Annotated in this window: 51 protein-coding genes and 1 riboswitch (2 of these 52 cut by a window edge); of the genes, 28 read left to right on the plus strand and 23 right to left on the minus strand. The window is 49.4% G+C overall.

The genetic code is table 11. The features are described from left to right. Nucleotides 1-54, minus strand: the beginning of a protein-coding gene (locus tag A8707_RS02990; protein WP_197484593.1) for a type IV pilus twitching motility protein PilT. Its footprint begins 1,224 nt before the window's first position; the window shows 54 of its 1,278 coding nt (coding positions 1-54); the start codon lies at nt 52-54; its stop codon lies beyond the left edge, outside the window. 208 nt (nt 55-262) lie between these two features. Here A8707_RS02990 and A8707_RS02995 point away from each other — a divergent pair, with 208 nt between their 5' ends. The 7 genes from A8707_RS02995 (at nt 263) to A8707_RS03025 (ending at nt 6,475) form a co-directional block, all read left to right on the plus strand. Next, nucleotides 263-1,405, plus strand: coding sequence for a DUF58 domain-containing protein (locus A8707_RS02995; protein ID WP_068814978.1), 1,143 nt, complete (start codon nt 263-265; stop codon nt 1,403-1,405). Between the two features lie 5 nt (nt 1,406-1,410). Further along, a complete protein-coding gene (locus A8707_RS03000) occupies nt 1,411-1,842 on the plus strand; it encodes a DUF309 domain-containing protein (protein WP_068814979.1) in 432 nt (143 codons plus the stop codon). 230 nt (nt 1,843-2,072) lie between these two features. Beyond that, nucleotides 2,073-2,597: an LptA/OstA family protein gene (locus A8707_RS03005; RefSeq protein ID WP_068814983.1), complete on the plus strand. Its 525-nt coding sequence runs from the start codon at nt 2,073-2,075 to the stop codon at nt 2,595-2,597. Between the two features lie 46 nt (nt 2,598-2,643). Beyond that, nucleotides 2,644-3,372, plus strand: coding sequence for an LPS export ABC transporter ATP-binding protein (lptB, locus tag A8707_RS03010; RefSeq protein ID WP_068814984.1), 729 nt, complete (start codon nt 2,644-2,646; stop codon nt 3,370-3,372). Nucleotides 3,373-3,406: 34 nt separating this feature from the next. Next, the gene (locus tag A8707_RS03015; RefSeq protein WP_068814985.1) at nt 3,407-4,591 is read left to right on the plus strand and encodes an LptF/LptG family permease; all 1,185 of its coding nucleotides are present in this window, start codon (nt 3,407-3,409) and stop codon (nt 4,589-4,591) included. 111 nt (nt 4,592-4,702) lie between these two features. Beyond that, nucleotides 4,703-5,674 (plus strand): hypothetical protein, encoded by a 972-nt coding sequence (locus A8707_RS03020; RefSeq protein WP_068814986.1) that lies wholly within the window; start codon nt 4,703-4,705, stop codon nt 5,672-5,674. Nucleotides 5,675-5,830: 156 nt separating this feature from the next. Further along, a complete protein-coding gene (locus tag A8707_RS03025) occupies nt 5,831-6,475 on the plus strand; it encodes a hypothetical protein (protein ID WP_156518325.1) in 645 nt (214 codons plus the stop codon). Between the two features lie 351 nt (nt 6,476-6,826). Here the strand turns inward: A8707_RS03025 and A8707_RS03030 are convergent, their stop codons facing one another. Continuing rightward, nucleotides 6,827-8,029, minus strand: a complete 1,203-nt coding sequence (locus tag A8707_RS03030) for a phosphoglycerate kinase (protein ID WP_068814989.1) — start codon at nt 8,027-8,029, stop codon at nt 6,827-6,829. A 169-nt stretch (nt 8,030-8,198) separates the two neighbouring features. On the opposite strand from A8707_RS03030, the gene A8707_RS03035 reads away from it, so the two are divergent. Together A8707_RS03035 and A8707_RS30125 are read left to right on the plus strand one after the other, a co-directional pair. Further along, entirely contained in the window at nt 8,199-8,606 is a 408-nt protein-coding gene (locus A8707_RS03035; protein WP_068814991.1) for a universal stress protein, read from the plus strand. Nucleotides 8,607-8,766: 160 nt separating this feature from the next. Continuing rightward, nucleotides 8,767-8,892, plus strand: coding sequence for a hypothetical protein (locus tag A8707_RS30125; protein ID WP_269452655.1), 126 nt, complete (start codon nt 8,767-8,769; stop codon nt 8,890-8,892). A 22-nt stretch (nt 8,893-8,914) separates the two neighbouring features. Here A8707_RS30125 and A8707_RS03040 read toward each other — a convergent pair whose 3' ends face one another. Together A8707_RS03040 and glpX are read right to left on the minus strand one after the other, a co-directional pair. Then, nucleotides 8,915-10,210: a glutamyl-tRNA reductase gene (locus tag A8707_RS03040; protein ID WP_068814993.1), complete on the minus strand. Its 1,296-nt coding sequence runs from the start codon at nt 10,208-10,210 to the stop codon at nt 8,915-8,917. A 118-nt stretch (nt 10,211-10,328) separates the two neighbouring features. Continuing rightward, complete coding sequence (glpX, locus tag A8707_RS03045) at nt 10,329-11,366, minus strand: class II fructose-bisphosphatase (protein ID WP_068814995.1); 1,038 nt, start codon at nt 11,364-11,366, stop codon at nt 10,329-10,331. A 231-nt stretch (nt 11,367-11,597) separates the two neighbouring features. Here glpX and A8707_RS03050 point away from each other — a divergent pair, with 231 nt between their 5' ends. The 4 genes from A8707_RS03050 to A8707_RS03065 all read left to right on the plus strand — a co-directional run bounded on the left by A8707_RS03050 (nt 11,598) and on the right by A8707_RS03065 (nt 17,030). Beyond that, nucleotides 11,598-11,831, plus strand: a complete 234-nt coding sequence (locus A8707_RS03050; protein ID WP_068814996.1) for a Calvin cycle protein CP12 — start codon at nt 11,598-11,600, stop codon at nt 11,829-11,831. A gap of 66 nt (nt 11,832-11,897) precedes the next feature. Continuing rightward, the gene (locus tag A8707_RS03055; RefSeq protein WP_068814998.1) at nt 11,898-12,116 is read left to right on the plus strand and encodes a hypothetical protein; all 219 of its coding nucleotides are present in this window, start codon (nt 11,898-11,900) and stop codon (nt 12,114-12,116) included. A 234-nt stretch (nt 12,117-12,350) separates the two neighbouring features. Then, on the plus strand, nt 12,351-15,998 hold the full coding sequence (gene smc, locus A8707_RS03060; RefSeq protein WP_068815002.1) for a chromosome segregation protein SMC: 3,648 nt from the start codon (nt 12,351-12,353) through the stop codon (nt 15,996-15,998). Between the two features lie 42 nt (nt 15,999-16,040). After that, nucleotides 16,041-17,030: a PRC-barrel domain-containing protein gene (locus A8707_RS03065; protein ID WP_068815004.1), complete on the plus strand. Its 990-nt coding sequence runs from the start codon at nt 16,041-16,043 to the stop codon at nt 17,028-17,030. A 58-nt stretch (nt 17,031-17,088) separates the two neighbouring features. Here the strand turns inward: A8707_RS03065 and A8707_RS03070 are convergent, their stop codons facing one another. Both A8707_RS03070 and surE read right to left on the minus strand, forming a co-directional pair. Then, complete coding sequence (locus tag A8707_RS03070; RefSeq protein ID WP_068815006.1) at nt 17,089-17,430, minus strand: hypothetical protein; 342 nt, start codon at nt 17,428-17,430, stop codon at nt 17,089-17,091. 9 nt (nt 17,431-17,439) lie between these two features. Beyond that, nucleotides 17,440-18,114: a 5'/3'-nucleotidase SurE gene (gene surE / locus A8707_RS03075; protein ID WP_068815008.1), complete on the minus strand. Its 675-nt coding sequence runs from the start codon at nt 18,112-18,114 to the stop codon at nt 17,440-17,442. A gap of 163 nt (nt 18,115-18,277) precedes the next feature. Between surE and A8707_RS03080 the strand changes: the two genes are divergently transcribed. Then, entirely contained in the window at nt 18,278-18,733 is a 456-nt protein-coding gene (locus A8707_RS03080) for a CHRD domain-containing protein (protein WP_068815010.1), read from the plus strand. Between the two features lie 108 nt (nt 18,734-18,841). Here the strand turns inward: A8707_RS03080 and thiC are convergent, their stop codons facing one another. After that, nucleotides 18,842-20,215, minus strand: a complete 1,374-nt coding sequence (thiC, locus tag A8707_RS03085; RefSeq protein WP_068815014.1) for a phosphomethylpyrimidine synthase — start codon at nt 20,213-20,215, stop codon at nt 18,842-18,844. 8 nt (nt 20,216-20,223) lie between these two features. After that, nucleotides 20,224-20,316: riboswitch (TPP riboswitch) on the minus strand. 664 nt (nt 20,317-20,980) lie between these two features. On the opposite strand from thiC, the gene A8707_RS03090 reads away from it, so the two are divergent. Continuing rightward, complete coding sequence (locus A8707_RS03090; RefSeq protein WP_068815016.1) at nt 20,981-22,066, plus strand: glycosyltransferase family 4 protein; 1,086 nt, start codon at nt 20,981-20,983, stop codon at nt 22,064-22,066. A 162-nt stretch (nt 22,067-22,228) separates the two neighbouring features. Continuing rightward, nucleotides 22,229-23,617: a glycosyltransferase family 4 protein gene (locus A8707_RS03095; protein WP_082906200.1), complete on the plus strand. Its 1,389-nt coding sequence runs from the start codon at nt 22,229-22,231 to the stop codon at nt 23,615-23,617. Nucleotides 23,618-23,671: 54 nt separating this feature from the next. Here the strand turns inward: A8707_RS03095 and A8707_RS03100 are convergent, their stop codons facing one another. The 7 genes from A8707_RS03100 to A8707_RS27420 form a co-directional block, all read right to left on the minus strand. Next, nucleotides 23,672-23,863: a DUF6887 family protein gene (locus A8707_RS03100; protein WP_068815018.1), complete on the minus strand. Its 192-nt coding sequence runs from the start codon at nt 23,861-23,863 to the stop codon at nt 23,672-23,674. Continuing rightward, the gene (locus tag A8707_RS30555) at nt 23,860-24,036 is read right to left on the minus strand and encodes a DUF6888 family protein (protein WP_414858388.1); all 177 of its coding nucleotides are present in this window, start codon (nt 24,034-24,036) and stop codon (nt 23,860-23,862) included. Before A8707_RS30555 ends, A8707_RS03100 begins: the two co-directional genes overlap by 4 nt. Before the next feature lie 93 nt (nt 24,037-24,129). Continuing rightward, entirely contained in the window at nt 24,130-26,244 is a 2,115-nt protein-coding gene (locus tag A8707_RS03105; protein ID WP_068815020.1) for a DUF262 domain-containing protein, read from the minus strand. Nucleotides 26,245-26,581: 337 nt separating this feature from the next. Next, the gene (locus A8707_RS03110) at nt 26,582-27,175 is read right to left on the minus strand and encodes a Uma2 family endonuclease (RefSeq protein WP_068815024.1); all 594 of its coding nucleotides are present in this window, start codon (nt 27,173-27,175) and stop codon (nt 26,582-26,584) included. Nucleotides 27,176-27,261: 86 nt separating this feature from the next. Further along, entirely contained in the window at nt 27,262-30,831 is a 3,570-nt protein-coding gene (metH, locus tag A8707_RS03115; protein ID WP_068815025.1) for a methionine synthase, read from the minus strand. 487 nt (nt 30,832-31,318) lie between these two features. After that, the gene (gene dacB / locus A8707_RS03120; protein WP_082906201.1) at nt 31,319-32,857 is read right to left on the minus strand and encodes a D-alanyl-D-alanine carboxypeptidase/D-alanyl-D-alanine endopeptidase; all 1,539 of its coding nucleotides are present in this window, start codon (nt 32,855-32,857) and stop codon (nt 31,319-31,321) included. Nucleotides 32,858-32,898: 41 nt separating this feature from the next. After that, nucleotides 32,899-35,325 carry a tetratricopeptide repeat protein gene (locus A8707_RS27420; RefSeq protein ID WP_082906202.1) on the minus strand — a complete coding sequence of 809 codons (2,427 nt, stop codon included), beginning with the start codon at nt 35,323-35,325 and terminating at the stop codon, nt 32,899-32,901. A 180-nt stretch (nt 35,326-35,505) separates the two neighbouring features. Between A8707_RS27420 and A8707_RS03130 the strand changes: the two genes are divergently transcribed. Further along, the gene (locus tag A8707_RS03130; RefSeq protein WP_068815026.1) at nt 35,506-36,270 is read left to right on the plus strand and encodes an HAD family hydrolase; all 765 of its coding nucleotides are present in this window, start codon (nt 35,506-35,508) and stop codon (nt 36,268-36,270) included. Between the two features lie 199 nt (nt 36,271-36,469). Beyond that, on the plus strand, nt 36,470-36,628 hold the full coding sequence (locus tag A8707_RS27835) for a hypothetical protein (RefSeq protein ID WP_156518326.1): 159 nt from the start codon (nt 36,470-36,472) through the stop codon (nt 36,626-36,628). Nucleotides 36,629-36,751: 123 nt separating this feature from the next. On the opposite strand, the gene A8707_RS27840 is transcribed toward A8707_RS27835, so the two are convergent. Beyond that, entirely contained in the window at nt 36,752-36,901 is a 150-nt protein-coding gene (locus tag A8707_RS27840; RefSeq protein WP_156518327.1) for a hypothetical protein, read from the minus strand. Nucleotides 36,902-37,030: 129 nt separating this feature from the next. Between A8707_RS27840 and A8707_RS03135 the strand changes: the two genes are divergently transcribed. From A8707_RS03135 to A8707_RS03150, 4 genes are all read left to right on the plus strand, one after another. Continuing rightward, nucleotides 37,031-37,357 (plus strand): Hpt domain-containing protein, encoded by a 327-nt coding sequence (locus A8707_RS03135; protein WP_197484595.1) that lies wholly within the window; start codon nt 37,031-37,033, stop codon nt 37,355-37,357. A gap of 501 nt (nt 37,358-37,858) precedes the next feature. Next, nucleotides 37,859-39,640, plus strand: coding sequence for a penicillin-binding protein 2 (mrdA, locus tag A8707_RS03140; protein ID WP_068815029.1), 1,782 nt, complete (start codon nt 37,859-37,861; stop codon nt 39,638-39,640). A gap of 34 nt (nt 39,641-39,674) precedes the next feature. After that, on the plus strand, nt 39,675-40,877 hold the full coding sequence (locus tag A8707_RS03145; RefSeq protein WP_331711665.1) for a GNAT family N-acetyltransferase: 1,203 nt from the start codon (nt 39,675-39,677) through the stop codon (nt 40,875-40,877). Nucleotides 40,878-40,912: 35 nt separating this feature from the next. Continuing rightward, a complete protein-coding gene (locus A8707_RS03150) occupies nt 40,913-41,296 on the plus strand; it encodes a DUF4346 domain-containing protein (protein WP_068815031.1) in 384 nt (127 codons plus the stop codon). A gap of 450 nt (nt 41,297-41,746) precedes the next feature. Here A8707_RS03150 and psb32 read toward each other — a convergent pair whose 3' ends face one another. Then, on the minus strand, nt 41,747-42,463 hold the full coding sequence (gene psb32 / locus A8707_RS03155; RefSeq protein WP_231947910.1) for a photosystem II repair protein Psb32: 717 nt from the start codon (nt 42,461-42,463) through the stop codon (nt 41,747-41,749). Nucleotides 42,464-42,566: 103 nt separating this feature from the next. Between psb32 and A8707_RS03160 the strand changes: the two genes are divergently transcribed. Together A8707_RS03160 and A8707_RS03165 are read left to right on the plus strand one after the other, a co-directional pair. Next, nucleotides 42,567-43,004 carry a peroxiredoxin gene (locus tag A8707_RS03160; protein ID WP_068815033.1) on the plus strand — a complete coding sequence of 146 codons (438 nt, stop codon included), beginning with the start codon at nt 42,567-42,569 and terminating at the stop codon, nt 43,002-43,004. A gap of 192 nt (nt 43,005-43,196) precedes the next feature. Next, a complete protein-coding gene (locus tag A8707_RS03165; RefSeq protein ID WP_068815034.1) occupies nt 43,197-44,816 on the plus strand; it encodes a C39 family peptidase in 1,620 nt (539 codons plus the stop codon). Nucleotides 44,817-45,023: 207 nt separating this feature from the next. On the opposite strand, the gene A8707_RS27845 is transcribed toward A8707_RS03165, so the two are convergent. Both A8707_RS27845 and hemW read right to left on the minus strand, forming a co-directional pair. Further along, a complete protein-coding gene (locus A8707_RS27845) occupies nt 45,024-45,161 on the minus strand; it encodes an NAD(P)(+) transhydrogenase (Re/Si-specific) subunit beta (RefSeq protein WP_156518329.1) in 138 nt (45 codons plus the stop codon). 15 nt (nt 45,162-45,176) lie between these two features. After that, the gene (hemW, locus tag A8707_RS03170) at nt 45,177-46,400 is read right to left on the minus strand and encodes a radical SAM family heme chaperone HemW (RefSeq protein WP_068815036.1); all 1,224 of its coding nucleotides are present in this window, start codon (nt 46,398-46,400) and stop codon (nt 45,177-45,179) included. A gap of 336 nt (nt 46,401-46,736) precedes the next feature. On the opposite strand from hemW, the gene A8707_RS03175 reads away from it, so the two are divergent. The 3 genes from A8707_RS03175 (at nt 46,737) to A8707_RS03185 (ending at nt 50,693) form a co-directional block, all read left to right on the plus strand. Further along, nucleotides 46,737-47,816: a PIN/TRAM domain-containing protein gene (locus A8707_RS03175; RefSeq protein ID WP_068815038.1), complete on the plus strand. Its 1,080-nt coding sequence runs from the start codon at nt 46,737-46,739 to the stop codon at nt 47,814-47,816. A 57-nt stretch (nt 47,817-47,873) separates the two neighbouring features. After that, a complete protein-coding gene (locus A8707_RS03180) occupies nt 47,874-49,796 on the plus strand; it encodes a GTPase family protein (RefSeq protein WP_068815040.1) in 1,923 nt (640 codons plus the stop codon). A gap of 486 nt (nt 49,797-50,282) precedes the next feature. Beyond that, nucleotides 50,283-50,693 carry a Uma2 family endonuclease gene (locus tag A8707_RS03185; RefSeq protein WP_231947911.1) on the plus strand — a complete coding sequence of 137 codons (411 nt, stop codon included), beginning with the start codon at nt 50,283-50,285 and terminating at the stop codon, nt 50,691-50,693. On the opposite strand, the gene pruA is transcribed toward A8707_RS03185, so the two are convergent. Then, on the minus strand, nt 50,690-53,662 hold the full coding sequence (gene pruA, locus A8707_RS03190) for an L-glutamate gamma-semialdehyde dehydrogenase (RefSeq protein WP_068815041.1): 2,973 nt from the start codon (nt 53,660-53,662) through the stop codon (nt 50,690-50,692). The genes A8707_RS03185 and pruA overlap by 4 nt on opposite strands. Before the next feature lie 340 nt (nt 53,663-54,002). Here pruA and A8707_RS03195 point away from each other — a divergent pair, with 340 nt between their 5' ends. Continuing rightward, nucleotides 54,003-54,620, plus strand: a complete 618-nt coding sequence (locus tag A8707_RS03195; protein ID WP_068815043.1) for a hypothetical protein — start codon at nt 54,003-54,005, stop codon at nt 54,618-54,620. An 84-nt stretch (nt 54,621-54,704) separates the two neighbouring features. On the opposite strand, the gene A8707_RS29460 is transcribed toward A8707_RS03195, so the two are convergent. From A8707_RS29460 to A8707_RS03210, 4 genes are all read right to left on the minus strand, one after another. Next, on the minus strand, nt 54,705-54,833 hold the full coding sequence (locus A8707_RS29460) for an HAD hydrolase-like protein (protein WP_156518331.1): 129 nt from the start codon (nt 54,831-54,833) through the stop codon (nt 54,705-54,707). Nucleotides 54,834-54,835: 2 nt separating this feature from the next. Then, entirely contained in the window at nt 54,836-55,465 is a 630-nt protein-coding gene (locus tag A8707_RS03200) for a ribonuclease D (protein ID WP_068815045.1), read from the minus strand. Nucleotides 55,466-55,513: 48 nt separating this feature from the next. Continuing rightward, nucleotides 55,514-56,062 (minus strand): CAP domain-containing protein, encoded by a 549-nt coding sequence (locus tag A8707_RS03205; protein ID WP_068815046.1) that lies wholly within the window; start codon nt 56,060-56,062, stop codon nt 55,514-55,516. Between the two features lie 263 nt (nt 56,063-56,325). Further along, nucleotides 56,326-57,671, minus strand: the 3' portion of a protein-coding gene (locus A8707_RS03210) for an ArnT family glycosyltransferase (protein ID WP_068815047.1). It continues 283 nt past the right edge of the window; 1,346 of the gene's 1,629 nt are visible here — the last part of the coding sequence; its start codon lies off the right edge, out of view; the stop codon is at nt 56,326-56,328.

Below are 57,671 nucleotides of genomic sequence, written 5' to 3' on the forward strand. Positions count from 1 at the left end.
CTGCATGTTTAATTCCTGTTTAGCTTTCTCGTCTGATGGGTTGGAGTTAGTCATAATTAATCAGGCTGAGTCCAGTTTGATAAGCTCCCTGCTCAAACTAGGTTGAGCACATCAAAATCGTTTCTTGTTTTGATGAATGTATCTAGAATTCTATCGATCATGAATAGTATGGCTCAGGTTTTTTACGATTTTTGTCAAACTTTTAAAAGCTTAAGCTGAGTCATAGAAAACGCATCCATCCTTTACGGAATTATGGGCTGTTATGAGCGTCAGATCTCAATCGACCCGCTGGCTAGAAACTCATTGGGTGAATCCTGCTTATATCGGCTGGATATTGGGCGCACTTGCCTTGTTCTTCTTCATTGCGGCGACCAACACGCTATCAGGCTGGCTCTATGTGATGAGCGGCGTGATTTTTGCTCTGTTGGCGATCGCTGCTACTTTATCAGCCCGCAGCCTCAAAGGAATTGAAGTCGCTCGCCGCCCTATCTACCCAGTCAGCGCTGGCGACGATATCACGGTGGAATTGCTGATTCAAAACACGATGCCCCAATCTAAAAACCTGCTGCAAGTCTCTGACTTCATTCCTCATCGGTTGGGCGAACCTGTCGTCAAAGTGATGGAGAGCTTGAGTTCTAATGCGACTCAATATTGGGTTTATCAGCATCCGACTCAGCGACGGGGCGTTTATCGCTGGCAAACAGTGCGGATTAGATCGGCGGCTCCTCTAGGCTTATTTTGGCGACGACAGGGTTATGAGATTGGGGCAACGGCGATCGTCTATCCGACGGTTCTCCCTCTAACTCGTTGCCCGTTGATTGACGAAATGGGACGAGAATCAAGCTTGCAGTTCAACAGCGATCGACGTGCTAAAACCGCGACTGAAGGATTGACTCGATCGCTGCGTCCCTATCGGTGGGGCGATCCCACTCGTCTGATTCACTGGCGTACGAGTGCCCGCTATGGAGAACTGCGAGTTCGAGAATTAGAATTATTTACCGGAGGTCAAGAACTCGTGGTCTGTCTGGATAGTGCCGCTGTTTGGGAGTCAGAATTGTTTGAGGCAGCCGTGATCGCTGCTGCATCTCTCTATTTTTACGCCGCGCACCAGTCGCTCAATATCCGACTCTGGACAGCCAGCACCGGGCTTCTGCAAGGAGAACAGAGCGTGTTAGAAACCCTGGCGGCGACCTATGCTGGAGAAGACGATCGCGCCATCGCCCTGCCGAACCTGCCTTTAATCTGGCTGACTCAAAACTCTGACAGTCTCAAAACTTTACCTTCAGGAAGTCGCTATGTGTTGTGGTCTCCACAATTCACTGAGAAACGATCGTCCGCGTCTCTAGGATTGGTGATCGGTCAAGAACGATCGCTGCAATCACAGCTTCAAGATTTTCTGACTTAAAATCTATGACAGACGAGCAACCAAAAGAATTTTTGCAGGCGATCGAGCAGTTTAATCAAGGCGATTTCTATACGTGTCACGACACTCTAGAAGCCATCTGGAGCGAAGCCCCTACCTTTGAAAAGAACTTCTATCAGGGAATCCTGCAAGTTGCGGTTGCGCTCTATCACTTGGGCAATCACAACTGGCGCGGAGCCGTCATTCTCTTAGGAGAAGGGCTAAACCGACTGCACCGCTATCAGCCAGACTATAGAGATATCGACCTCGATCGCTTCGTTCTTGAAGGCACCGACTTGCTGACTTCGTTGCAGAAAATAGGAGCCGATCGAGTCAGGGAGGTTGTGTTAGTCCAGTCCCCTCAAAAAGAACCTAACCGCGACGGCAAGGTTATTCTACAGATTCCAATCATCCGGGAAGTGAGCACATCAGTGGAATAATCAGATTAAGTGATCCACGTCAAGACTATTATTTGTAATCTTAGGGAAGACTGGATCATCGCGAAACTTCTCTAAGCAGGAGTCGTCAAATTGAGAAGCCGCGCTAGTCTCTGGCTCTCGACGATCAGCAAGCCAAAGTAAGCGTTATTAAACTATCTAAAATGATATATTCGAGGTCATCTAGAGTTACTTTGCAGAATTGCTCTCTCAAATCTCTTGCCATCGTCACAATGACATTTTTAAAATGCGTTTCCCTCGATCGTTTAGGGCTGGCATTGCTTCTCCCAGTAAGCCTAACGTTAAGCTTGACTGCGCCAAATCTCTCTGCTGATGCAGTGCCAACTCGCACGGCTCAAGCCACTTCTGCGGCACCTGCTCAACCGTTGACCCTGAGAGCCAACAGCACCGAAGCCAACGCTAAAACGGGGGTTGTGGTTGCACGAGGAAATGTCCAAATCAGCTACCCGTCTCGTCAGATTCAAGCAACATCGGCTCAGGCTATCTATTTCAGCAAAGAGCGGCGCATCGTTTTGACGGGTGATGTCTATGTTTTGCAGCAGGGCAATAGTTTGCGAGGCGAAAATATCACTTACCTCGTCGATGAAGGGCGATTTGTGGCTTTGCCTCAAGCCAGCAAGCAGGTTGAAGCGATTTATTTGATTACCGATACGCCTGCGCCTGTTTCGGGTGCTGCTAGCCCGACTCCATTTGGCACCAGCCCACAGTTTCAGTCAAATCCACCGGGTAAGCGATGACTTTCTGACTCGATTCCCTCTGTTGGTTAGTCTGAGGAGTAGGCTGTTGAGGATTGTATTAGACAACATTCATAAGTCTTATGGCGCTCGATCGGTGGTGAATCGGGTCAGTCTTTCTGTGGGTCAGGGCGAAGTGGTTGGGCTGTTGGGTCCAAATGGGGCAGGAAAAACGACGACGTTCTATATTGCAACTGGGTTAGAAAAGCCTGACAGCGGCAAAGTTTGGCTAGACGATCAGGAAGTCACTGCCCTCCCTATCAACAAACGAGCGGCGCTAGGAATCGGCTATCTGGCACAAGAACCCAGCATTTTCCGATATCTCACCGTTCAAGACAATATTCTGCTGGTCTTAGAGCAAACCAAAGTTCCGCGCTGGCAGTGGAACGAGCGGTTAAGTGGGTTGCTCAAAGAATTTCGGTTAGAGAAAGTCGCCTCTACGCTGGGAGTGCAGGTGTCTGGAGGAGAACGTCGGCGCACAGAATTAGCGCGAGCGCTGGCTTCTGGAGTCGAAGGACCAAAGTTTCTGCTGTTAGATGAGCCATTTGCCGGAGTTGACCCGATCGCCGTTGCTGAAATTCAAGAGATTGTGGCTCAACTGCGCGAGCGTGGAATCGGCATTCTGATCACCGATCACAATGTGCGTGAGACACTCGCGATCACCGATCGTGCTTACATCATGCGCGACGGTCAAATTCTTGCTTCTGGCAATGCTGAAGAACTTTACGCAAATCCTTTAGTGCGGCAATATTATCTGGGAGATAATTTTCAGCGTTGATCGGTAGTTTCTAAGCCTTTGGCTCTTTTCTCTCATGTCCTCTGGGTTTTCTCAACCATCTCAGCCACCCTTTCGACCCATTAGCCGACTTGCGTTTTTGTCGGTGATGGATCGCTACATCATCACGCAACTGATTCCGCCGCTGCTATTTGGGGTGGCTGCTTTTTCATCGGTGGTGTCATCAGTCGGAACGCTGTTTGACTTGATTCGCAAAGTCACTCAGTCGGGGTTGCCGTTCTCGATCGCCTTTCAGGTTTTTTTCCTACAACTGCCTTATTTTGTGAGTCTGGCGCTGCCGATGTCGATGCTCTTGTCGGCATTGATGGTCTACAGCCGTCTTTCGACCGACAGCGAACTGATTGCGCTTCGCAGTGCCGGGATTAGCGTCTATCGGCTGATTTTGCCCGCGATCGTGCTCAGTTTGATTGTGACGGGCATAACCTTTGGGCTGAATGAAACGATCGTGCCTGCTGCCACTTATCAAGCTGCTCGCACGCTCGACTCGGCGCTTAAAGAAGGCAAGCCGACCTTTCGAGAAAAAAATATTCTGGTGACGCAATTCAGCAATGGCAAACAGACAAATGGGTCAAGCGATCAGACCCTAGAGCGAATTTTTTATGCCCGTCAATTTGATGGGCGGCAGATGAAAGGCTTGACCGTTCTTGATTTTTCCCAAGGCGGACTCAATCAAATCATCGCGTCAGAGTCAGCCGTTTGGAACCCCAAAGATACTACTTGGGATTTCTTTAATGGCACAATTTATATCGTCGCTCCCGATGGGTCTTATCGCAACATCGTCAAGTTTGCCAAGCAAAAGCTTGAGTTACCTCGCACACCGCTAGATTTAGCAAACCGTAAGCAAGACTCTGCCGAGATGAATATCGCAGAACTGCGAGAGTCGCTCAATATTGTCACTCAAAGCGGCAATGAAAAAGAAGCGCGCAACGTGCGGCTGCGAATTCAGCAAAAACTTGCCTTTCCGTTTGTGTGTTTAGTGTTTGGCTTGACGGGGGCAACGTTGGGCACTCGTCCTCAGCGAGGAGGGAGAGGCACCAGCTTTGCCATTAGCGTCGTGATTATCTTCAGCTATTATTTGCTGTCATTTGTCTGTGACTCTTTGGGGCTGCTAGAAATATTGGCTCCCTATGTCGCGGCTTGGCTCCCGACCGTGTTGGGACTGATCACAGGCGGCTTTTTGCTGGTTCGGGCGGCGCGTTAAGGAACTGGCTCTGCCCGATCGCTGATGCTTCTCAGTCGTTCGATCGACTACAATTCAACTCATCAGGGCTGTTTTGCTAAATCCGCCTCGTCCCCCTGCCCTATCTGAACTATGCGTCGTCAATCGCCTCCCGTCGCTGCTCGATATTTGTTGGCTAGGCTGCGTCCTCTAACCCGACCTGTTTTTTGGGGACCTTCGATCGCGCTAATGTTGGTGGTTTTGTTCACCTGGCAATATTGGATGCGCCCTGAATGGGTGAGCTATTTTGAGGGCGACTCTAGTCTTGATGCAAACAATGGGCTGTCGTCAGAAGATCGCGCGATCGGGGCAGACATTGACACGCTACCGCTATTGTTTAACGACTTCAAATTCTCCTCTAGCCCGACTTCTAAACAGTCTGATCTCGCCAAATCTGCTTCAGCCACTCCTTCTGACTTAGGAAATCTGCCCAAAATTCCTATACCGGGTTCTTTGACGAGCGCTCAATCTCAGCCTTTTGATTTGAGTGGGGCAGGCAGTTTGGGCAATGCTTTTTCTGGAACAATGCAGCAATTTGGGCTACCTGCTGGTGGCTTGACGGGTGACTCGACTCTGAGCCGACAGTCCGCAGTGACTTCGACTCAAACAGATCTGGGTCAGACTGCCCCAAAAACTGGCTCCTCACCTGAAGCGCTAGTGACCTCTACAAACAATCGTTCGCCTCAAGCGCCCTATGGCTTTACGTCAAATGCGCCTGCCCCGATCGAGGGCGCTACCAGTTTGGGCGGGTTTGGCGTGAATGCCGCTTCGACCACAAATCCCTACGCTAATTCCTACACAAGCCTTGTTGAAGGCACGCAGCCTCTCTCTGCGACTACGGCTCCTAGCGTGGTGGCACCATCGATCGCGCCTATTTCACCCCCGTTAGGGCAGTCGTATCTGTCGCCTCAACCTCTCAATTCACCTAGTTTAAACGCGGCTCCTTCTTCTCTAATGCCGCAACAGTCGCAAATTCCAATCAATGATGCCCCGTTCACGGCTCCGCGTCCGATTCCGGGTCGGGTGCTAGGAGGTGGAGAGATTAACACATTCTCGAATCCATGAGAACGGGTTGGAACACTTCTTTTGGAGGACTCACAAAATTGGTGGGAATGAGTCGAGAACTACCTTGTGATGGAGTTAAAGATGTCTTTGGGTAGGCAGACTCAGAACAGTAGGCTGCTAAATTATTCATCACAAGAACAGAATGTGCGATCGACCATGAACCGACGATTGGTAATCTGTCTGATAGGGTGTTTGGGTTTGACGATCGCAGGGTGGGCAGTGTCTCTAGTAGCCGCAACTCCAGAAGAAGCGCTCCGTCGTCCGTTTTCATGCCCAAGTCAATCTGACACTGAGGCAAAAAGCTTTCAAGTGTTAACGACCCGCAAATGGTCAAAGGGCATCGTCGCACTCTATCGAGGAAACTGTGCTGCTTTAAACAAACCGGGAGTTGATCAGCCCCTGCTGAGCTATCGCGTGATGAAGCAAAACGGCATGGAATGGCAACTCAGCGGCAGTGGCAGTTATCCGATGACTATAGAGAAGTCTAAGCCGGGTTCTTTAATTGATTATGGGGTCGGTCACACACGCGGTAAGGGTAACGATCGTCAAACAATCCTCTATGGTCAGGTGCTCTCGCCTCAAGTTTCAGCGATAGAAGTAACGTTTAATAACGGCAAGAGTCTGCGGGATGAAAGCCCTGATGGGCTGTTTGCTCTGGTGGCTTCGGGTGCGACGGGCATCTGTGATATTCGGGCATTTGGCTATGACAATCAGATTTTGCAGCGAGATGAATTGATATCGCCTCGAAAATCTGACGCTCAAGATGGAAACACCTGTCAGCCCATTTCAGGTCAGCTATAGAACTACTGTAGGGACGTTTCATCGAATGTCCCTACTAGCGAAACCCTGGGAGCAATCCGTGGATTTCAACTTCGCTCAACCCACTCAACGAGAGTCGAGGGCTAAACGAAGTCGAAGCACAATCCGTTAGAACTCTAACCGCAATTTCCTAAGGCTTCTCTTAGGAACGTGGATTTATTAAGGTGCAACTTCTCACCCTCACCCTAGCCCTCTCCCCCAGGAGAGGGAACAAGACTCTAACTCCCGTCTCCTGGGGGAGAAGGGTTGGGGAGGGCTTGCCCCACTTCGTGAGGAGGGCAGAAGACGCTCACAAGTCTTACAGGTTATTTAATCCACGATCCCTAGTTGGATTTACACTTCATCTAGTGCTGCGATTCCGGGAAGTTCTTTACCTTCTAACAGCTCTAGACTTGCGCCACCTCCGGTCGAAATGTGGCTCATCTGACTTGCAAGACCGACTTTCTCAACGGCTGCTACCGAGTCACCGCCACCGATGATCGTCGTCGTGCCTTTGGGAGTTAGCTCTGCTAGGGTGTGCGCGATCGCTTCGGTTCCTGCCGCAAACTTATCAAATTCAAACACCCCCATCGGACCATTCCAAATCACGCTCTTGCACTGATTGAGCGCATCTTGGAAGACTTTGATTGAGTCGGGTCCGATGTCTAAGCCCATCCAGCCATCGGGGATATTCTCGATGCTGACGGTTTGAGCGTTGGCATCGGGGGAGAAGCTGTCAGCGACAACGACATCGGTGGGCAGCAGCAACGAAACGCCTCGCTCTTTTGCTTTCGCTTCTAGGGTTTTTGCTAGTTCTAGTTTGTCTTCTTCGACGAGCGATTTGCCTACGTTGAGACCACGAGCTTTATAAAAGGTGAAGATCATGCCGCCGCCCAAGAGCAGATAATCGACTTTATCTAACAGAGTATCGATTACGCCAATTTTGCTGGAAACTTTTGAGCCACCGACGATCGCCGCTAAGGGACGCTGAGGATTCTCGATCGCGTTTTGCAAATACTGCAATTCTTTTTCAACGAGCAATCCTGCGACTGAAGGCTTCAGGTAGTGAGTTACCCCTTCGGTTGAAGCGTGGGCGCGGTGAGCGGTACCAAACGCATCGTTGACGTAAAGATCGGCGATCGAGGCTAACTTTTTCGCAAATTCTGAGTCGTTCTTTTCTTCTTCTGGGTGAAATCGGACGTTTTCTAGCAGGATCACGTCTCCGTTAGTCATCGCGCTGACTTTGGCAGCGACTTCATCGCCAATGCAATCATCGCACTTGACGACAGACTGACCCAACACTTCAGACAGGCGTTTTGCCACTGGAGTTAGACGCAGCTTTTCGTCAACTCCTTTAGGGCGACCAAAGTGACTGCACAAAATCACTTTTGCCCCTTTCGAGGTCAAATTTTGAATCGTTGGCAGCGCGGCTCTAATTCGCGTATCGTCAGTGATGTTGCCCTGATCATCGACAGGCACATTAAAATCAGCCCGAACTAAAACGCGCTTTCCTTTCAAATCAGAGGATGATAAATCGTTTACAGTCTTCTTGGACACAGAACCAGGCTCCTAATAAGTCTTTCTACTCATTCTTATTTTCCATGAAAGTGTCCTGATGTCGATCGCGAATTCAATCTAATGCGTTAAGTTCAAAATCATGGGGCAAATCGGGAACGGATAAAGGCTTCATCCTCATTCATAATCTTTTTTACAGCATGGAGATCTTATGTTTAAAACTGTTCTATTTCCAGTCGATCGAAGTCAAGAGTCGCGGCAGGCGGCTGAAACCGTTGCCACTCTGGTTAAAACTCATCAGAGCCGTTTGATTATTCTGTCGGTCGTCGAGCCTCGTGAAGCTGATGCCCCTGCTGCAGATGCGATGGCATCACCAGAGGCAGTCGCTGAGTTGCTGCAAAATGCCAAAAAGATGTTTTCTCAACAGGGTATTGAGGCTGAGATTTTAGAGCGCGAAGGCAAACCTGCATTTACGATCTGCGATGTGGCTGATGATATTGCTGCGGATTTGATTATCATGGGCTGTCGAGGATTGGGACTCACCCACGAGGGCACGGACGAAAGCGTCACGAATCGGGTGATTAGCTTATCGCCCTGTCCGGTGCTGGTGGTTCCATAGATTTCGAGGTGGTTCCATAGATTTCAAACAGATCCCCAGATTCTTTAAGGAGCCTAGCGTGCACACACCAGTGGATTGACCTGTCATTGCCAAAATCTTTCGCTCCCCAAATCCCCCAATCTGGGGGACTATGAGGTAAACAGAGGTTCAAAAGTGTGCTATGGCTCCAGTTCAAAGTCCCCCAATTTTGGGGGATTTGGGGGGCACCAGCCGACTGAACCGAATCGATGTCTTCGGCACAGGCAAGTCTGGCAACGATTTGGGTGCATACGGTAGATTCCTTTAAAAAGCTGGGGAGGGTTAACCGCTCAGACTCTTGCCTGCTGATTAGACGGCGGCTCTAGGTTAAACAAGACGGTCAGCGTCTGCATGGCTTGACGACGCACCTCGATATCCTGCTGTGCCCTCAATTGCACCATCGGATCGTGCAAAATCTTGTTGACGATTCCGCGAGTCAGCGCTTCGATCACATCTTTGTGGCGATCGCCAAATTCATTGCCCAATCGTGACAGCGCTTTCTCTAATTCTTGGGCGCGAATGGTTTCGACTTTATCTCGCAGACTGCTGATGGTTGAGACGGTTTCGAGCGATCGTAGCCACAGTTCAAAGGAGTCGATCTCTTCATCGAGCAGCAGTTCAGCTTCCATTGCCATTTGGCGGCGACTTTCTTGGTTTTGGGCAACGACGGCTTTGAGATCATCCACATTAAAGACTTGGACGTGGGGCAGCTCGTTCACATTCGCATCTACGTTGCGCGGAACGGCGATGTCAATCAACATCAAATGCTGATTTGGCTGCAACACCATCTCTAGTTTTGCACCGTCCAGAATCGGCTCGGTGGCAGACGTGCTGGTGAAAATAATATCGGAATCAGCGATCGTGGGCATCATCTCCGACATCAGACCGAGATGCAGCGTTGCGTCGGGGAATAGTTTGGCTAACTCGTGGGCGCGCTCGATCGTGCGGTTCAAAATCGTAATGTGAGTGGCACCTTTCGAGAGCAAATGCTGAACCAACAGTCGAGACATCTTGCCTGCGCCTAAAATCAAGACACGACAGGCAGCTAAATTTTGGGCTTTGATCTGCGCTAATTCGACGGCTGCCGAGCTAATGGAAACGGCTCCGGTGCCAATGCTGGTCTCAGTGCGAACGCGCTTTCCGGCGGTGATTCCCTGCTTGAAGAGTTGATTGAGAATCCGTCCTACGCCGTTGTGCTGTTGACCAAGCTTGTGACACTGTTTCACCTGAGCGAGGATTTGTCCTTCCCCTAGAACTAAGCTGTCTAACCCGGCTGAGACGCGCATCAAGTGCATAACGGCATCTTGGTGCAGCAGCGTGAAGAGATATTGACGCAAATAGATTGTGGGCAGTTTGCTGTGCTCTGAGAGAAACTGAATCACTTCGCGAATGCCCTGCTCAGTGTCAGGGGTGACGATATAGATCTCTAACCGATTGCAGGTGCTGAGAACGGCGACCTCTTCGAGATGAGGATAGCTGCATAACTCGGCGATCGCTTTGTCATAAACAGGTTCGGGAATGCTTAATTTTTCGCGAACTTCAACGGGGGCGGTTTTATGACTCAGCCCCACGACGGCAATATTCATCTTAAATCCACTCTAAATGACGAGGCTAAACGCAATGAGTTTGAAAATTTAATGGGTGAAAAATAACCGATAGGTAGTGAATAGCAGCGGGTTCTACTATTCACTACGTTCTTAAAGCCTAGTGCAGTTGCACCAATTTGGGTTGTCCAGTCATGTGAATGGTATCGACAAAGCGAGCCGTCTGAGACTTGTTGGAGATGACCAGAGACTGAGTTCTTGCGCCGCCTTTAAAGAAGCGCACTCCCTCCATCAAGTTGCCTGGGGTGATGCCGCAGCCTGCAAATAGCACCGTGTCACCCGATGCGAGTTCAGACGCGTCATAGACCTTATCGGGGTCAGTGATGCCCATGCTCTTGAGGCGATCGATATTAGCTTCTTTGCTTTCGCCGATCAGACCTGTCTTTACCACTTCTGGATCATAGATCAGTTGCCCTTGGAAGTGCCCGCCCATTGCCCGCATTGCAGCGGCTGAGATCACGCCTTCAGGAGCCGCGCCGATGCCCATTAGCGCGTGAATGTTGGTGCCTGCAAAGCCGCAGGAGATGGCAGCGCCTACGTCACCATCGCTGATCAGTTGGACTCTGGCACCTGCTTCCCGGATTTCGGCAATTAGCCCATTGTGGCGTTCGCGCTTCATGACGACGATGACGAGTTCTTCGATCGCGCGATCTAAGCACTCAGACAAAATCTTTAAGTTCTCAGTGGCAGACTTGTTGATGTCAACTTTGCCTTTAGCAGCCGGAGGAGCCGCGATTTTCTTCATATAGAAGTCGGGGGCTGCAAACAGACCGCCTTTCTCGGAGATTGCCAGCACTGCCATTGAGCCAGGTTGACCATAGGCGCAAAGGTTAGTGCCTTCGCAGGGGTCAACGGCGATGTCAATCTCGACTAGCTCGTCAGGGTTGCAGAAGTTTTTGGCATCGGGCTGGGTGCAAACCCCAACTTCTTCGCCGATGTAGAGCATCGGAGCGTCGTCGCGCTCTCCTTCTCCAATCACGATCCGACCCCGCATATGGATTTTGTTCATTCGCTCCCGCATGGCTTCAACTGCCACATGGTCAGCCATGTTTTTATCGCCTTTTCCCATCCAGCGAGCGGAGGCGATCGCAGCCTGCTCTACTACTTCAATAATCTCTAAGCCCAGCGTGTTTTCCACGAAGTAAGTCCTCCAACTGCTGATTTTGCGCTACTTCAAAAGCGCTCTCAGTTTACAAGTCTACCAAAAGGGGGTTATGCCTTCTTGTTTGCAACCGTATTAAGTTTTGCGATGAATTCATTAAGAGGAGATCTGTCTGAAGAGGAAGCCCGATCGGGGTGATGAGGGCTAGGTTGAGATCAAGGATTCCAGAGTCCGATTTAAGTCGATATAAATCAGGAAAATAAGCAGATGACTTCAGAAACCAGCGTCGATCGTGCGAATCAGATTCAAGAATTGACGGAACAAGCACAGACTGCATGTGCGACAACCGGGGCGGCATCTAGTGAATGTATTGATGCTTGGACGGCGGTTGAAGCGGCTCAATTAGAGAGTTCTAGCCCTCAAACTGATAAACGATCGAGCCTCGATCGCTATTGTGCCGATAGCCCTGATGCGGCTGAGTGTCGAATTTTCGACGTGTAGATAACCGATAATGAGTCAGCGATCGCCAGAACTTCGATTCATCTAGACTGGCGATCGCTGACTGACATGGTGGATTTATTTCTCTGGTTAGCGGCGGCTTGGATTGGTGGAACGGCGGCAATTTTGGGAAGTTTGATGACGATCGGATGTCTACTTCTCTGGCTGGTTCCTGATCGATCTGAAGACTGGCGAAATCGATTAAAGCTGTTGGGATTTTCGGTAGGAATGGCGATCGTGGGGTTTATCGTTCTGTCATTTCGTCTTGCCGTTCCCCATATCAGTTGAGTTTTTTAGACGGGCTGGATTTGTTCCTACCGTCTTTTCGTTTTTAAAGTTGTGGTTCATGCAAGCAGAGAAACCTTCCAAACTGGGTTTTGCTTGTACAATTGCTCAAAATCATTAGATAAATATCTAGAACATTTGTTCTGACTGTGGTATCACTGTAGGAATTGGCTCATTTCCATTCACAACGCTTTTTTCGAGATACGCTAAACACTCACTTTTCGGTCAGAACAGCCTGTGTACGTCAAGCGCGTCGAACTGACTAACTTCAAATCTTTTGGTGGCACGACTCCGATTCCGTTGTTGCCGGGGTTTACTGTGATTTCGGGTCCTAACGGCTCTGGTAAATCTAATTTGCTGGACGCATTGCTGTTTTGCTTGGGCTTGGCAGGGTCTAAAGGAATGCGGGCAGAACGCCTTCCCGATTTGGTCAATCACACTCAAAGCACACGCGGACGATCGACCGTTGAAGCCTCTGTCACCACCACGTTTGATCTCTCTGACGAACTCGATTTGCTGAATACACTGGGCAAACCTGAAGGCAAAGAAGTCGAATTAGAATCTAATCAGAACGGACACGCGAATGGGAATAGCAACGGTGCAGGTAAAACTCCTAACACCGAATGGAGCGTGACTCGAAAGCTGCGGGTGACACAGCAAGGCACTTACACATCCAATTATTTTATTAATGGCGAATCCTGCACTCTGACTGAGCTACACGAGCAGTTAAACCGACTTCGGGTGTATCCAGAAGGCTATAACGTCGTGCTGCAAGGAGACGTGACGCGGATCATTTCGATGAACGGACGCGAACGGCGAGAAATCATTGATGAGTTGGCTGGGGTGGCATCGTTCGATCGCAAGATCAACCAAGCCAAAGACAAGCTCGACGCGGTAAAAGAGCGAGAAGACAAATATCACATCGTCGAAAAAGAATTAATCGATCAGCGCGATCGTCTCGCCCAAGATCGCATTAAAGCCGAGAAATATCAAAAGCTTCGCGCCGAACTGCAAGCCAAAGAACAGTGGGAAGTCGTGATTCGCTATCGGCAAGCGGCTCGAAGCGCCGAGCAATTGCAGGCGCAGATTCGGACGGGTGAAACCGAGATCGTCGAGTTGACCACGCAAATTGCCGCGATCGCCACCGAAATCGAGACCACTTCCGTCGAATTAGAAAAACTCAACGCTCACGTTCGGTCTTTAGGCGAAGAAGAACAGATTGCGATTCAATCCACACTTGCGACTCGCGAGGCAGAACTTCGTCAACTCCAGCGACAGGAAAAAGATCTGCAAGCTGCCAGCCAAAGTTTGGTGGAGAACTTGGCACGATCGCAGCAAGACATTCACGAACAAACCCAAACGCTGACCGCCTTAACCCAAGAACAGCAAACGGTAGAGACTCGCGATCTTGCGTCAATGCGACATCAGCGTGGCGAAGCCAAACAAACTTTAGAAGCCAGTCGCGAAGCCGCCAATGCGTCTGCTGCCAGCGCTGAAGCTTGGGTGCAAGAACAAACCGATTTGCGTCGTCGCCTCGATACGTTATTGACCAATCTGGAGCCAAAACGCACCGAGCAAGCCCAACTGCGAGAACGTGCCAGCCAACTCGATCGCCAGATTCAAGAACAGACGCGATCGCAGCAAACCTTCCACCACCAACTCGCCGAAAAGCAAGCCGAACAGACTCAATTCGCCACGGCTCTAGAGCAGACCACGACTCGAATTCAGTCTCTCGCGCAAGCGGTGTCTGCTGCCGAGCAAGAAGCCCAGATTCAGAAAGAGACGCAAACCCGCCTATTGAGTGAGCAGCGAAACAAACAGCGCACCTTAGACAAGCTAGAGGCACAATCTCAGGCGATTCAAGAAGCGCAGGGCACTCATGCAACGCAAGTCATTCTCAAAATGGGACTGTCAGGCGTGCATGGACTCGTCGCCCAACTCGGACGCGTGGAACCTCGCTATCAAACCGCCTTAGAAACGGCTGCTGGAGGTCGATTAGGGCAACTGGTTGTAGACGATGACGCGATCGCCGCCGCCGCGATCGAGATTCTCAAACAAAAGCGCGCTGGACGAGCCACGTTTCTGCCGCTCAACAAAATCAGAGCCGGAAGACCTCCCTCAGCTAGCACCTTGCGATCGATGGGTGGCTGTGTTGACTTTGCCATTAATTTAATCGAGTGCGACGATCGCTATTGGGAAGTCTTTTCCTATGTGTTTGGTAGCACCGTGGTCTTTCAGGCGATGAGTGACGCGCGACGCTATATCGGGCAATATCGCATCGTGACGCTTGACGGAGAACTGCTTGAGCAGAGCGGAGCCATGACGGGCGGCAGTTCTGGCGGTCGATCGCCGATTCGGTTCGGCACGGTGGACGCAGGCGAATCTGCTGAAATTACGGCTTTAAGAGAACGGCTGCGAGTCATCGACACGATTCTATTTCGGTGTGAAGATGCGTTGACGAAGGCGACGATCGCCCACCAAAAAGCCATGCAGCAACTCACCGAAGCGCGTCAGCAGCATCGAGAACTGCAACTCAAATCGGAGCAGATTCAAACCGAAATTCAGCGATTAGAGAATCAACAGTCTCAAGTTGGTCAACAGCTTCAAAAAAGCTCTCAAGAACTGACCACGGCTCAAACTCGCCTACACATTCTAGAGACTGAGATTCCGGCTCAAGACGCGCAACTAGAGCAACTGCGTCAAACGTTAGCGGATTTGGAGCAGTCTCAGACTCACAGTGAGTGGCAGCAGATTCAAGTCAGAATCCGATCGCTGGAATCCGATCTCAGTCAAAAAGAATTAGCACTGCGAACGATCGAGCAACGACTTCTAGAATTAGCCAACCAGCGTCAACGCCTTGAGGAAAAAATTCAGCAAGGTCAGGCGCGAATTCAGGACTATCGCACTCAGCAAACCGGACAGCTTCAGGAGCAATCCGCCCTCAGCGCTCAACAGTTGGAGGTCAGCAACCAAATCGCCCAACTGCAATCTGCCCTCGCCGAACTCGAAAAAACTCTGGGATCAGAGCGACAACAGCGCGATCGCGTCGATCGACAACTGCGAGACTTGCAAAGCCGTCAACAGCAGCTTGACTGGCAGCGCGGCAAAGTTCAAGAAACCCAACTCACTCGTCGCACCGAGGTTGCCGTCCTGCAAGAACAACTCACCGCCCAACGAGCCGAACTTCCCGACCCACTGCCAGAGATTCCTGACACGGCTACTCAGGATTTGTCTCAACTTCAGCACGAACTGCGATCGCTGCAAAAACGCCTTCAGGCAATGGAGCCTGTAAATATGCTGGCGTTAGAAGAATACGATCGCACCCAAGCCCGACTCGAAGAACTGACCGAGAAGCTAGAAACCCTGCAAGAAGAACGCACCGAATTACTTCTGCGGATCGAAAACTTTACGACGCTGCGGCAACGGGCATTCAAAGAGGCATACGATGTCGTGGACGTTAACTTCCAGTCGATTTTTGCCACGCTCTCGGATGGAGACGGACACCTCCAGCTTGAAGACCCCCAAGATCCATTCAACGGCGGCTTAAACTTGGTGGCTCACCCCAAAGGCAAGCCTGTCCAGCGCTTGGCATCCATGTCAGGAGGCGAAAAATCCTTAACCGCACTCAGCTTCATCTTTGCCCTTCAGCGCTATCGCCCGTCGCCGTTTTACGCTTTTGACGAGGTTGATATGTTTCTGGATGGGGCAAACGTAGAGCGATTAGCTAGAATGATCAAGCAACAGGCACAAGAGGCGCAATTTATTGTCGTCAGCTTGCGTCGTCCGATGATTGAATCTGCTGAAAGAACGATTGGCGTGACTCAAGCGCGAGGCGCATATACCCAAGTTCTGGGGATAAAGCTGCCCCAAAGTGCCTCTGTATGATTTGATATTTACAGCATTTGCACGAATAGGATTCGGGACCCAATGACAGAAGAATTTCGCCAACGCTCCGATCTCCTTGGAACACAGGTCATCACTCGCACTACAGGCAAACGGCTTGGAGTGATCAGTCAACTGTGGGTCGATGTCGATCGTCAAGAAGTCGTAGCTCTGAGCATCCGCCCGAATCTCTTTTACGGCACTCCTCAACCGATGATGCTGTCGAGCATTCGGCAAGTCGGCGATGTGATCTTAGTCGATGACGAAAACGCACTCGAAGATGTCGATCTCGACCGCTACAGCAGCTTGATTAACAGCGAAGTGATCACCGAAACAGGCGAATTGCTCGGCAAAGTTCGCGGGTTTCGTCTCAACATCGATAGCGGCAAAGTCGATACGCTGACCATTGCCTCGATCGGGCTACCCCTGATCCCCGATCAAATTGTCAGCACTTATGAGCTTCCGATCGACGAGATTGTCAGCAGTGGACCCGATCGTCTGATCGTCTATGAAGGGGCTGAAGAGCGAATGAGCCAAGTCAGCGTCGGCATTCTAGAGCGTCTTGGCATCGGCAAACCACCGTGGGAGCGCGACGAGTCAGAACAATATCTCGCCCCGATTCGCACCGAAAACCAATTGCCCTCTGGCGTTCGGACTCCGATTCAAACCCAAGTGCGTCAGCCCGTCGAAGAAACCTGGAATGAAGACAATTGGGATGAGCCAGAACCCTTGCCGTTGCGCCAAGAGGTTCCTCGTCGCAAAGCCGAAATGTATTATGCAGAGGAAGAGGAAGACAACTGGAGTGCGGCGACCTCACGCGATAGCTACGACGAGGAAGAATATGACGAAGACTATGACGACGAAGATGATTATGTGACCGAGGCTGAGTTTGAAGAGGTGAGAGAACCCGAAGTTAAATTCGACGACCCGGGAGAAGATCCCTGGAAAGACGAAGACGCGGAGCCTTACACACCTCAAGAACTCAAGATTCCTGAGAAGGTCAAGCAGCCTGAGTATGAGGAAGAAGGCTACTAACCTTTTCTAGGGGAAGATTCTTTAAGTGAGGAGATTTTTCTAGAAAAAGTCTCCTCACTTAGTATTTGTTTTGTTTGAAAATAAAAATTTCTCCCTCGTTTGTAGCAATAACGACGTTACCGCCTGAGATCGCCGCCTGAGAAGGGACGCGATTTGCCTCAACCTTTCCATCTGTGCCAATGTAGATGGCTACTTCGGCTCGGTTGGGAAACGTGACAATGAATCTAGCGCCGCCTCGCGCACTCAAAGTTCCAAAGTTGATCTTGCAAGTGGTGGCAGCGCGTAGGGTGCCACTTTTGTCAAAATATTTACAAGGTGATGTGTAGTTAACGGTGGTGCTCGCCTGAGCGATCGCCGGAAAAGCTAGCACGATGATGAACGCAGATAGTTTTTTTAACATTCACGAAACCTAAAGTTGAAGTTGGGTGATGGCAATCCCACCCGATAAACAAACGTCCACATCTGAGCCGGGATCGCGTCTACGTTTAGTATATTCTCCGCAGTAGTAAAAGTCGTTGCCCTCAAGCCGAAAATCACACGGAAGCGGCTGAGTGCAAGGCGTGCAAAAGACGATCGCCGGACTCATTCCCATTTCTAAATAAGGCAAGTTGACGTTCCAGAATGTCCCCGGTTGGTAGGGTTGCTGATGCAATTCTGCTAAGACTTTTGCTGTCCAAAAGGCGGATAGATCCCAGTCGATCGGGTTCTTTCCCTTCTTATATTGAGAGATCGCGACTCCAGGAATTCTGTGAAACGCAGCTTCTCTGACCGCAGCAACCGTTCCAGAAATGTAGACATCTGCGCCCATATTGCCGCCTGCATTAATCCCAGACAGCACAAAACTCGCATCAGGGCAGAGATGATTTAGGGCAATGCGGACACAATCAGCAGGAGTTCCAGCGATCGAGAACTCAATCCCCGATCGTGACTCTAACTGAATCGGTTTTGTTGTTGTCACCTGATGCCCACAGCCAGACTGATGATCGCGAGGTGCCACGATCGTTCCCTCACCTTTCACCGCTTTCAGCAGCGCCCGGATACCCGGAGCATCAATTCCATCATCATTTGTCAAAATTAAAGTCATATTCACCAATACTCCGAACATCTCCTTCGAGTCAGTGGTTAAAATCTACACCTGCTTAAACTTTGCCTGTATTGACAATGCAGTGCTGAGAAATGAATCCAGAAGTCTTTTGCACTCGTATAGATTGACGTAGACATAAATCGCTGAAATTAGGAGAACAATCATGCGCGTTGCTTACTTCGGACTTGCATCCATCTTAGGAGTAGTTGGGGCACTGAGCTTCAGCAGTTCCTCAGGTGCAAATCATCCTCCTTTATTCGCGGTTCTTTCGGGCGGAAATGAGGTAGATATGAAAGGCATGGCGGCTAAAGGTGATCCAGATGCTTACGGTTCAGCCACTATTATTCTGAATCCGACTAAAAACACCCTTTGCTTTGCCCTAACGGTCGACAATATCGATGCTCCTACTGCTGCTCACATTCATAAAGGAACTGCGGGTATGAACGGACCTGTGGTCGTTCCGCTCACGGCTCCTAAAATGTCTCCTGGAGCTTCTAGCGGCTGTGTCACGATCGAGCCTGCGTTACTCAAGGACATTCAGGACAAGTCAACAGGCTATTATGTCAACCTACATAATCCTATGTTCAAGGATGGGGCGCTTCGAGGTCAGCTTCATTAAGGCGCTCTGACTGATTTGTGCATGATCAACATCATCAGAGCGATCGTTCGCAAAAAAATCCCGCTCTTTATCTAAGAGCGGGATTCTAAAAAATTGGCTATTTCTGATTTAGCTTTGCGCGACAGGCTCTTTCGCCAAAAACTTCTCTAGTTCGGTGATCGCATCGGCATCGACCTTAGTTTGCATCGGGCAAAACTTAGGACCACACATTGAGCAAAATTCAGCCGTCTTATAGATATCGGCTGGCAGCGTCTCGTCGTGATATTCCTTCGCGCGTTCGGGGTCAAGCGATAGCTCAAACTGACGATTCCAGTCAAAGTTATAGCGAGCTTTCGAGAGTTCGTCATCGCGATCGCGTGCCCCCGGTCGGTGACGCGCAATATCTGCCGCATGAGCCGCAATTTTGTAGGCAATCAAACCATTGCGAACATCTTCAGCGTTGGGTAAGCCGAGATGCTCTTTGGGCGTGACATAGCAAAGCATCGCTGTGCCATACCAGCCTGCCATTGCTGCCCCGATCGCTGACGTGATGTGGTCATACCCCGGCGCAATATCCGTCACCAACGGACCCAACACATAGAAAGGCGCTTCCGAACACTCTTCCATCTGCTTGCGGACGTTAAACTCAATCTGATCCATCGGAACGTGCCCCGGACCTTCGACCATCACCTGAATGTCGTGTTCCCAGGCTTTGCGGGTAAGTTGTCCGAGGGTCTTAAGTTCGGCGAGTTGGGCAGCGTCAGAGGCATCGTGCTGACAGCCAGGACGCAGTGAATCGCCTAAGCTAAAAGAGACATCATAGCGTTTGAAAATCTCAATGATGTCGTTGAAGTGAGTGTAAAGCGGATTTTGCTTGTGGTGCCCCAACATCCAGCGAGCCAGAATGCCGCCGCCACGAGACACAATTCCTGTCAGACGATTTTTGACCAGAGGCAGATGCTCAATCAAAATCCCGGCGTGAATGGTTTGATAGTCCACACCCTGTTGAGCGTGCTTCTCAATGATGTGGAGAAAGTCATCTGGAGTCAGCGTCTCGATGTTGCCGTGGACACTTTCTAACGCCTGGTAGATGGGGACGGTGCCGATCGGAATTGGCGAAGCTTTAATAATTGCTATCCGCATCTCGTCCAGATTGCCGCCTCCGGTGGACAGATCCATCAAGGTGTCGGCACCATATTTCACTGCCAACCTTAGCTTATCGACTTCTTCATCTAAATTTGATGAATTAGGTGACGCACCGATGTTAGCGTTGACTTTGCACCGTGATGCAATCCCGATCGCCATCGGCTCTAAGTTGGGGTGATTGATGTTGGCAGGGATGATCATCCGACCCCGCGCCACTTCGTCTCGAATTAGCTCGACGGGGAGATTTTCCCGTTGAGCCACAAAGCTCATCTCTTCGGTGATGACACCTTGACGGGCGTAGTGCATCTGAGACACGTTTTTGTGCCCGCTTCGCTTCGCGATCCAATCTGTCCGCATATTCGATTCCTCAAGATAAACAGCTTCCCTTCGCTGGCATTACCCAGTCTCAGGTTCTAAGGGTTTGTTCTCAGCCCTATTGGGCACCCCTAGCTCGAACGCTGATTCTACCATCCTCAGTTTGTGCTGAGGCGCAGAGTCTAAAATTCAACGGTGCGGCGCTGTCTATGCTGAGGCGATCAAAGGGGCAGGAGGGATAGTTGAGAAAGATCAGGAAATCTTCAGAAAAAAGTCTCGCTGCCCCCTTACAATCAATTTGCAAAATCTGTAAACTTTCTGTGAGACTAATGATTCGAGCTAAATATTTCGTAAACAAAGTAAAGATATTTTGTGTACAAAAAAGAACAATTATTCAGAACTGCGATCGATTCTTGCTTTTGACTCTTCGTTAGGTAGTCTAGAACACGATCGCTCTCCCTCAAATCGCCTCAGTGTTTGAGAGCTAACCGTCTTGCTTCATCGTCGTAGAGTGATATAAGAGTGTTTGATCGCGCTCTTTAAAAGCAGGTTGTAAAACTGCGATCGCGTTTCTCTTTTTTAAGTATTTTTACTTGCCTAATCCCAGCGGATTTTCGTACTACATATACAACAAGTGTAGTCATTCTCACGTGTCAAGGTGAAATGACCGCCTTGGCAAACGGCAAATTTTCTAGTAAACCTGATTTAGCTGCCTGTCTGCGCAAGTCTTTCTAAAATTACCCGATCGCCAATCAAATTTGAAATCAAGGCTTCCAAATCTAGTTTGACGTTTAGTAGGAGGTTTATATGCGGATTGCTCAAGTAGCCCCTCTGTGGGAAAGAGTTCCTCCCCCAGCTTATGGCGGCATTGAACTGGTTGTCAGCTTGTTGACCGATGAACTGGTGCGACGCGGGCATGAGGTGACGCTGTTTGCCTCTGGTGACTCGCTGAGTTTAGCGACTCTCGAATCGGTTCATAGTCGTGCTCTCAGGCAAGACCCCACTGTGAAGGAGTATTCGATTTATGAAATGCTTCAACTCAGCCAGGTTTACGATCAGGCTCAAGACTTTGATATCATACATTCCCACATGGGCTGTGCGGCGTTGCCCTACGCAAAATTCGTCAAAACGCCGACGATTCATACGCTACATGGCGTATTTACTTCCGACAACGAAAAGATGTTTCGTCGATCGCGTCAACAGTCTTTTGTAAGCATTTCAAACGCGCAGAGAGACCCAAAACTTGAATTAAACTGCGTCTCTACGGTTTATAACGGCATTGATGTCGATAGCTACAAGTTTTACGCCCAGCCGAGTGAGCCGCCTTATTTGGCATTTTTGGGTCGGCTGTCGCCCGAAAAAGGTCCTCATTTAGCGATCGAGATTGCCAAGCGTACGGGCTGGAACCTGAAAATGGCGGGAAAAATTGATAGTGTCGATCGTGAATTTTACGAGCAAAAACTCGCGCCTCACATTGACGGTGAGCAAATCCAATATTTGGGCGAGGCGAACCACGTCCAGAAAAATACGCTGATGGGCAGTGCAGTCGCGACTCTATTCCCGATCACCTGGCGAGAACCGTTTGGGCTGGTGATGGTGGAGTCAATGGCAGCCGGAACGCCCGTGATTGGAATGCGGCTTGGCTCGGCTCCTGAAGTGATTGCTCATGGCAAGACGGGTTTTTTATGTGACACCGTAGATGAGTGTATTGCGGCGCTGAGTCGCATTCATGAAATCGATCGAGCTACCTGTCGCCAGCACGTCATCAACGAGTTTAGCGCCCAGGAAATGACGGATGGATATGAAGCTGCATATCTCCAGATTTTGACGGGAAAAGTGACGAGTAAAAACGGTCGTGTGCCTATGTTAACCGCTAATAGCAACATTAACTAAGTGGATCAAACGGTTCACTTTTTTTGTACCTGTTGATGAGTCGGCGATCGTGAGTTTGCAGTTGTTGTGGTGGTTAGTCGCCTGTTTTGAATAGTCCGTTTTCGATGAGTGAATTTGTCACTGGTCGATCGTGGCTAACCACTGGTCTATAAGGTGAAAATCATGGTGCTTTTAAGCGACAAGCGAAATGCGTCAAGTTCCACTATTCCTGATCCCTTTATTTCAGCGCGCTCTAATGCTCCCAATCGGCAGGCGATCGCGCTCATTTCAGATCATGGCGACCCTGCCGCAGATATTGGTCGAGAAGAAGCAGGCGGACAAAATGTGTATGTGCGTCAAGTGGGTGAAGCGCTGGCAAAATTGGGCTGGCAGGTCGATATGTTTACCCGCAAGACGAAAGCCGATGATGCCACGATCGTCCAACATTCTCCTCACTGCCGCACGATTCGCTTAACGGCGGGACCTGAAGAATTCATTCCTCGCGATCGCTTATTTGAATTCATGCCAGCATTCGTCGAGGCGTTTCGAGTTTATCAAGCGGAGTATCACTATCCGTTAATCCATACGAACTACTGGATGTCTGCGTGGGTGGGTCTAGAAGTGCAGAAAACCCATAACGTTCAGCTTATCAATACCTATCACTCACTCGGTGCGATTAAATATCAGTCGGTTCCAAACCGTCCGGCGATCGCCAACACTCGGTTAAAGGTTGAACAACAAATTTTAGAGCAAGCCAACTGCACGGTTGCCACCAGTCCTCAAGAGCAGGAAGCCCTTCGGACACTGGTTTCTAGTCAGGGACACATTGAGGTGATTCCGTGTGGAACGGACATCGAAAACTTTCATGTGATTCCAAAATCGGAGGCGCGATCGCAGCTAGAATTCCGACCCGATGAGAAAATTGTTCTCTATGTCGGACGCTTTGATCCGCGCAAGGGAATTGAAACGCTGGTTCGTGCCTGCGCTCAATTAAAAGCCAGTCCTGCTAACGTCCGTTTGGTCATTGTCGGTGGCAGCGATCCAACTCAACCAGATGGCGACGAGCGACTCCGAATTGAACGCATCGTGCAAGAGTTGGGATTGTCAAATCGAACAACGTTTGCAGGGCGGGTTGGACACGATCAACTGCCGCTCTATTACACGGCAGCCGATGTGTGTGTAATTCCGAGTCACTATGAGCCATTCGGATTGGTGGCGATCGAGTCAATGGCGTGCGGAACTCCGGTCGTTGCCTCTGCGGTGGGCGGATTGAAGTTCTCGATTGTGCCAGAAGAAACCGGATTATTGGTTCCACCTCAAGACATCGGTGCGTTTGCAGATGCAATCGATCGCATTCTCGGCGATGATATATGGGCAACCAGGCTAAAGCTCCAGGCATCTGAGCGGGTGCGGCGAAACTTTGGCTGGTCGGGTGTGGCGGCTCAGTTGAGTGATCTCTATCGACGCGTTTTGGCACAGTCGATCACCCATGAACTATTAGCACCTAGGCAGTTAGATGGGTTGGCTGGGGCGATCGTCGTTCCGACAAAAGCGCTGACTCAAGTTTCATAAAAATCGGGAGGCAGGGTGCAGAATTTTTGTTCTCAACTGCCTCCCTTCTTTTGTTTAAATCTCACCTGCAATTTTGCGTTTTAGAATTTCGGTCATTTCTTCAGAACTCAAGTCATTGCTGTACCCCGGTGCATTTGGGTCGCGACGGCTTAGGAGGGCTGCGAGGGCTTCATCATCTTCTCGATGTTTCAAAATATAAGATCTTAGTTCTTCTCTAGTCATTGCCTCAAAGTTAGGTTTGGTCATAGAAAATCCCAGATTCCATTTTGTTGAATGACAATTTCGATGTTTTCCTGAGCCAGGATATAAATGATTCCTGTGATCGGATTGAAGCGAAACAAGTAGATATCTCGGTATAGATTGGAGAGCAATTGGCAGACTTGGACGGCTGCGAATGCCTGGGCAATGGTGGGAGAAATGGGGCTACCTCATAATTCTGACATAAATATGTTTCCCACGATCGTCTGCCCAATTTTCCTTTCGATAGACAGAAACAGCAAAGCTAATAGGGATTATGCTGATGCCTCTAATTCTCCAATACTCCACTCAGATTCAGAAATACCGATCGCGGCAAGTATACGACGACAGTAGATGAGATGTTGTTTTGCTGAACTGGAGTGATAAACCCAAATGCCGTTGGATAGCTGATACCAATGATTCGGATAGTTCTTACCCTCAACGCTGTCATCGAAGATGCCGACTGCTTGCCTAACTTTGCCAAAGTCCTGCGGACGATTTTTAATAATCCACTCTAAGGTGATCACTCGTACCTGTCGCCATGTCTGGTTTGGTATATCGAGCTTTTCGCCGCAGATACTCATTGAGATCGGCTTCCCGTAGACTATTGGAGTTATCGGAGTCGCTTCTCCTAAAGCAGACCAAGTTTCAAGAAACTTTTCTGCCAAAAAATCCGCACGTTTTAAGATGGCGTTCTCATCCCACTCGTCAATCGATCGAGAAAAGTAATCTTTATTGAGTCTCAACTCATGCTTTGCTAGGATCTGCTTCTTTATAGAAAAAGGTGAGTTAGACAGCGCTGAATTCCATTCCTGAGTTACTAGAGTCAGGTTGCCAAGTGTATGTCTATAGTCCTGATAAATCCGCTCAAAGTTCTCTCCCAACTCAACTTTCCACGTCTCATTGAGTGTTTGTGGCATTAAATGTTCGATTGTTGGCTTACCACTTAGAACGGTATATCCACCAGAGCCTTTTGAAAGATGTCGATTGATTGTTTCTAAAATTAGAAAGATTTTCTCTTGGTTACGGTTATCGTAAAGGCTAGAAGTCTGAATCGCTTGCTGAATCTTTCGATCGGGTGGGTAACTTTTAGAAACTAAAGCTCTCTTCAACGCTTCCTTAAAGCTCAACGCATTGGTAATCCCCATTTCGTAGCCCAATCCTCCATCATCCATCTCATCGATTACGTCACGCCAGAGAGTAGGAAACATTTTGTTGAGATAATTGCTCGCCTCACGACAAACGTAACGGCGCACTACGTAGTTTTCTAAAACTTCCAAAGTTTCCTTAAAATCGTTTGGCTTAAGCCAGCCGTTTACATAAGCATCGTAAGCCATTAGAAGAAATGGATAAGCTGTTTGAATCTCTAGAGTATTCAGACGAGTTAGCGCTTCTCTAATCTGTAGATTTTTCTCGTTTTCTGGTCGTAGCAGCTTGTTGTAATATTCTGCAAAACGTCTTAGTAGAGATATTTCTTCAATGAACTTTGCATCATCACGGAATTCCTCGTAGCGATCGCGAAATCGAGCATAGATGTGCTCTTCACTGCACAGGAACCGTGACTGCGTGGCGAGATAATGCCTGATAAAAGCTGTAAGTTCTCCGATTCTAGATTTACCGACCGTCCGTCTTTCCTGCAATAAATTTTCAATCTTCTCCCAATGTTCTGTAAATACTTTCTCTTGCTTTGCTGTTGGCAGTTTCATCGCGATGTAGTTGCGTACCAAATCAGCCTGTGAGAGTGGTTTTCCTTTAGCGTTTAAGCTTTCAAATATTTTATAGGGACTTTCATCTTTGTTGAGTTCAACAAACACTACCTGAAAGCAGCTAGACAGCACGATAAAGAATTTTTGAGGTTTGATGTTGCCGTCAACGAGATTCTTAGTTAATTCTTTCCGTAAATAATCATAAGCGATTGGAATTCTAGATTCGGTTTCTTCAGGTTTTTCCCCTAACAAGATAGATATATAAGCTTGGCGATCGCCATATTTGTTAGTAGGTAACACCTTAAAACGTACATCACCGTCAGCATCCTCATTCATGAGAAGTTTTTGAACTCCTCTTGCAGTTCTGGCATCAGTTTCACAAATTAGATCTCGGAAAGCACACAAAAGAAGAGAGATGGTTGTTAACCGTTGTTGACCGTCCACCAAGGTAAAAGCAGGAATTACCCCGCTCCTAGTACCATCATTGATAACAACCAGCGAACCTAGAAAGTGTTCAGGTTCTTTTTCATCCTGACATTCTTCATAGATTGCTAACGTATCGTTTAAAAGAGTCTGCCAATTAATTCTGTCCCAACTATACTGCCGTTGAAAATGAGGCAATACATAGTGAATATCGCCTCCACCGCTGAAAATTTTGGAGATCTTGAGACTGTCGGCTCTCATTGCTGCCTACCTGTATAAACGGATGCCTTCCTCCGATAGGATAGCCCAAGTTTTCGAGAAAAGACCTATTTAGAAGTAACAATAGTCCGGACAGTTTTGAATCGCCAACGGCAGAATGCGGGTTTGAGCCTCCTCGGCGCGGTCAGATGCTGACGGTAGAATGCGGGGTTCAGCCTCTGCCTCGAAAATTGTCCGGACTATTGAAGTAAGCTACTTGGCAGAATTGTTACCTAATCTCCAGTAATCGATTTTCTACAGCAAAAAACTTGTGATGCGGTCACTTGCAGTTCTGAGAATGTTGAAGAAAATAAACGATCGCTCTAATCAATCGAGAAGTCTATTGTTCGACTTGGTTGATTTCCTCAAAAGAAATCCCTTCGTAGATTTCGGCGACGGTCATCTCAACCTCGATCGAGCCAAACCTCACAATATCCTCAGTCGATTCGTACACACGATAAATCCAGAAGTCACCATCTGATTTAGTGTATTGCTGAATCTCTAACTCGTATTGATTGATTAACACATATTCTTGAAGTTCAGGAATCGATCGATAGTATTTAAACTTATCGCTTTTATCATAATCTTCCGTTGATTTAGATAATACTTCAATGATTAATCGAGGATTTGTCAGCGTATCCGACCGATTGTTATAAGGTGCAGGTTCACCTTCAATAACCATCACATCGGGATATGTAAACTTGCTGTATTTGGGAATCCATAAGCGAACATCACTGGAGTAAAACCGATAGCCTTTGCCTCTGAGCTTGGATTTCAGAACCCAAAGGTTTGTAATAATTTCGTTGTGACTAAACGAGCCGCCTGTCATTGGGACAATTTCTCCACCGTGATATTCGCTCTTAAAATCAGCTTTTTCTTCCAAAGCTAAGTATTCCTCTGGGCTGTAGCGTTTTTTGACTTCTGTGGCTTGCATGGAAATCACCAATGAGCGACTACTTAAATAATAAGCGAGATGCAATTGCTCGCATCTCGCCTTGCTAATTTTATGAGTTGTGAATCCTACGCGCTGAAGTATTTAGCAGTAGGGTGATAGGCGATAATTGCGGTCGTTGACTGTTCGGGGTAGAGTTGCTCACTCTCATCCATGTGCAGATTTAAGCGATCGCTGCCCAACAAGTCCAGCAGTTTATATTGGTCGTAGATGTGGGGACACGCCGGATAACCGAAGCTATAGCGAGAACCCTGATAGCGTTGCGCCAAGATGTCGCGAATGTTGTCGGGGTCTGCGTCGCCAAAGCCCAACTCGCGACGAATTCGAGCGTGAACCCATTCAGCCAAGGCTTCTGCCATCGAGACCGCCATCCCGTGGAAGTATAGATAATCGGTGTAGTTATTTGCCTCAAACAGCGTTTTTGCAAAGTCGGTTGCGACTTCACCCATCGTTACCGCTTGCATCGGGAAGACATCGATTTGCCCCGACTCTTTAGAGGCGAAAAAATCGGCAATGCAGTAGCGCCGCAGCGATCGCTGACGAGGAAAACTAAAGGTCGCGATCGGAGTCGATGTATCCAGCGTATTCGGGTCATACAGATGCAGCGAGTTGCCGTCTGACTGACAGGGAAAATAGCCGTAAATCGCTTGAGGATGCAGCAGATTTTCCTCGACGATGCGGTGCTTCCAGGTATCTAGAATCGGGTAGACTTTTTCTGCCAGAAAGCGATCGTAGTCTTCGCGAGACTGCTCTCGTGGTTTGCGGAACTGCCACTGTCCCGCGATCAGTGCCTGCAAGTCTAGATGCCAGAATAATTCATTCCACGGCAGGTCGGAGGGTTGCAGAATTTTGGTGCCCCAGAATGGAGGCGTAGGACGGGGAATGTTGGGATCGATGGACTGCGATCGAGTCGGATCTTCCGGCAGCGATTCAGAAATGGTTTCTGTTCCAGTAGTCTCTGCCGTTGGTTCGTCCGTAACCTCTTCGATTAAATCGGCTGCTAATTCCTCATTTAAGAAACCCTTGAGATTATCCCACTCGCCGTTATTTTTGGCGGGCATGAACTTATCCATGAAGTGTAGGTCAGAAAAGGCATCTTTGCCGTAAACGACTCGACCGTTGTAAGTCTTTTGACAATCATCGTGGACAAATTTTGGCGTTAGCGCCGCACCGCCCAAAATCACCGGAACTGTGATTCCTTTCTCGTTGAAGGTTGCCAGATTTTCTTTCATGAAAGCTGTTGATTTTACGAGTAAGCCGCTCATCGCAATGCAATCAACGTTGTGTTCCATGTAAGCGTCGATAATCTTATCTACGGACTGTTTAATTCCGAGATTAATCACCTTATAGCCGTTGTTGGTGAGAATGATGTCTACCAGGTTCTTACCGATGTCGTGAACGTCGCCTTTCACCGTTGCGATTAGCATTACGCCTTTTGACTGTCCGGCTTCTTTTTTCTCCATTAGCGGCTCTAAGAAGGCGACCGCAGACTTCATCGTCTCGGCAGATTGCAGCACGAAGGGCAGTTGCATTTGACCCGACCCGAATAGTTCACCAACCGTTTTCATGCCATCTAGCAAGTAGACGTTGATGATTTCAAGCGGCGGATATTGGTCTAACGCGACTTTGAGAGCGTCTTCGAGTCCGATGCGTTCACCGTCGATGATGTGGCGTTTGAGACGTTCTTCGATCGGAAGCTTGGCATCTTCGCTGCGATCGCGCTTTGTCGTCGCGCCTTCAAACACCGTCGTTAGGTCTCCAAGCGGATCGTAGACGCAGATATCGCCGTCAAACTGACGCTGATCGTAAATCAGTTTGCGACAGATTTCTTGATGCTCTGGGGAAATCTTCGCCATCGGCAAAATCTTGGCAGCACTGATGATCGCGCTATCCATCCCGGCTTGGGTGGCTTCGTGTAAAAACGTCGAGTTCAACACCTGACGAGCGGCAGCATTTAGACCAAACGAGATGTTAGAAACGCCGAGGGTAATGTGACATCCCGGCAGGTTCTCGCGAATCATCCGAATCGAGTCGATCGTCGCCTTTCCATTTTCGCGATCTTCCTCAATCCCGGTTGAAATCGGCAGCGCTAATGTATCAAAAAAGATCTCGTAAGGGGGAATGCCAAACTCAACGGCTTGACGATAGGCACGCTGGGCGATCGCGAATTTCCTTTCAGCCGTTCGCGCCATGCCGTCTTCGTCGATCGTCCCAATCACCACACCCGCCCCATATTCTTTGGCGAGTTCTAGCACTTTTAGGAATCGTTCTTCCCCATCCTCATAGTTGGTTGAGTTGAGGAGACATTTGCCTCCCGCAACTTTGAGTCCGGCTTCCATCTTTTCCCACTCGGTCGAGTCGAGCATCAGCGGCAGATTGACGTTTGTTACGAGTCGAGAAACTAACTCGTGCATATCTTTCACGCCATCGCGACCGACATAATCGACGTTGACATCCAGAATGTGCGCGCCTTCTTTGACCTGCGATCGAGCCAACGCCACCAAGCCATCCCAATCTTCTGCATTCAGCAAGTCGCGACACTTTTTAGAACCGCTGGCATTCAGCCGTTCGCCAATAATCAGGAACGAATTATCTTGCTCATAAGGTTGAGCGCTGTAGATCGAAGCCGCCGAAGGCACGTAATTTAACACGGGACGAGCCGCAACTTGCCCATTGCTGCGAACCTGACGCGCTCTGGGTTTCAGCGTTGACGCGACCTCCGCCAACTGATGAATGTGATCGGGGCGAGTGCCACAGCAGCCTCCAATTACTTGCACTCCCAGGTCTTCAACAAAGTGACCTAACGCCATTCTCAGTTCCATTGGCGTTAGTTTGTAGTGAGCGTGTCCGCCCACGTTTTCAGGTAAGCCAGCGTTAGGAATACACGACACGATGAATGGTGAATGAGCCGACAGATATTTAATGTGTTCTGCCATGCGATCGGGTCCCGTTGCACAATTCAATCCGAGAATGTCGATCGGGTACGGCTCTAAAATCGACAACACTGCACTAATATCAGAACCGACCAACATCGTGCCCTGAATTTCCATCGTCACCGACACCATCAACGGACGACGATCGCCCTTTTTCCTAAACACTTGTTCGATGCCGTTTAACGCCGCTTTGATTTGCAGCACATCTTGACACGTCTCGACCAAAAAGAGGTCTACGCCTCCGTCATATAAGCCTTCTGCCTGTTCTGCAAAGGCGGTTTTGAGGGTGTCATAATCGATGTTGCCTAGCGTGGGAAGCTTTGTGCCCGGTCCGATCGAGCCTGCTACAAACCGAGGTTTCTCTGGAGTCGAAAACTCATCCGCGACGCGTCTTGCCAGTTCTGCGGCGGCTTTGCTGAGAGAGTAGGCTTGGTCTGCTAAGTCATATTCAGCTAACACAAAGCTGCTGCTGCCGAAGGTGTCGGTTTCGATCACATCTGCCCCGGCTGCCAGAAAATCTCGATGAACTTTCTCGACCGCTTCTGGCTTGGTGTAGACCAAATATTCGTTACAGCCTTCATAGTCGGCTCCGCCAAAGTCATCGGCGGTGAGATTTTGCACTTGCAAATTGGTGCCCATTGCGCCATCAAAGACAAGCACAGGACGATCGGGACTGTGAAGACGAGCGAGAAAAGCACTGTTCATAAAGCAACTAGCAACGAAGAGAGAACTCGAATCGCTCACCAACCAAGCCTTGACTCACTGTGTAGTGTGAATAAGGAACCTTGGCAGGGGCAGCGACGATTGTGATATTTTACGATTTCTATATTATTTCTACTTTGACACATCTCTCTCAGTCGCAGCTAAGGTGATGCGAGTCGAATTATCAACCCGGCAACGGTTGATCGGTCGTGGCAGAAGTCTTTCGCCCCCTAAATCCCCCAAAATTGGCAGGGCTAATTTAAGGTCGAGAAAGAAAATCTGTACCCTTTATCTTGCGTTAAGGCATCATTCTGATGCTGAACGAAGACTCAAGCTTGTAGATTTTATCTGGTGACAACTAATCAGCCCTGCCATTCATGGGGGATTTAGGGGGCGTTCCAGGATTCATGCAGGAGGTCTACTGAACCAACGGGACAAAGCTGAGGTGCAATCTCAATGATTGCCAGGTTGATAGGACTCCATAATGAGTTTATGAACAACTCCGTAGTCGAGTTAACAGCACTACCACGTCATCCACTGCCGATCGTACCGTTCCGGCTGACGCGCTAGAGTTGGCAATCAGGCTAAACACCAACGGCGCAGAGTTGGGAGGAGTCACATAGCCAGAAAGAGCCACTACGCCTGTGATGGTGCCCGTTTTTGCCGAGACAATGCCCTGGGCGGAGGTATTGCGAAAGCGGTTCTTTAAAGTGCCACTCACGCCAGAAACCGCCAGCGATCGTCGAAATACATCCGCTTCAGGAATCTGTGCCATCGCTTGCAGGGTTTGCACCAACGCCTCAGCACTAGCGCGATTGCGATCGGCAAGCCCTGATCCATCGACCATACGATAGAGATCGGGGCTGACTCCCAACTCAGACAAAATGGACTGAACGGCGATCGTGCCGCTCTGGGTCATGTCTTGGCTGAGCGGATTTTGCTGCTGTCCTAACGTTTTAAGCAAGGCTTCCGCGTAGGTGTTGTTGCTCTCTTGATTGGTCTCAAACAGCAGACTTGAGAGCGGTGGAGACTCAACCGCAGTTAACTCAACCTCATCGGGGCGGATGGGCGTGAGTTTTACTAACGTCGAATTGGTGACTCCGATATTGTTGCTGGTCAGCACATCGCGGAATTTCTTCACCAAATAATTGCCAGGATTGGGGATGGCAGTTCCGATCGATTCCGACTCGGAGCCAGTGCGAAGTTGACCTGTGACGCGAACTGTGGAGCCAGCGCGATCGACCTCCAAAAATTCTCCGCCACTGGCTGAAACGGTCACTCCCTGGTTGTTTAGCGTCCAGTCTCTGGCATCGGTTGGGTCATCCCACTGCACCTCTAGCGATTGCCCAACTTGCCGAGGAAAGGCTGTCAATCCAATAATATTTTGATTGAGCATTAGGCTATTGATCGGCGCAGCGTATGCCTGTCCGGCATCTTCTGCATCCCAAAAAGGACTGGTCAGCGCACCTTTAAAATAGGTATCGTCTCCGATCAGTTGGGTGATTTGTCGAACGCCGCGCCGACTGAGTTGTTGCGCGATCGTCCCTAGTTGCGTCGTCGTCAAGCTCGGATCGCCATGCCCTACAATTCTCAACGTGGCAAGATTAGGACTGCTGCTACTGCCGTAGACAGCGGTGCGAATGCGATATTGAGCGCCCAACTTTCTCAAAGCGGCGGCGGTCGTAAACACTTTATTATTAGAGGCTGGAATCAGGAGAGTGCTTGGGTTTCGAGCAAACAGAGTTTGACGAGACGTGCCCGATCCTTGGGTTTGCACTAACACACTCCAGCGCGCACCTGAGACTCGATCGAGCACCCGATTGATCGGAGTTCCTAACTGAGCGGGACACAGGGTACCAACCGCTTGCGCCACTTTCACTGGACTTTTAGCCCTTCCTGAAGGGATTTGTGAGAAAAAGCTGGCGGTTGCCAAAAAAACGGTGAGCGCAGCGCGAGAACGGGTTGATTTCATGCGATCGTCGATTTTAAACAAAAGAAAGCTCAACAGTTTTGACAGCAGTTCAGCCAAATTTGTTGCGTTAAAGCCCGATCGTGTCTAGAATTCTGCTCTCAGTTTGACTCAGCCGATTCTGCCGCTAAAACTAAACGCTTGCGAAGGTTGTTCATCGCCTCGATCGACCGTTGATATTTATCCTGACTGCCCTGAGCAGAAAATAACCCTGCTGCCCTCTTAAAGTCTTGGATGGCACCTGTTTTATCACCCAAAGTAGCGCGGACAGTGCCTCGATGAAAGTAAGCGATCGCATCTTGCCCATCGCGATGAATGAGGACAGTAAAATCTTCGGCGGCTCCCATTTTGTTGCCCAATTTGAGTCGAGCCAGCCCTCTTTGCAGATAAGAGATCGCGCAATCCCCTTCAAGCTGAATCGCGTCGGTGAAGTCTTCGATCTCGCCGACTTTATCCCCCAGTTCTAAGCGAATCACGCCGCGATTGCAGTAGGGGACGCAGCGGTGCGGATCGAGCAAAAGTGCCCGGTCTAAGTCAGAAATCGCGCCTTCTTTATTGCCCAACTCCTCGCGCACCAAGGCTCGATTGTTGTAAGCAATGGCATGAGTCGGATCGATTCGCACTACTTCGCTATAGTCGGCGATCGCGCCCGATTTATCACCCAACTCATAGCGGGTGACTGCCCGATTGTAGTAAGACACCGCATCGTGTGCACCCAAAACCGGATGGTCAAAGCGATCGGTCAATCCTTTAATAATTTCTGGATTGGTGGTGCGAAGCCCAACTGCCACTTCAGGAAATGCAGCGCTTGCAGTGGCGACCGAATGAACGCCGAGAATGCCATAAGCGCGAGTGGCATCAACCGTTTCATCAGAGAGGCACACGAGAAAATTTTCATCAGTGCCCAACACTTTAAATCGAAACTGATTAGGGTATTGACGCTTGAGTTGAGTCAACTGACTGAGAATCGTGTGCAAAAAGGTTTTCTCGACTGACTTTGCAGCAGCCCGATTGTGAATGTAGTGCGGCGAGTGGCTGTCATGCAGGTTGCCTAAGTGTCCCCACCCAACGTCTAGACGACCTCCGCGATCGAGAAACGCCTTAAACTGACCCATCAAAGCATCATTAAACGTAGCAGGATCAGGGTAAGGAAACACCACAATCAGCCGCGATCTCGCCGTCTTGAGGGCATCGTCTAACGCCCGACTGCTCTGCGTATTGACTCGATCGTAATCATGAGCGGCTTTGAGATTGAACACTAGCTCATATTCAGCCCCTAATTGAGGAGCAGGTTGACCCTCTACCACTGCCTCAACCTGAGTCTGAAGACTTGCCAAGGTGGTTTCTGTCCATTCCAACCGAGTGGTCAAATATTTTATCTGACTCTGCAAAGCGCTCGTGTCTAGAATTTGAGGCAACCGATTGAGCCAGTCGCCTAAGTCTTTTTGCTGACGATCGAGACTCTGTGTAAACTGCTGCACCGTCGAAAACTGCTGCTGAAGCTTTCCTAAATGGCGATTCACCATCGTCTGAATTTCAGCGTGTAGTTTGGTCAAATCTTCGCCAGTGGGCAGACCGTCGAGCCGTTTTTCTAGGGTCGCGATCGTGGTCATCTCGTTTAAAACGGCTTCAGGAATCGCAGCGTTGGGCAGCGACTCGCCTTGCTCATTCTTTAAGCTCAACCAGGAGGATAACGTATCCATCTGCTTTCGCGTGATTAGGTTCATCGCCCTCATGGGGATGACAGTCTGCTCTAGAGTCTGATTTTGCTGACGAATTTTCTCGACTTCTGCCATTAGACGCGCCATCTCGCGCCGAGAAACTAGATCGCTCATGACTTTGATCAATCCGTCTACATCCTGTCTCAAGGCAGTCGCGTCAAAGGGCTGCGGCAGCGCATTTAGACGACGATTGAGATGATTGATCTGGTCTTGCAGCGCTCTAGGAAGGGTCTGCCCTGACGTTCTGGGCAACTCATTGAGTGTTGTTTTGAGTTGAGCAATCTCAGTTTGGAGTTGTCCGATCGTCGCTTCGACACTCTCGACCCGACGAACATTGGCGACTCGATTCAGATGGTTGGCGACTGACGCGACTGATTCGCCAAGCTGCACCGACTTGCTGCGAAGATGAGCCAGATCTTGCTGCATCTGACTGAGATCGTGAGCCTCGATCGGGGCAAGACGTTGAGCTAGGGTTTGCTGAACTTGCGCGATCGCGAGGTCATTGTGCTGCAAAACGGTCTTTTTGAGACTCTTGAGATCTGAGAAGCTGGGCAACGCCTGCACCTGCTGATCGAGAGAATGAATGGTTTGTGAGAGACGCTGATCAAGTTGCTCAAGGCTGACTTGGGCAGATTCCTGAACTTGCTGATCGAGACGACGACGATTGACCAAATTCAGCAACAATAGAAAGGAGAGCGGTGCGGCAGTAAATGCAAGCTGTTGGGACGCGATCGAGGCGACTGACCCTACGCCTGAGCCAGCCCACAGCACATATTCTGTTATGTCTAGCCATTTTGCATGGTTCATTGTTGCCTTATGCCCCTGAGTCCGTAAACTATAGAGTGGTAGCGAGATGCCTGCTGAGTCGCCGTTTATACAGTAGTTGCAGAAAGGCACTATTCATCTCTACAGATGCCGCCACCCAAATCAGGAAATTGAGCCTGACGATCGTCCATTTTTCACGATCCCATTACTTCATTCATCCCTATGCCTCAACTTCGTGCGCTAATCTTTGATGTCGATGGCACCCTCGCTGACACTGAGCGAGACGGGCATCGCGTGGCATTTAATCGCGCGTTTGCAGAGGCAGGGCTAGATTGGGATTGGTCGATCGAGCTTTACGGCAAATTATTAGAAGTGACGGGCGGCAAAGAACGGATTCTCTTCTACATCGACTCCTATCAGCCTCCGTTCGACTCCCCTGCGGAGTTAAAACCGTGGATTGCCAGCCTTCACGCCGCTAAAACTCGCCACTACAAGCAATTACTGAACGAAGGAGTGATTCCTCTACGTCCAGGGGTAAAGCGACTGCTTGAGGAGGCACGGGCAGCCGGAATGCGACTCGCGATCGCCACCACAACCACGCCCGAAAATGTCTCGACTTTGCTAGAAACGGCACTTGCCCCCGACGGCTGCGACTGGTTTGAGGCGATCGGGGCGGGTGATGTCGTCCCTCACAAAAAGCCTGCGCCTGACATTTACCTCCACGTTCTCAAGAGGTTGAATTTACCTCCTGAAGAATGTCTTGCCTTTGAAGACTCGCAGCAGGGCTTACAGTCCTCACTAGGGGCAGGGTTGAAGACGGTGATCACGCTGAACGACTACACCCGTGATCATAATTTTGCTCATGCCAACCTAGTGCTTGATCAGTTTGGCGAACCGACTGCTCCCTTCAAGGTTGTCTCAGGCACGACGGGAGAGGCTCAATACTTTGATCTCGCGCTTGCTGAGTCTCTACACCAGTTGCCTTAGAGCATTGAAAAAGGCGGCGTTGCTGAACGCTAGGCTCTATAAATCTGCCCTCACCCTAGCCCTCTCCCCAGGGAGACGGAACAAGAGGTTCTAGCTCCCTTCTCCCTAGTGAGAAGGGTTGGCGAGGGCTTGCCCCACTTTGTGAGGAGGGCTGTTCAGATTCACGCAGGAGGTCTATTGCCAAAACACAGGAGCGATAATGCCATTAGTAGGGTTGAGTCTTCTAACGATCGTAGGGCTGTTTTTGACTCAAGTTTTAGTTACATTTCCACTAGATTTAGTTTCTGTCTTCAATGTTCCCCTGTGGGTGGCAGCATCGGGATTTTTTCTCCTATTCGCCTGGGTTTTGGGCGATTAGATGCCGTTTACCCGTGCCAAAACTACCTCTGAAACTTGTGTCATATTCTACTGAGGCAGAGTCGATCGTTAGACAGCTTAATACTAAAGCTGTAGAGCCATCTTGTCGGGTTCTCAGTGAATCCTATTTTCCAAGCGGTGTGTTGCCACGCTCCAAAACCGTTGAGAGCATTTTGAGAGAATCACGAATCTTTTCAGTCGGTTTTTCGCCCGACTTTAAGGATGAGGAACGATCGCAATCGCCCTGATCGCGAATGCCTTGTGTGAAGATCAAGAAGGATGTCTAGCATCTGGCATAGATGACTATTTCAGCAAGCCTATTTCAAAAGAAAGATTAAAGGACAAACTAACTGACTGGGGTGAGAGATTGGAAAGCGACCCAACCAAACGAAACCGGGTAGATTTGGCAATTGACTGGGAGCATCTGCACCAAATTTCAGACGGTAACGAAGACTTTGAGCGAGAGCTACTGCACATCTTTGCTGAAGATGCCCACGCGCATTTAGAAGAAGCTCAAGCAGCTTTACTTCTAGAAGATCATAATGCCGTCTTGCGGGCAGCCCATCATGTGAAAGGGGCGAGTGCCAATGTAGGCTTAAAAGAGATGCGAACGATCGCCAGCCAATTAGAAGCCGATGCGACCGAACAGCAGTTGACAGATGCGCCTAAAATGCTTTCTAGGTTGGCAGAACTACTGCAAGACCTGCAGGCATTTTTAGAGCAGCCCTAAAATTTTAGTCAGACAGACGTTGGTGAGAACGATCGTTGACTTCACTCCAATTTATAGTCAAAAAAGCATTTGATCGAGGCATACACTCTATTGTTTACCTCAGTAATCTAACGGAATGATGCGATCGTTAAATACTAAGCTAGTGATCTGAAGATTTTCCGGATTGTGGGCTAAAAGTAGCGAAATTAACAGAGAAACTAGCTAAATTCAAGGAAATTGAAATTAGGTTTTCGCTAGGTCTGATTCACCCCTTGCCGTTAACCTCGACGCACATTAATTAGAACAAATCAATATAGATTTTCACAGGATTGATCGTTTAAGATAGCCATGCAAGTTTCAAGGTCTCAATCCCCATAGGTCTCAAAGTGCGGGGATCGCAGCCACGGTGGGCAACCAGAATTAAAGATACAAATTAGAGCAAAAAACTAGAGTTTCTTTAAGTTTTTTCTTCTATTTGCGAGCGACTCGATCAATGATTTCAATCTAAGAAACTGGGTTAACATGGCTAGCGGATTTTCATTTGTATCTACTACCTCTCGTATCAATCAGACTCGATCGCGTCGCTCTCATCGCTCCGTATTGCTATTTATGGTGGCGACTACTTTGATCAGCGGCTGTATGTTTCGATTAGCACAGTTGCAGATCGTGCAGGGTCAGCGCAATCGTCAGCTTGCCGACCAAAATCGCATTCGTCCCTTGTCGATCGTGGCAGATCGCGGCAATATTCTCGATCGCCGGGGCATTCCTCTCGCGGCTAATCAGCTTTCGCGATCGATTTATCTCTATCCCCGTGAGCAGTCGATGCAGCAGTGGCAAGACAGCGCCGAGAAACTCAGCAAAATTCTTGACGTGTCCGCTGAAGAGATTCTCAAAAAGCTCAATCAAGTGGGGTATCGATCGGCGGTTCCGGCTCGTATCTACCGTAATTTGACTCCTCATCAGTTTGTGGCGCTTGCAGAAGGAGGACAAATTCCTGGCTTAGAGATTCAGGCAGAGTCTAGCCGTCACTATCCCAATGGCAATCTTGCGGCTCATATTTTGGGCTATATCGGTGAAGCGACTGCCGATGACCTCAAAGCTAATCCTGACTTCCCGATGGGAATGTTGTTGGGGCAAATGGGGATCGAACGCATTGCAGATTCTAGTTTGCGCGGCAAATGGGGTAGTCACCTGCTCGAAGTGGACTCGGTCGGAAAAGAGTTGAGAATGTTGGGTGAGCAAAAGCCGACATCGGGGTCTGATTTGCGGCTGACGCTCGATTTCAAACTTCAGAAAGCGGCAGAAAAAGCTCTCAACAATCAGCGAGGGGCAGTCGTCGCGCTAGATGTGAAAACAGGAGCCGTTTTAGTGATGGCAAGCGGTCCGACGTTTGACCCCAATCTATTTACGCGCAAGATCTCCACTCAAGAATGGAAAGACCTTCAGGGGCAAGATCACCCATTTCTCAACCGCAGTTTGCAGGGCTATCCACCGGGCAGCACGTTTAAGATTGTCACCACGTCAGCAGGCATTCAGTCGGGCAAATTTTCGCCTAGCTCGACGCTGCCCACGTTTAGCGCGATTAACATTGGTGGCACCTTGTTTCATGAGCATGGCGGAGCGGGGTATGGCACGATCGGGTTCCGCGATGCCCTAGCGTTCAGCAGCAACACGTTTTTTTATCAGGTCGGAATGGCGGTCGGTCCAGATGAGATTTCTAAATGGGGACATCGATTGGGCATTGGGGAAACGTCTTCAATGGGTCTAGAAGGCGGCAGTCATGGCGTGATCCCTACGCCTGAGCAGAAGCAAAAGCTCTATGGCGAACCCTGGTATGGCGGCGACACGGTGAGTATGTCGATCGGGCAAGGTGTGGTTCAAGTCACTCCGCTCGAACTGGCGGTGATGGTGTCAGCGATCGCGAATGGCGGCTATCGCGTCAAGCCTCACCTGATGGCAGATCAAACCAATACTCCCGCTACAGTGCGCGAAGCAACGGGGTTAAGTCCGGGCACGATCGAGGTGATCCGCCAAGGTCTAACTGCGGTCGTCAAAGAGGGCACTGCCCGTCGATTGAGCGATGGCTCGATTCCGCCGACGGCTGGCAAGACGGGAACGGCGGAAGTGATTGGGCAGCGAGATAATGCGCTCTATGTGGGCTATGGTCCGTTAAATGATCCTCAAATCGCGATCGCGGTAGTGGTCGAGAACGGCGGCTTTGGGGCAGAATCTGCGGTGCCGATCGCCCACGAAATCTACAAAGCCTATTTCGGACCTCCCAAATCGGCGTCCCCCATTAAGTGAACTTTCGTTTAGATTAGAGTCTGTGCAGTGCTAAATGGCGATGGTGAAACAACTCAAGCCTCGATATTCTGTTGCCTGGATTAACAAGATTTCTGAGATCCCTCAAGCCGAGTGGGATGCGTTGGCAATGCCGCTCAAGACCCCATTTTTTGAGTGGGAGTGGCTGCACAATATGGAAACATCGGGCAGCACTACCGCTAAGTCGGGCTGGTTGCCCAATCATTTGACGGTATGGCGCGATCGGACTTTAATCGCGATCGCCCCTCTCTACATCAAAGGTCACAGCTATGGTGAGTTTGTCTTTGACCACCAGTGGGCAGATCTGGCAACCCGCCTAGGAATTGAGTATTATCCAAAACTGTTGGGGATGTCTCCATTCACGCCTGCTGAAGGCTATCGATTTTTGATTGCCCCTGGAGAAGATGAAGACGAGTTAACCGAGTTGATGATTGGCGCGATCGACCAGTTTTGCACACGCAATCAGATTTCTGGCTGCAATTTTTTGTACGTCGATCCTGACTGGCGATCGACGATGGAGCGACACGGCTTTAGCACCTGGCAGCATCACAGTTATATCTGGCAAAACCAGGGATACAGCACGTTTGATGATTATTTAGGGGCATTTAACTCCAATCAACGGCGCAACATCAAGCGAGAACGAAAGGCTGTCGGGCAAGCAGGACTGTATATCAAACCTTTTACAGGAGAAGATATTCCGAAGTTGCTGTTTCCCACGATGTACAGCTTTTATAGCGACACTTGCGACAAGTTTGGCTGGTGGGGCAGTAGGTATTTGACAAAGCGATTCTTTGAGCAACTGCACCCCCGATTTTCTGATCGAGTCGTGTTTTTTGCAGCCTATAGCGAACTTGATGAGCAACACCCGATCGGGATGTCGTTCTGTTTGACAAAAGGAGATCGACTATACGGGCGCTATTGGGGATCGCTGCAAGAAATCGATTGTTTGCACTTTGATGCCTGTTATTATTCACCGATCGAGTGGGCGATTCAAAATGGCATTCAACTCTTCGATCCGGGTGCGGGTGGGCAACACAAAAAGCGACGAGGGTTTCCGGCAACGGCTAACTATTCGCTGCATCGATTCTATAACAGTCGCCTATCGCAGATTTTACGTTCACACATTGAGCAAGTAAATGACTTAGAGCAGCAAGAAATTGACGCGATCAATCAAGATTTGCCCTTCAAGCAAGAATCTATTCGCTTTAATATTGACTAAGATACGACTCTTCAGAATGCTGTTAAACGTTGACTATGAACCAGGCTATTGCCGACACGACTGCGCTAGATGACAAGCTTTCTAACCGCTTCATCGAACTCGACCCGAATGGATATTTTATTATTTATGTCGATCGAGACCCCCAACTTATCTGCGCGAAACATTTCACAAATGTCATTAATGACAAAGGGTTAGCGTGTGATCCTGCCACGGGAGAACCCTTGCCCTGTAACGGAACTGTGCAGCGGCAATCTACCACGATCTTTAAGGGCAGGACGGCTAAAGAACTCTGCATCGAACTGTTTGAAAAGCCGAAAGATTGCGTCGTAACTCGTCTCGATCATGCCGCTTATTTAGGCAGAGAATTTGTCCGTGCAGAAGTCGCGATGCTAACCGGAGCAGACTACGTTCAAGATTAGAACGTTGCTTTAACGCTCTAGGTCTTCGTTGCTGTCCCACCCCTAAAATGAATTTCGGGCTAGTAGAGGAAAAACCGTTGAAACGGGTTGAAAGAGAACTTAGGATCATGGATTAAATAAAACCGAATTCTCCCTCACCCCAACCCTCTCCCTAGGGAGAGGGAGCAAACGTCTAGTTCCTCTTCTCTCTAGGGAGAAGGGGTTAGGCGAGGGCTTCGCCCCACTTCGTGAGGAGGGCGACCCCGTTTTGCAATTGCCGATCCCATTCAATTCACGATCCCTAGATAAATTCTTCAGTCCTCCGAAGAAGACTTTCCCTGTTAGCCCGAAATTTATTTCAGGGCGAGGCAGAATCGTAGCAAGAAAGTCTTTAAACACGCCTCAATGTTGAGTTGACAACGGACTCGTCAAACTCCCGTTGTCAATCCTGAATATTCTCTGCCACACTTTTTATTTGACGTACCAGAAATAAGTTGCCATTGGGATCACAGTCGCTGCGATCAACAGCCCAATTACCCAAACGGTTGCGTTGCTTTCCTGCGTCTGTTCTGGAGTGGCAAACGTCCCTTCAACCTGAACAGTATCCTGTACTACAGGCGCACCCGGATCTTCTTGACCCGACAAAACTGCCACTAAACGATCGCTAGCATCTAAAAACCCCTGATTATAGCGTTCACCCACTTTTAGAGGAACTTGCAGCGTCTCTTGAGCAACACTTTGCGCGATCGCATCCGGCATAATTGCTTTGACTTTTTCACCCGTATAAATGGCGCTATTGTTAGTTAATTTGTCTAACACCATTAGGGTTTGATTGGCTTGATCGTCAGGTGTTGGGAACCACTGCTTGAACAGCTTTTCGGTAAACGACTCGATCGTTTCGTCATAGTCTAAGCCCCGAATCGTCACAAAACGGACTTCCTGACCCGTTTCTGCCGTCAAATCGGTGAATGACTCAGTGATTTTACCTTCACTAAACCGACTCAGCACATTTGCTAAGTCTAAAACTTGCGAATCAGCAGGAATGCTAGGAACCTCATAAAGACTTGTGGCGTAGGCAGGGGCAACCACACATTGCAGGGTCAAAATCAAGACAACGATAGGGAAGACCCAACGGTTGCCGATGGCGGAGAGGAGCTTTCTCATGGGCGATCGACCTTCAGATGACATTTTTTCAAAATACTACGGCGAACAATATTTGAGTAGATCAAATACTTCTCATTAATTACATTACAATTTTTAACAGAGTTTGAATCGCAAGGAGCTAATTCTCATGCCTCTTTCTGTTGGCGATAGTGCCCCCAATTTCACCGCGAAAGATACGAACGGCAACACGGTGTCCTTGTCAAGCTATGCGGGCAAACCTGTGGTTATCTATTTTTATCCTAAAGATGACACCCCTGGATGCACGAAAGAAGCGTGTAGCTTCCGAGACAACTACGCTCAATATTTGAGTAAGGGAATCGCCGTTTTTGGGGTCAGCATGGATGATGAGCTGTCTCACCAAAAGTTTACTGAGAAGTATGGTCTGCCATTTCCATTGCTCGTTGACACCGATGGCTCGTTGACAAAAGCGTTTGATGTTGATGGTGGCGGTCGTTCTAAGCGCGTGACTTATGTAATTGACGGCTCTGCCAAAATTAGCCAAGTTTACACCACGGTCAATACTGAAACTCACGCCACCGATATTTTGGCTGAGATAGCAAGTTAGAAAATCTGAAACCTGACAAGCGTTCTAATTCCTTTTTGGAGTTAGAACGTTTTTTTGTGAAGAATTTATATGAGTCAGGCTCAGACAATTGAGCTAAATTATTAAGATTCCTGACTCGATCGCAGAACAACGTCTCAGTGCAGCTACACACTCAAGCCGTCTCGCAACGATACTCTATCTGGGGTGATTTCTATGACCGATACGACCGCGATCAGCAGCCTCTCATCACCAGGGGTTACGGCTCCTCCTACCTATTCAGGTCCTAAAGAGGTTTTGATCAACAAACCTGTGACGCTGAAGGGCACCTACGATGCAACGCGCATCGCCCAAGTCACGCTATCTGCTGAAGATAAGTTTCCGCTTAACGTCACGACGAATGCTGGAACCTGGCAACTGACCCTGCCAACTGGGTTCTCGACCGCTGGATCGCGATGGCTGCGGCTGAAGGGCTTTGACAGCCAGGGTCAAGTTGTTGAGAATCGAGTTTTCTACATTACCGTGAGCAGTGACCCACTGACGATCGGGCAATCCCTAACCCTCAAAGTCTTACAAGACACGTTCTTTAAAGCCGCTCCTGCTGACTCATCGACTCTCAGCGATCAGCAGAAAGTTTTGGTAAAAGCCGGACAGACGTTTAGCGTCAATCGCTATGGCTCGATCGATGGTCACATCAAGCTAGAGTTAGGCGAAGAAATTGCTCCGATCGGCAGCTTTGGCTATTTCTACGAGAGTCACGTTCAACTCAGCAAAGGCACCCAAATCTTTCGCTTCAACCTTGAAGAGGTGCCAAATCTCTCGCTAACCGCTCAGTTAGTAATCACCACAACAACAATTCTCAAGGCAAAATTAGGAGATTCTTCGACCCTCGCAGCAAATCAGAAGATCAACGCGGCAGCAGGACAAACCTACGCGATCACAGGCTATGCGTGTGTGAACGGTCATTTTCGGGTCAAGCTGGCTGAGGCGATCGCAGGCTTTGGCGACACTGCATTTGTCTATTGGAAATACGCTCAGGTGAAGCGAAACGGCAAGTCCATTCCCTACGACTCAGATGCTCTGACGGTGACTGCACTCACGAGCACGATTCTCAAAAAGCGCCCCGTTGATTCTTCACAGCTACAGGCTTCAGAGAGAGCAAATCTCAGCGCTGGAAACTTTTATGGAGTATCTAGTTATGCAATTCAAGGCGGACATATTAAAGTTGCGCTCACCGAAGAACTGCCGGGATTTGGAAATACGGGGTTTGCCTTTCCCAGTTTTGTGCAAATGAAACGTGGCGGCAAACCGTTTAATCCGATTCCACCCACGGTTGAAATCAATGTGCCTTACTTTTCGCAGCGAGATAACCCCCGCTATTATTGGGCGACGTGTAATGTGACCTCGATCGCGATGGTTTTCTACTATTACGGCATTCGTGCTAAAAATAGCGGACAGCAGCTAGAAGATGAACTGTTGCAGTGGTGTCTCGACAAGGGCGGAGAAGGTGCTCAAACCAATCACAATGTTCTTTCTCAACTGGTTCAGGCTTACGGCTTTAAGCCTAGCTTTAACATCAATCGCACTTGGCAAGAGGTCAAAGAAGAATTGATCAACGGTCGTCCGGTTGTGTTATGCGGACTGTTTACGCACGGTGGACATATTGTTACAGCGATCGGGTTCACGTCTCAGGGCTATATCGTTAATGACCCGTGGGGCGATGCGATGTCGGGCTATTCAAACACTGAGGGTCGCAAGCGTCTCTATCCCTATAGCTATGTCGATGAGGTTGCTGGACCTGATGGGGAAGTCTGGGCGCATTTTATTTCTAGATAGCGATCGAGTGGGCAGCTTAGGCTCGATCTGGGCTTAGGCTGCAAGCTGTCGTGCGAAATTTTCAGTTCAATCTACCAAGATGAAAAGACTGTATTTGTAGATGTTGGCAACCATGACGAAGTGTATTAAGCGACCGAGATCGCAACAGCACAATAATGCTGGCACAGCAGATTAATAGAAAAACTGAATGTAGAACAAATAGGGTAACTACTCTAACAGTGCCAGATTCAGAAAATGACGTGTGGGCAACATCAATGGTTTGCTGCTGAGAACGCCGCGCAACTCGCCAAATGCCACGATCGAGCCTGTAAAGGTGGTTGCTTCGATGAATGTGCCGATGAACATTTCAATTGAGTCTGCCTACTGATCAAACGTCTCAAACAGCTTGACTAAGATGACATTAGAGAATAGAAAGCCTTCAGGATCAGTGAGTCTAATGTGTCCTTCAGGTAGATTAGAGCCAGCCAAAGTAGGATAGTCTGCACTCGAAAACTCAACCCATCCTACTTTTTGATAAGGCTGCAAGCACGTCCAAAGTTCCGCTATTCTTTCTTGACCAAACTGTTGAACAAGCTGGGATAAGCTTAATCCTTCTGCTAATCGCAACCCCACCATTAAAGTATCGAGAAAAACATCTGAAGGATCAGGATTCTGATAACTTATCCTTTTGCCTTCGTTCGTTATTTTTTCCTCAACCCATTCGTAATACTCGCGGGTCTTTCTAGGACGGGCAACCCGATCGCCGCCGATATAACTCGTCGCCCCCATGCCAAACCCATAAAACGATCGGTTCTTCCAATAGACTCGATTGTGATGACACTGAAACCCCGATCGGGCATAGTTTGAGATTTCATAATGCTCATACCCTGCCGAAGTTAGGATGCTCTGCGCCCTGCGATACATGTCTGCTGTCGCTTCATCGGTGGGTAGAGGGGTTGCTCCCGGTTGATATTGCTTACCGAATGGGGTCATTGGCTCGATCGTCAGATCGTAAACAGAAATGTGGTTTGGAGATAGAGAAATTGCTTTGTCTAACGAGTCTTGCCACTGAGCGATCGTCTGTTTAGGCAATCCCGAAATTAGATCCAAACTAAAGTTAGAAACATCTGCTTGATGAATCAGGTCGATCGAGTGATAAACATCTTCAACTCTGTGGGTTCTACCACAAGCAGTTAGCAACTCTGATTGAAACGCTTGCACCCCCAAACTGACGCGATTGACACCTGACGATCGATACCCTTGAATTTGTGCAAGATCAAATGTACCAGGGTCAATTTCCATCGAGATTTCGGCATCGGACAAAATGCCAAACTGTCGATTTAAGGTGTCAAGAATTTGGCTTAATTGACCAACCGACAATAGTGAAGGGGTGCCACCACCCAAAAAAATCGTTTTGAGCGGTTGCCCTAAGTTTTCAGTCAGTCGAATCTCGTTGCAAAGAATTTCGACGTAATGCACGATCGTGCCTGAGTTGTTGCCGTTGCGCTGATCTCCAACTACAGAGACGGGAAAGTCACAGTAAAAACAACGCCGCCGACAAAATGGAATGTGAACATAAGCAGAACTCGGAACGTTAAATTCCATGAATCTTTTCTAAAATTCTTTATCTTCTTAAATTATCGCAATGAATCTTCTTTAATCCTCGTACTTTTTATTGATTTTTGTATCCTAAACTACAGGCATTAGTAGGGGTAACCGCCTTTAGGGAGAGGGATTTGCGTGAAGATCTTACAAACTCGCAAGATATAATAATGGAAGATCGATCTGACTAGAAAGGTTGAATTCTAGATCCTAGACTTTGAGTTGCTTTTAAGTTCCTAGTCCACCGTTTATAGAAAGCTTTAAACTTTAACTTGAACCCATCCATCACACTATAAAATCACTAATCCAAAACCGACAAACTCCTCTACTTCAAAGATCATGGTTGATGCAGTCATTATTATTTCATTCATTCTAGCAGGAGCGGGAATTGGCTTTCGTGGCATTGAGGCGCTGCCAGGTGGCGTTTTGCAGCAGGTGACAAACCCCGATGCACTGCGTTGGGTTTGTGCAGGCTTTGGTGCCATGATTGGCTTTGCGATCGGCTTAATTGCCCAGTCGAGCTATCGTCGCGTGGCGCAACAAATTCGCGAGATGCCTGCCCCGGTGCTGCTGAGTCGCTCGGTGGGCTTAGTTCTCGGTCTGCTGGTGGCAAACCTGCTGCTGGCTCCGATTCTTCTCCTGCCAATTCCGCAAGAATTCTCGTTTATCAAGCCGCTTGCTGCCGTGGTCGGAAGCATTATGTTCTCTGTTTCTGGCGTGTCGCTGGCAGATACTCACGGTCGATCGCTCTTGCGGCTAATCAACCCCAACAGTGTCGAAACGATGCTATTTGCGGAAGGCACGCTTAAACCCTCCAGCGCAAAGGTTCTTGATACAAGTTGCATCATTGACGGTCGCATCTCTGCACTGCTCGACACGGGGTTTCTAGAAGGTCAGCTTCTCGTGCCACAGTTTGTCTTGCAAGAGTTGCAGCAAGTAGCAGATGCCTCTAACGATCAAAAACGAGTGCGCGGACGGCGTGGGCTAGATGTCTTGAATCAGATTCGGGAAGCTTATCCAGAGCGGGTCGTGATTCACTCTGCTGACTATGAGGACATTGCAACGGTAGACGCGAAATTAGTGAAGCTCGTGCAAGACATCAACGGCACGCTGCTCACGACTGACTACAACTTAAATAAGGTTGCCACAGTGCAGCGAGTCCCCGTTCTGAATGTGAACGATCTGACTCAGGCAGTGCGTCCGTCCTATCTGCCAGGTGACAGCATCGATCTCAAGATTTTGCGAGAAGGCAAAGAACCCGCTCAAGGAGTTGGCTATCTTGACGACGGCACGATGGTTGTGGTTGAAGAAGGTCGAGCTTTTGTGGGTGGCGAACTTCAGGTGATCGTTACCAGTGCTCTGCAAACCTCAGCAGGACGCATGATCTTCGCTCGACCCAAAGCATCGGCGATGGCTTGAAATCGAGATGGCTCGATCGACATCAAAAAAACCAGCAATTTTTCATGATGAGACCTAATGGTGCGCCTCAAACCTTGGCAGTGGGCAGTTTTAGGATTACCGATCGTGCTTGTAGTCGGGTTTCTCCTAATCGCCGCCGGATTGCAAATTCACGAATGGGGCATTAGCTGGATCTGGGCGATTGTCGGGTTACTATTTGTGGGCTGGCGCTGGCTTTTGGTGAAATGGACGCAGCCCGCCCTTGCCCAAGTCGAAGCGATCGTCACCGAACTCTCTGCCGACTTGCAGTCACAAACTCCGACCACCGCGTCTGCCAATACCTCGTTTCAGCAAGCCGAAGCCGAGCTACAAAAAATCTTGCAGACTGCGCGCATCGATCCGCCGCCGTGGGAAGACTGGAACATTTTTTGGCTACGCTGCCAGACGTTGATTGGCGCGATCGCGCAGGTCTACTATCCCCAAACCGAGCAGCCTTTACTCAACATCTATATTCCCCAAGCCTATAAGCTGCTGCGCAGCACGGTTGATGACCTCGACCAGTGGATGCAGCGTTTGTCTCCGGCGCTCAATCAAGTCACGATCGGGCAGGCATATCAGGCATACGAGGTTTACCAAAAGCTTGAGCCATCTGCCCGCAAGATTTGGCAAGTGTGGAATTGGGCGCAATGGCTGCTCAATCCTGCGGCGGCGATTGCGAGAACGGCAACTCAACGCACCAGCAGTCGCGCCACCCAAGAGCTATTGTCCAATCTCAGCCAACTGATGCGAGAAGCTGCCCTACGAAATCTGGGCAGACAAGCGATCGCCCTTTATAGCGGCAGTGCCAGCCCTAATTTAGAAGAGACCTCGATCGCTCAGCCCATCTTACCCAAGGCTCAAACTCAAACGCTGCGAGACATTATTTCTCAAGCGAATCCGTCTCAAACCGTTGAGCAAACGCCTGTTAATCTGCTGCTCGTCGGGCGGACAGGGGCGGGAAAAAGTAGCCTGATTAACACGTTATTTGTTGAAGCTCAAGCCGAGGTTGATGCGTTGCCAAGCACAGATCGGATTCAAGATTATCATTGGCAAACCTCCACCGGAGAGGCTTTGACGTTGTGGGATTCGCCGGGTTATGAGCAAGTCGATCGGGCAGAACTCCGCGATCAGGTTCTCGACCATGCCGCTCATGCTGATCTGGTTTTGCTGGCGACTCCGGCACTTGATCCAGCGTTGCAGATGGATTTAGATTTTCTCAGAGATCTGCAGGCTGAGATCCCAGATCTGCCGACGATCGCCATTGTCACTCAGGTCGATCGGCTGCGTCCGATTCGAGAATGGCAGCCTCCTTACGAGTGGCAAACGGGCGATCGTCCGAAAGAAATCTCGATTCGAGAAGCGACCCAATATCGGGCGAGTCTGCTCGGCTCGACTTGCTTAATGGTATTGCCGATCGTCACAGGTGACAAAACTCGGCAAGCCTGGGGTGTTGAAGCGTTATCACTAGCGATTTTGGACTCGATCGAGCCTGCAAAACAGCTTCGTCTCGCACGGTTTTTTAAAAGCCTCGAAGCCCGAACGATCGGGGCTGCTAAAATCATTGACCACTACACCTTTCAGATGGCGACGACGCAAGGGTTAACTGCGTTTCTCAAAAGTCCCATTCTTAGCTTTATTTCGACGTTAACGACGGGTTCGCCGACACTGGCGCTGTTGCTGGCTGAGAAGATTCCGATCGAGCAGCTTCCCGTCGTGATCGGTAAACTTCAACTCGCCTACGATTTGTACAATCTGCTGACCGCCGATCAGTCCAATCCACCTAGCTTTGACTTTCGGGCAATTTGGGGATTGCTGCTCGAAGATTCTGCCTCACCTGAGCGCACGGCTTGGGCATTTGGTCACGCGCTGACGGAATATTGGACTCAATCGCTGACCCCGGAGCAACTGCGATCGCGCTTTGATGACTATTTGAAGATGGCTAGTCCGATCGTCGAGTTATAACCGTTTGCTACAGAAACTTCTTGCGTGTGATCGTTGGGTTTACCCGATGCCGTAGAGACGTTTCGATGGAACGTCTTGCCGATTTTGCCATGACCTATAATCTGTCAATATTCAGTGATCGATGGAGAACACGCCATGATGCAACTCCTCAACCAATCCACCGACCGGGTGCGACCTCTACCTGATACTAAAGCGACTAAAGCTCCCTACTGGCAAAGCTCTTAAACGATTTTATAGCAGTTCTTTTGATTATTCATTGACTAGTTTTACAGGCACCCAAAACCCTTGTGGAGCAAAAGGTGGTTGGTTTTTCTAATGTATCGGATGGAGGTCGCACCCCACCGACCAGCGCATTCTCTTGCGGGGGACGTGGGAGAAATTCAAACTGATGCAGCAAGTATCAGAAGATTCTCCCGGTGTGCGGCTGGCTTTTTACGACGGAGAGATAGAGATCCTCATGCCCGGACGTGAACATGAGCTATTTGGATGCGTCATCGGTGGGCTGTTATTGATCTATCTGGCTCAAAAAGGCATCTTCTTTCAACCAACCGGATCAATGACTCAGCAGAAGGAGAAGCATCCGCCCAAGCGGATAAATCGTTCTGCATTGGCAATGTAAAACCTATTCCTGACCTCTCGATCGAAGTCATATTCACGAGCGGCGGTGAACGCAAACTACTTCTGTATCAGGCGTTAGGGGTTCCTGAAGTTTGGTTCTGGGAAGATGGAGCGCTAAGGCTCCATCATCTCCGTCCTAGTGGCTATCAACGCATTGAGCGCAGTGAGTTACCGGGGTTGCAAGACCTCGATATCGATTTTCTCAAACGCTGCATGATGATGGCTGAAACCGATGCAGGGGAGGCAATCAGAAAGTTTCAGCAGGGAATTTCCCATTAATCTACGCCCTCGATCGGAGCAAATCCCTGACGCTGAACGTTTTCGGTGACGACGCGCGGCTCTAAAAATTGCAGCAGATAATCCCGTCCGCCTGCTTTTGAGCCGACTCCTGAGAGTTTAAATCCGCCGAAGGGTTGTCGAGCCACGATCGCGCCTGTGATGCCGCGATTGATATAGAGATTTCCTACTTCAAAGTCGGTTTGAGCTTGCTGAATGTGAGACGGGGTGCGCGAATATAGTCCGCCCGTGAGCGCATAAGGGGTGCCGTTGGCGATCGTCATCGCATCCTCAAACGTCTTAGCTTTGATCACCGCTAAAACGGGACCAAAAATCTCTTCTTGAGCGATTTTGGCATCGGGCGAGACGTTAGCAAAAATTACCGGACTGACGAAATAACCTCCGTCGGGGACTGGCATCTCTAAGGCGACTTCTGCCTCGGTTCGACCTTGCTCAATGTAGCTTTGGATGCGGCGTTGAGATTCGTCATCGATCACGGGTCCGATCTGGGTGCTGGGCAATTCTGCGGCACCGATGTTGAGCGATCGGGCAGCTTCGACTAATCGGTTCAAAAACATCTCATAAATCGATTCGAGCACGATGACTCGCGAACACGCCGAGCATTTCTGCCCACTGTAACCAAACGCTGAATGCACTACGCCCTGGACTGCCTGATCTAAATCAGCGCTTTCATCGACGATAATGGCGTTTTTGCCGCCCATCTCCGCGACGACTCGCTTCAGGTGTCTTTGCCCCGGTTGCAACACGGCAGCGTCAGCGTAGATTTGACAGCCCACTGCTTGAGATCCCGTGAACACAATCATGTGCGTGTCGCGATGCTTGACCATGTGAGCGCCCACCGTCGGACCGTCTCCCGGCACAAACTGAAAGACTCCATGCGGCACGCCAGCATCGATCAGAATCTCGGCAATTTTGGCGGCAATCACCGAAGAGGTTTCGGCAGGTTTGAGCAGCGCGCAGTTGCCTGTGACGATCGCGGCAACCGTCATTCCGAGCGGGATGGCAAGCGGGAAATTCCACGGAGAAATGACTAGGACAATGCCTTTGGCGTGGTAGCGATAGCGGTTGGTTTCTCCCGGCAGATCGTAGCGATCGCCCACTTCCAAGCGCTCCATTTCGTCGGCATAATAGCGGCAAAAGTCGATCGCTTCTGAGACTTCACCATCGGCTTCTCGCACGGGCTTCCCAGTTTCTAGCACCATCCAGGCGATCAGGTTGTCGCGTCGTTCAACCAGCAGATCGCCTGCTTTGCGAAGAATATTTGCGCGTTGGATCGCAGGCGTTTTTTGCCACGCTGGAAACGCAACTTTTGCGGCAGCGATCGCGTAATCTGCCTGTTCGACGCTGATCATGCCAATCTGCCCCACCACTTCAGTAAATTGAGATGGATTCACCGAAGCTAATTTTTCAGCGGTTTCTACAAACTCTCCATCAATGAAAGGCAGGTAAGTTTTGCCTAACTGTTGGCGCACTGTTTGTAGGGTTTGTTGAAGATGATTGCGGGACTCTCGATCGGCATAATCGGTATCTGCAACGTTGACGAAGCTGTGAGCGTTGAGATTTGACGGCTTTGCCTCAGAAATTTTAGGCGCGGCTAATAGTTCTTCGATCGGGCGTTCTTCAAGATTCTGTCGCAAAAACGAACTATTTGCCGTGTTTTCTAACAAGCGACGAATCAGATACGACATCCCCGGAATCAAGTCGCCATAGGGACAATAAACGCGAACTCGATAGCCTTGATCCACAATCGCTTTGGCTAATTTGTCGCCCATGCCATAAAGCGTCTGAAACTCAATCCGACGAGCCGGAATATTCAGCGCTTTAGCAATCGCGATCGCGTGTGCCTGAGTGCGAACGTTGTGACTTCCGATCGCCGCATAGAGATGGTCGTGGTTTTCTAACAGCAATCGCGTTAGCGTTTCAAAATTGGCATCGGTTGCAGATTTTTCGTTATAAACGGGCTGTTCCCAATCTTTTTGCGCTGCTTTGATGGTTTCCTGATCCCAATAGGCACCTTTGACTAACCGGATTGTTAACGGAGTGCCGCGTTCTTTTGCCCACGTAATCAAATCTTGCAAATCGCGTTCGCTGTCTCGCAAATAGGCTTGCAGCGTCATGCCAATATCACTGCGATTGCGAAACTCATCTTCTAACAAAATCTGCTTGAGAATCGCCAGCGTCAAATCTTTGTAAGCATACTGCTCCATGTCAAAGTGAACCGCCGCCCCCAACTCTTTCGCCCGACGCAGCAATGTCCGAATCCGATCGCTGACGCGGGCTTGACTGCCTTGAGCATCCAGCGGGTCAAACTGCGAGTAAAACGCCGTCAGCTTCACAGACACCTGAACTTTGGGGAGCGGTTGCCCATCTGCTATGTCGATCGCCGGAACCGTTGCCCAATTCTTCGCCGCTTCGGTGAGTTGGGTCATCAGGTCGAGATAGCGATCGAGATACGATTGTGCTTCTGCCTCGGTAATCACTGCCTCGCCGAGCAAATCGACCGTGAAGCCCATCTTCTCTTTTCGCAGCCGTTCTAGCGTTTTGAGAACTTGTTTGGTCGTTTCCCCAGAGATATATTTGTGTGCCAGAGTTTCGACCGCCGTTGAAACCGTAGTAGCAGCCACTTGTCCCGGCATGGAGTCGGCGTTGGCAAAATTAAGCAATCCTTTAAGAGCGGCGGGTAGCTCAACGCTGGCATCGCTCAAATATTCCTGCATGTGACGAGCGATCTCGGCTTTGCTTCGCAGCGATGGCAAACAGTCAATAAAGCGAAATAGCTGCACCCTTAAACCCGGATTCTCCATCGTCCAGCCCAGGAGTTTGTCATCCCAGCGCATCTGATCGCGCATTTGAGCAAAGAACGATCGAGACTCGCGAGTGGCTCCGAGCAGTTGCCGCGCGATCGCTTGGGTTTGGGGTTCATAGATGCGGTCAGTCACTTGGGCAACCATAAATTCTCAGCTTTGTAAAGTATTAGCAAGCCAATCAAACACGTCTAGTTCTTCAGGTCTTGTCAGACGAAGACTACTAGTTCTATTGTCGGTTCTCGATCAGACGGTGGAGGGTTAGACCGTTAAAAAGGTTTACAAAACAGATTTCATCTTGGGTGAACGGAGTCCCTCAATTTCGTATTGAAAGCGACAGTCTTCAAAACTGGTATTCCCACTATAATTTTTCAACGACCATCCTGAGAATTCAGTAAATTTATGTAACAATATTTAAGTGTTCGAGGCTGTCTTTGCCCCTACATCATCAGGAATCTACCATCCTGTTGTTTATTCGTTGCCCCCTATGAATGCACTTGATGATGCGACTCTGATTCAGCAATTTGTTGCCCGTCAGACAACACTGACCACTAGCCCAAACTTACGTATTGAGTCTGCTCCTAATGTCACGCAACTGTTGACTCAAAACGGTGAGCTTTTGGCACGACTCGATCGCTCGACTCAACCCGCGATCGTGCAGGTCAAACAAGGAATTCAACATCGGGCGCTCTTGCATCAAATCTTGTCTGAACATGGATTTGTGTTGATGCAGGGGGCGCAACTATTCCGCAAACTGCCCAACGAATCGGAATTTAGCTGCTATGAGGCGCAGCAGATTCCGATCGGATATCAGATGCACTGCACCGAAGCCAAAACTTTATGGAAAGTTTGGTTGGCTCAAACCCACCCTCGTCATCGGCTTGATAGTCGTCTGGAGTTGCTGCTGTTTACCCCTACTGCTTGGTTGCCGATTCAAGACGTGTCGTGTCATTGGGGCGTTGTGTCGATCAAAACGTTGATCAAGGCAGCGAGTCTTCAAAAGAGTGAGTATGTAACGTGGCTACAAAAGCGCAGCATCAAGGATGAGTTAGGGCAGTGCGATCGTCAGTCAACCGTTCAAACTCCTACCCGTTCTTATGGTTGAAATCTTCTAACAAGCCCCATAACTCTGGAGCCTTGACATACTCCCTAGCTCTAAAGGAATGGGAATTCTAAGCTTAGACAGCAACTACAGGCGAAGCCTGTCTAAGATGTCTAAGCCAAAAGGTTTTAAAGACTCTTGCCAAACCTGAAAGTGAATCAGATCAGTGTTTGCCAGAGTGCCATCGAGGTCGTAGAGAACTGCAGCTAACGTCATCTCTAGTGTTCAAAAATGCCCTGATAGTGCATCAAGTCTAGCGACGTAAACACAGGCAAGCATTGAAAACACTGTTCAGCGAGTTCTAAGCGATCTTCTCGCTCTAACATCGCGATCAGCGTTTGACGGGCGCTAATCAGATAGCGAACATCATTGGCAGCATATTTAAGCTGTGCCTCTGACAGATTGGCAGCATTGCCCCAATCTGAACTTTGAGCGCTTTTGTCTAACTCAACGCCCACCAATTCTTGAATCAAATCTTTTAAGCCGTGTTTAGGTGAGTAAGTCCGCGCTAGCTTGCTGGCAATTTTGGTGCAAAACAGGGGCGTAACGTAGATGCCTAAATAGTGGCGCAGAGTAGTGATGTCAAACCGCGCAAAGTGAAAGATCTTAGTGATCGTTGGAGCCTCTAGCAGCGTTTTGAGATTGGGTGCTTCTGTTTGTCTTTGAGCAATTCGCACAACGGTAACGCGATCGTCACCATCGCACAACTGCACGAGGCAAAGACGATCGCGCTGGGGCAACAATCCCATCGTTTCGGTGTCAACGGCGATCGCGTCTGTCTGCAAATAATTTTCCAGCACGGCGATCGAGAGATCACCGTCACAGATCTGAAAGTCTTTAGGTTCCATTTAGAAGTTGAGAATCGGCAGTAGAGACCGATCTCATATTACTATCCGCTACTTGCGAATAAAGATCTGCGTAAAGTAGATTTCTCCTTTTGCATTGCGACTGACTCCGACACCCGTTAGCCCATAGGCTCCTCGAATATTTTTTAAGTGTCCAGGGCTTTTAAGCCATCCCTCCACCGCCTGAGTGGTAGGGTCTCTATAGCCCATATTGTAGGCAATGTTTTCGGCAGCCCCGCGATAGGGAATCGACTTCGCAATTTCTTTAACCCGTCGATCAAAGCCCTGATGACTAAACGGCACCTTTCCGGCTGCCATATCTTGGCTATGCAGCCTTGCTTGCTGGGTCAGGCTGTCTGCGATCGTCAGCGCCGAAAGCCCCTTACTGACACGATATTGATTGATCTGCCGATGAACCGCTTGCTCAAGCGCTTGCGTCGTTGAATCTGTGCGAGCAGCTAAATTAACAGAGGCTCTAGAAGGCTGTGCGGGTATCGAACTTGTCAAACTTGCGCGGTTGTCAGCATGAGCAGAAAGGCTCAGACTGCCCACGATCGTCAAGGCTGCGATCGTCGCCCTAGTCAAAAGAGGTCTTAGCATGATGGAGCTTTTATACAGCATCTTCTGTAGATGGATATCACGGACACGGCTTTTTGTGTTGTGATTTTAATCACATAGTTTTGATGAAGTTACTTACAGTCAGCGATTTGTGATTTCAATCTCTAATCATGAGAAACCTTGAAAAGCACAAATATAGTTCTACGTAGATAGTTTAGAACAAGGGGCTTAAGCCCCCTGTTGCTTTAACGGTAACTCGCAGCGTCCTAATTCAGTTTCGTAATGTCATGTCAATGATTTGACCCTCACATTTGAGGACGCGGATAGGGTTTGATTAAATTCGTTCCGCGATATATGTGAAATTTATTGACTGTCACGCCTCCGCGCTGTAGGAGCACTTCTCCCAATTTTTCAAACTGCTGAAAGTAAGGCACATATTCTGCCGCAGAATCTTCGTTGGTTTGAAACTCATTGGAGGTTAGATATAGCCCAGTTTTGCCCAGCCACTGGTCAGCCGTTGACCAAAACGCAAAGCCACGCAGATCTTTTTTGTCAAAACAAGTGACCGGAACGGGCGCTAAAGGAGTCAACGCCATGCCGATATGTCCTGCCATGTGAAAACGATTGCTGAAGATAAAATCAGCGTTTTTAAGGGCGGCTAAAAGCTCAGGAGACTTTGCAAAATTGTGGCGAAGCTGCACTACATCTACAAGCTCGATCGAGGCATCGTTTTCAGGTGCCAAAAATCCTCCAAAAATTCCATAATGACTCGGTTTTTGGAGTGTTCCTAGCGTGATGTGGGAGAGTGCAGTCAGCAGCAGCATGAAGGTGGCGATCGCTGATCCCCACAGCCAGCGCTGCACGAGTTTTGGGTGCCGTTGTTGCCAGAGGGCAGCCTGTTGACCGAGTAAAGGAGTCGCGGCAAAAAATCCGGGCATCGTCCAGGTGGGCAAAATCTGCTGATAGCCTTCAATCAAAATAAACACTAGGAAAGCTGGAACGGAGAGCCAGACCACGAGCCACTGACGATCGCGCAGATTAGATAGCTCGGTGTGGCTTCCAGGGTTAAACCACGATCTCACGGTGGATCGTCCGGCTCGGCTCGCCGTTGAGAGGCTGACCCACCAGAGCGGTAGTCCTATGGTGGGAAACAAATAGGCGCTATGAATGAACGCTGTCTCAATCACCTGCGAGATGCGATACCGCCTGCCAGGAATGCCGCGATTGCCTTGAAATAAAAACGAAACCCAGTCATGCTGCCAGTTCCAATACAGCACGGGGGAGAACGCGATCGTAAACAGAGCCATGCTGAGAAGAGTCCACGGAGATCGCAGTGCCGATCGATGAGCCGGACTCGTGAGGCAAAATCCGATCAGTCCAGCGCCCAACAGAACGCCGTGATATTTGCCCAAACAGGCGAGACCGACCAATAGCCCAATCACAGCCACGCGATAAGTTGGGCGATAGGGCGCGTCATCTCGATCGAAAAATTCACACGCAGCCACCCAAAGCGTCAGCGACCAGAAGACCATGAGTGGCGCATCGGGCAATGTCAAAATGCCAAAGCCGATTTGAAAGATGGGCGCGATCGACGCGATCGCCAGTGTCAACACACCCGCCCGTCGAGAAAATAATTGAGTCGTCGCTCGAT

This window comes from Phormidesmis priestleyi BC1401, assembly GCF_001650195.1.
Classification (GTDB): domain Bacteria; phylum Cyanobacteriota; class Cyanobacteriia; order Leptolyngbyales; family Leptolyngbyaceae; genus Phormidesmis_A; species Phormidesmis_A priestleyi_B.

Excerpts from the sequence above, each read along its gene's own strand:
- A8707_RS03195 (WP_068815043.1), top strand. The coding sequence starts at position 54,003 with ATGAATGCACTTGATGATGCGACTCTGATTCAGCAATTTGTTGCCCGT.
- A8707_RS03200 (WP_068815045.1), bottom strand. The coding sequence starts at position 55,465 with ATGGAACCTAAAGACTTTCAGATCTGTGACGGTGATCTCTCGATCGCC.
- mrdA (WP_068815029.1), top strand. The coding sequence starts at position 37,859 with ATGGCTAGCGGATTTTCATTTGTATCTACTACCTCTCGTATCAATCAG.
- A8707_RS03145 (WP_331711665.1), top strand. The coding sequence starts at position 39,675 with ATGGCGATGGTGAAACAACTCAAGCCTCGATATTCTGTTGCCTGGATT.
- A8707_RS03070 (WP_068815006.1), bottom strand. The coding sequence starts at position 17,430 with ATGTTAAAAAAACTATCTGCGTTCATCATCGTGCTAGCTTTTCCGGCG.
- A8707_RS03080 (WP_068815010.1), top strand. The coding sequence starts at position 18,278 with ATGCGCGTTGCTTACTTCGGACTTGCATCCATCTTAGGAGTAGTTGGG.
- A8707_RS03040 (WP_068814993.1), bottom strand. The coding sequence starts at position 10,210 with ATGAATATTGCCGTCGTGGGGCTGAGTCATAAAACCGCCCCCGTTGAA.
- A8707_RS03175 (WP_068815038.1), top strand. The coding sequence starts at position 46,737 with ATGGTTGATGCAGTCATTATTATTTCATTCATTCTAGCAGGAGCGGGA.
- A8707_RS03050 (WP_068814996.1), top strand. The coding sequence starts at position 11,598 with ATGACTTCAGAAACCAGCGTCGATCGTGCGAATCAGATTCAAGAATTG.
- A8707_RS27835 (WP_156518326.1), top strand. The coding sequence starts at position 36,470 with ATGCCATTAGTAGGGTTGAGTCTTCTAACGATCGTAGGGCTGTTTTTG.
- hemW (WP_068815036.1), bottom strand. The coding sequence starts at position 46,400 with ATGGAATTTAACGTTCCGAGTTCTGCTTATGTTCACATTCCATTTTGT.
- A8707_RS30125 (WP_269452655.1), top strand. The coding sequence starts at position 8,767 with ATGGCTCCAGTTCAAAGTCCCCCAATTTTGGGGGATTTGGGGGGCACC.
- A8707_RS03025 (WP_156518325.1), top strand. The coding sequence starts at position 5,831 with ATGAACCGACGATTGGTAATCTGTCTGATAGGGTGTTTGGGTTTGACG.
- metH (WP_068815025.1), bottom strand. The coding sequence starts at position 30,831 with ATGAACAGTGCTTTTCTCGCTCGTCTTCACAGTCCCGATCGTCCTGTG.
- A8707_RS03160 (WP_068815033.1), top strand. The coding sequence starts at position 42,567 with ATGCCTCTTTCTGTTGGCGATAGTGCCCCCAATTTCACCGCGAAAGAT.
- A8707_RS03000 (WP_068814979.1), top strand. The coding sequence starts at position 1,411 with ATGACAGACGAGCAACCAAAAGAATTTTTGCAGGCGATCGAGCAGTTT.
- A8707_RS03130 (WP_068815026.1), top strand. The coding sequence starts at position 35,506 with ATGCCTCAACTTCGTGCGCTAATCTTTGATGTCGATGGCACCCTCGCT.
- A8707_RS03205 (WP_068815046.1), bottom strand. The coding sequence starts at position 56,062 with ATGCTAAGACCTCTTTTGACTAGGGCGACGATCGCAGCCTTGACGATC.
- A8707_RS03105 (WP_068815020.1), bottom strand. The coding sequence starts at position 26,244 with ATGAGAGCCGACAGTCTCAAGATCTCCAAAATTTTCAGCGGTGGAGGC.
- A8707_RS03150 (WP_068815031.1), top strand. The coding sequence starts at position 40,913 with ATGAACCAGGCTATTGCCGACACGACTGCGCTAGATGACAAGCTTTCT.
- psb32 (WP_231947910.1), bottom strand. The coding sequence starts at position 42,463 with ATGTCATCTGAAGGTCGATCGCCCATGAGAAAGCTCCTCTCCGCCATC.
- A8707_RS27420 (WP_082906202.1), bottom strand. The coding sequence starts at position 35,325 with ATGAACCATGCAAAATGGCTAGACATAACAGAATATGTGCTGTGGGCT.
- A8707_RS27845 (WP_156518329.1), bottom strand. The coding sequence starts at position 45,161 with ATGTTCATCGGCACATTCATCGAAGCAACCACCTTTACAGGCTCGATC.
- A8707_RS03055 (WP_068814998.1), top strand. The coding sequence starts at position 11,898 with ATGGTGGATTTATTTCTCTGGTTAGCGGCGGCTTGGATTGGTGGAACG.
- A8707_RS03100 (WP_068815018.1), bottom strand. The coding sequence starts at position 23,863 with ATGACCAAACCTAACTTTGAGGCAATGACTAGAGAAGAACTAAGATCT.
- A8707_RS03110 (WP_068815024.1), bottom strand. The coding sequence starts at position 27,175 with ATGCAAGCCACAGAAGTCAAAAAACGCTACAGCCCAGAGGAATACTTA.
- A8707_RS03095 (WP_082906200.1), top strand. The coding sequence starts at position 22,229 with ATGGTGCTTTTAAGCGACAAGCGAAATGCGTCAAGTTCCACTATTCCT.
- A8707_RS02995 (WP_068814978.1), top strand. The coding sequence starts at position 263 with ATGAGCGTCAGATCTCAATCGACCCGCTGGCTAGAAACTCATTGGGTG.
- A8707_RS03065 (WP_068815004.1), top strand. The coding sequence starts at position 16,041 with ATGACAGAAGAATTTCGCCAACGCTCCGATCTCCTTGGAACACAGGTC.
- A8707_RS03185 (WP_231947911.1), top strand. The coding sequence starts at position 50,283 with ATGCGTCATCGGTGGGCTGTTATTGATCTATCTGGCTCAAAAAGGCAT.
- surE (WP_068815008.1), bottom strand. The coding sequence starts at position 18,114 with ATGACTTTAATTTTGACAAATGATGATGGAATTGATGCTCCGGGTATC.
- A8707_RS03020 (WP_068814986.1), top strand. The coding sequence starts at position 4,703 with ATGCGTCGTCAATCGCCTCCCGTCGCTGCTCGATATTTGTTGGCTAGG.
- A8707_RS03015 (WP_068814985.1), top strand. The coding sequence starts at position 3,407 with ATGTCCTCTGGGTTTTCTCAACCATCTCAGCCACCCTTTCGACCCATT.
- A8707_RS03035 (WP_068814991.1), top strand. The coding sequence starts at position 8,199 with ATGTTTAAAACTGTTCTATTTCCAGTCGATCGAAGTCAAGAGTCGCGG.
- A8707_RS03005 (WP_068814983.1), top strand. The coding sequence starts at position 2,073 with ATGACATTTTTAAAATGCGTTTCCCTCGATCGTTTAGGGCTGGCATTG.
- thiC (WP_068815014.1), bottom strand. The coding sequence starts at position 20,215 with ATGCGGACAGATTGGATCGCGAAGCGAAGCGGGCACAAAAACGTGTCT.
- A8707_RS29460 (WP_156518331.1), bottom strand. The coding sequence starts at position 54,833 with ATGACGTTAGCTGCAGTTCTCTACGACCTCGATGGCACTCTGGCAAAC.
- A8707_RS03165 (WP_068815034.1), top strand. The coding sequence starts at position 43,197 with ATGACCGATACGACCGCGATCAGCAGCCTCTCATCACCAGGGGTTACG.
- pruA (WP_068815041.1), bottom strand. The coding sequence starts at position 53,662 with ATGGTTGCCCAAGTGACTGACCGCATCTATGAACCCCAAACCCAAGCG.
- A8707_RS03180 (WP_068815040.1), top strand. The coding sequence starts at position 47,874 with ATGGTGCGCCTCAAACCTTGGCAGTGGGCAGTTTTAGGATTACCGATC.
- A8707_RS03090 (WP_068815016.1), top strand. The coding sequence starts at position 20,981 with ATGCGGATTGCTCAAGTAGCCCCTCTGTGGGAAAGAGTTCCTCCCCCA.